At 73.3% G+C, this 57,671-nt stretch carries 42 protein-coding genes and 1 riboswitch (1 of these 43 only partly in view); of the genes, 21 read left to right on the top strand and 21 right to left on the bottom strand.

Annotated features, from left to right (window positions below; genetic code table 11):
* Positions 1 to 166 precede the first annotated feature (166 nt).
* Complete coding sequence (locus K7640_RS20440) at positions 167 to 9,817, top strand: calcium-binding protein (protein WP_222956474.1); 9,651 nt, start codon at positions 167 to 169, stop codon at positions 9,815 to 9,817.
* A gap of 187 nt (positions 9,818 to 10,004) precedes the next feature.
* Here the strand turns inward: K7640_RS20440 and K7640_RS20445 are convergent, their stop codons facing one another.
* The 8 genes from K7640_RS20445 to smpB form a co-directional block, all read right to left on the bottom strand.
* Complete coding sequence (locus K7640_RS20445) at positions 10,005 to 13,799, bottom strand: hypothetical protein (protein ID WP_222956475.1); 3,795 nt, start codon at positions 13,797 to 13,799, stop codon at positions 10,005 to 10,007.
* Entirely contained in the window at positions 13,796 to 14,212 is a 417-nt protein-coding gene (locus tag K7640_RS20450; RefSeq protein WP_222956476.1) for a hypothetical protein, read from the bottom strand. Before K7640_RS20450 ends, K7640_RS20445 begins: the two co-directional genes overlap by 4 nt.
* Before the next feature lie 169 nt (positions 14,213 to 14,381).
* Positions 14,382 to 15,617: a glycoside hydrolase family 16 protein gene (locus K7640_RS20455; protein WP_222956477.1), complete on the bottom strand. Its 1,236-nt coding sequence runs from the start codon at positions 15,615 to 15,617 to the stop codon at positions 14,382 to 14,384.
* 195 nt (positions 15,618 to 15,812) lie between these two features.
* Positions 15,813 to 16,565: a zf-HC2 domain-containing protein gene (locus tag K7640_RS20460; protein WP_222956478.1), complete on the bottom strand. Its 753-nt coding sequence runs from the start codon at positions 16,563 to 16,565 to the stop codon at positions 15,813 to 15,815.
* Between the two features lie 67 nt (positions 16,566 to 16,632).
* Positions 16,633 to 17,187, bottom strand: a complete 555-nt coding sequence (locus tag K7640_RS20465; protein ID WP_222956479.1) for a sigma-70 family RNA polymerase sigma factor — start codon at positions 17,185 to 17,187, stop codon at positions 16,633 to 16,635.
* A 122-nt stretch (positions 17,188 to 17,309) separates the two neighbouring features.
* Positions 17,310 to 17,720, bottom strand: coding sequence for a VOC family protein (locus K7640_RS20470; protein ID WP_222956480.1), 411 nt, complete (start codon positions 17,718 to 17,720; stop codon positions 17,310 to 17,312).
* Positions 17,721 to 17,725: 5 nt separating this feature from the next.
* Positions 17,726 to 18,169 carry a helix-turn-helix transcriptional regulator gene (locus K7640_RS20475; RefSeq protein ID WP_222956481.1) on the bottom strand — a complete coding sequence of 148 codons (444 nt, stop codon included), beginning with the start codon at positions 18,167 to 18,169 and terminating at the stop codon, positions 17,726 to 17,728.
* 33 nt (positions 18,170 to 18,202) lie between these two features.
* Positions 18,203 to 18,694, bottom strand: coding sequence for an SsrA-binding protein SmpB (gene smpB, locus K7640_RS20480; protein ID WP_222956482.1), 492 nt, complete (start codon positions 18,692 to 18,694; stop codon positions 18,203 to 18,205).
* Between the two features lie 167 nt (positions 18,695 to 18,861).
* Here smpB and K7640_RS20485 point away from each other — a divergent pair, with 167 nt between their 5' ends.
* Complete coding sequence (locus tag K7640_RS20485; RefSeq protein WP_222956483.1) at positions 18,862 to 20,097, top strand: toll/interleukin-1 receptor domain-containing protein; 1,236 nt, start codon at positions 18,862 to 18,864, stop codon at positions 20,095 to 20,097.
* A gap of 14 nt (positions 20,098 to 20,111) precedes the next feature.
* Positions 20,112 to 20,957, top strand: coding sequence for a hypothetical protein (locus K7640_RS20490; protein ID WP_222956484.1), 846 nt, complete (start codon positions 20,112 to 20,114; stop codon positions 20,955 to 20,957).
* A 16-nt stretch (positions 20,958 to 20,973) separates the two neighbouring features.
* On the opposite strand, the gene K7640_RS20495 is transcribed toward K7640_RS20490, so the two are convergent.
* Positions 20,974 to 21,672, bottom strand: a complete 699-nt coding sequence (locus K7640_RS20495) for a hypothetical protein (protein WP_222956485.1) — start codon at positions 21,670 to 21,672, stop codon at positions 20,974 to 20,976.
* A 91-nt stretch (positions 21,673 to 21,763) separates the two neighbouring features.
* Positions 21,764 to 24,589 carry a TIR domain-containing protein gene (locus tag K7640_RS20500; RefSeq protein WP_222956486.1) on the bottom strand — a complete coding sequence of 942 codons (2,826 nt, stop codon included), beginning with the start codon at positions 24,587 to 24,589 and terminating at the stop codon, positions 21,764 to 21,766.
* A 254-nt stretch (positions 24,590 to 24,843) separates the two neighbouring features.
* Between K7640_RS20500 and htpG the strand changes: the two genes are divergently transcribed.
* From htpG to K7640_RS20520, 4 genes are all read left to right on the top strand, one after another.
* Entirely contained in the window at positions 24,844 to 26,745 is a 1,902-nt protein-coding gene (gene htpG / locus K7640_RS20505) for a molecular chaperone HtpG (RefSeq protein WP_222956487.1), read from the top strand.
* Positions 26,746 to 26,974: 229 nt separating this feature from the next.
* Positions 26,975 to 28,237 carry a helix-turn-helix transcriptional regulator gene (locus K7640_RS20510; protein ID WP_222956488.1) on the top strand — a complete coding sequence of 421 codons (1,263 nt, stop codon included), beginning with the start codon at positions 26,975 to 26,977 and terminating at the stop codon, positions 28,235 to 28,237.
* A gap of 207 nt (positions 28,238 to 28,444) precedes the next feature.
* A complete protein-coding gene (locus tag K7640_RS20515; RefSeq protein ID WP_222956489.1) occupies positions 28,445 to 28,978 on the top strand; it encodes a toll/interleukin-1 receptor domain-containing protein in 534 nt (177 codons plus the stop codon).
* A 531-nt stretch (positions 28,979 to 29,509) separates the two neighbouring features.
* Positions 29,510 to 29,681: riboswitch (cyclic di-AMP (ydaO/yuaA leader) on the top strand.
* Positions 29,682 to 30,404 (top strand): transglycosylase family protein, encoded by a 723-nt coding sequence (locus K7640_RS20520; RefSeq protein ID WP_222956490.1) that lies wholly within the window; start codon positions 29,682 to 29,684, stop codon positions 30,402 to 30,404.
* Positions 30,405 to 30,540: 136 nt separating this feature from the next.
* On the opposite strand, the gene K7640_RS20525 is transcribed toward K7640_RS20520, so the two are convergent.
* Positions 30,541 to 31,302, bottom strand: coding sequence for a L,D-transpeptidase family protein (locus K7640_RS20525; protein ID WP_222956491.1), 762 nt, complete (start codon positions 31,300 to 31,302; stop codon positions 30,541 to 30,543).
* A 185-nt stretch (positions 31,303 to 31,487) separates the two neighbouring features.
* Between K7640_RS20525 and K7640_RS20530 the strand changes: the two genes are divergently transcribed.
* A complete protein-coding gene (locus K7640_RS20530; RefSeq protein ID WP_222956492.1) occupies positions 31,488 to 32,186 on the top strand; it encodes a hypothetical protein in 699 nt (232 codons plus the stop codon).
* Positions 32,187 to 32,226: 40 nt separating this feature from the next.
* Here the strand turns inward: K7640_RS20530 and K7640_RS20535 are convergent, their stop codons facing one another.
* Genes K7640_RS20535 through K7640_RS20555 form a run of 5 tightly spaced genes read right to left on the bottom strand, consistent with a single transcriptional unit; the run spans position 32,227 to position 36,118 of the window.
* Entirely contained in the window at positions 32,227 to 33,465 is a 1,239-nt protein-coding gene (locus tag K7640_RS20535; RefSeq protein WP_222956493.1) for a styrene monooxygenase/indole monooxygenase family protein, read from the bottom strand.
* Positions 33,458 to 34,090 (bottom strand): ATP/GTP-binding protein, encoded by a 633-nt coding sequence (locus K7640_RS20540; protein ID WP_222956494.1) that lies wholly within the window; start codon positions 34,088 to 34,090, stop codon positions 33,458 to 33,460. Before K7640_RS20540 ends, K7640_RS20535 begins: the two co-directional genes overlap by 8 nt.
* Positions 34,068 to 34,409 (bottom strand): DUF742 domain-containing protein, encoded by a 342-nt coding sequence (locus tag K7640_RS20545; protein WP_222956495.1) that lies wholly within the window; start codon positions 34,407 to 34,409, stop codon positions 34,068 to 34,070. The genes K7640_RS20540 and K7640_RS20545 overlap by 23 nt, the downstream gene beginning before the upstream one ends.
* Before the next feature lie 24 nt (positions 34,410 to 34,433).
* On the bottom strand, positions 34,434 to 34,868 hold the full coding sequence (locus K7640_RS20550) for a roadblock/LC7 domain-containing protein (RefSeq protein WP_222956496.1): 435 nt from the start codon (positions 34,866 to 34,868) through the stop codon (positions 34,434 to 34,436).
* Entirely contained in the window at positions 34,865 to 36,118 is a 1,254-nt protein-coding gene (locus tag K7640_RS20555) for a sensor histidine kinase KdpD (protein ID WP_222956497.1), read from the bottom strand. The genes K7640_RS20550 and K7640_RS20555 overlap by 4 nt, the downstream gene beginning before the upstream one ends.
* Before the next feature lie 234 nt (positions 36,119 to 36,352).
* Here K7640_RS20555 and K7640_RS20560 point away from each other — a divergent pair, with 234 nt between their 5' ends.
* Entirely contained in the window at positions 36,353 to 37,132 is a 780-nt protein-coding gene (locus tag K7640_RS20560; protein ID WP_222956498.1) for a nucleotidyltransferase domain-containing protein, read from the top strand.
* Positions 37,133 to 37,148: 16 nt separating this feature from the next.
* On the opposite strand, the gene sigJ is transcribed toward K7640_RS20560, so the two are convergent.
* Positions 37,149 to 38,084 (bottom strand): RNA polymerase sigma factor SigJ, encoded by a 936-nt coding sequence (sigJ, locus tag K7640_RS20565; RefSeq protein WP_255609579.1) that lies wholly within the window; start codon positions 38,082 to 38,084, stop codon positions 37,149 to 37,151.
* A 170-nt stretch (positions 38,085 to 38,254) separates the two neighbouring features.
* Between sigJ and wrbA the strand changes: the two genes are divergently transcribed.
* Entirely contained in the window at positions 38,255 to 38,863 is a 609-nt protein-coding gene (gene wrbA / locus K7640_RS20570; protein WP_222956499.1) for an NAD(P)H:quinone oxidoreductase, read from the top strand.
* Between the two features lie 175 nt (positions 38,864 to 39,038).
* Entirely contained in the window at positions 39,039 to 39,965 is a 927-nt protein-coding gene (locus K7640_RS20575; protein WP_308042622.1) for an ion transporter, read from the top strand.
* Between the two features lie 43 nt (positions 39,966 to 40,008).
* Here K7640_RS20575 and K7640_RS20580 read toward each other — a convergent pair whose 3' ends face one another.
* Positions 40,009 to 42,456 (bottom strand): M14 family metallopeptidase, encoded by a 2,448-nt coding sequence (locus K7640_RS20580; protein ID WP_222956500.1) that lies wholly within the window; start codon positions 42,454 to 42,456, stop codon positions 40,009 to 40,011.
* Between K7640_RS20580 and K7640_RS20585 the strand changes: the two genes are divergently transcribed.
* Both K7640_RS20585 and K7640_RS20590 read left to right on the top strand, forming a co-directional pair.
* A complete protein-coding gene (locus tag K7640_RS20585) occupies positions 42,455 to 42,604 on the top strand; it encodes a hypothetical protein (RefSeq protein ID WP_222956501.1) in 150 nt (49 codons plus the stop codon). The two genes, K7640_RS20580 and K7640_RS20585, sit on opposite strands and share 2 nt — an antisense overlap.
* A 185-nt stretch (positions 42,605 to 42,789) precedes the next feature.
* The gene (locus tag K7640_RS20590) at positions 42,790 to 44,709 is read left to right on the top strand and encodes a Xaa-Pro dipeptidyl-peptidase (RefSeq protein WP_222956502.1); all 1,920 of its coding nucleotides are present in this window, start codon (positions 42,790 to 42,792) and stop codon (positions 44,707 to 44,709) included.
* A 40-nt stretch (positions 44,710 to 44,749) separates the two neighbouring features.
* Here K7640_RS20590 and K7640_RS20595 read toward each other — a convergent pair whose 3' ends face one another.
* Positions 44,750 to 45,982, bottom strand: coding sequence for a CdaR family transcriptional regulator (locus tag K7640_RS20595; RefSeq protein WP_222956503.1), 1,233 nt, complete (start codon positions 45,980 to 45,982; stop codon positions 44,750 to 44,752).
* A 293-nt stretch (positions 45,983 to 46,275) separates the two neighbouring features.
* Between K7640_RS20595 and K7640_RS20600 the strand changes: the two genes are divergently transcribed.
* From K7640_RS20600 to K7640_RS20615, 4 genes are read left to right on the top strand one after another with little or no spacing between them, the layout of a single operon-like run.
* Complete coding sequence (locus K7640_RS20600; protein ID WP_222956504.1) at positions 46,276 to 48,330, top strand: M6 family metalloprotease domain-containing protein; 2,055 nt, start codon at positions 46,276 to 46,278, stop codon at positions 48,328 to 48,330.
* A 44-nt stretch (positions 48,331 to 48,374) separates the two neighbouring features.
* Positions 48,375 to 48,809: a hypothetical protein gene (locus tag K7640_RS20605; RefSeq protein ID WP_222956505.1), complete on the top strand. Its 435-nt coding sequence runs from the start codon at positions 48,375 to 48,377 to the stop codon at positions 48,807 to 48,809.
* Positions 48,806 to 49,390 carry a TlpA disulfide reductase family protein gene (locus tag K7640_RS20610; protein ID WP_222956506.1) on the top strand — a complete coding sequence of 195 codons (585 nt, stop codon included), beginning with the start codon at positions 48,806 to 48,808 and terminating at the stop codon, positions 49,388 to 49,390. Before K7640_RS20605 ends, K7640_RS20610 begins: the two co-directional genes overlap by 4 nt.
* Positions 49,391 to 49,429: 39 nt before the next feature.
* Complete coding sequence (locus K7640_RS20615; protein WP_222956507.1) at positions 49,430 to 50,095, top strand: hypothetical protein; 666 nt, start codon at positions 49,430 to 49,432, stop codon at positions 50,093 to 50,095.
* Between the two features lie 9 nt (positions 50,096 to 50,104).
* Here K7640_RS20615 and K7640_RS20620 read toward each other — a convergent pair whose 3' ends face one another.
* Positions 50,105 to 51,058: a YafY family protein gene (locus K7640_RS20620; protein ID WP_222956508.1), complete on the bottom strand. Its 954-nt coding sequence runs from the start codon at positions 51,056 to 51,058 to the stop codon at positions 50,105 to 50,107.
* Positions 51,059 to 51,201: 143 nt separating this feature from the next.
* Between K7640_RS20620 and K7640_RS20625 the strand changes: the two genes are divergently transcribed.
* Positions 51,202 to 51,639, top strand: a complete 438-nt coding sequence (locus K7640_RS20625; protein ID WP_222956509.1) for a VOC family protein — start codon at positions 51,202 to 51,204, stop codon at positions 51,637 to 51,639.
* A gap of 43 nt (positions 51,640 to 51,682) precedes the next feature.
* On the opposite strand, the gene K7640_RS20630 is transcribed toward K7640_RS20625, so the two are convergent.
* Positions 51,683 to 52,552, bottom strand: coding sequence for an AraC family transcriptional regulator (locus tag K7640_RS20630; protein ID WP_222956510.1), 870 nt, complete (start codon positions 52,550 to 52,552; stop codon positions 51,683 to 51,685).
* 539 nt (positions 52,553 to 53,091) lie between these two features.
* On the opposite strand from K7640_RS20630, the gene K7640_RS20635 reads away from it, so the two are divergent.
* The 3 genes in view from K7640_RS20635 to K7640_RS20645 are tightly spaced (at most 15 nt apart) and all read left to right on the top strand, a layout consistent with a single transcriptional unit that may run on beyond the window.
* Positions 53,092 to 56,259: an OmpL47-type beta-barrel domain-containing protein gene (locus tag K7640_RS20635; RefSeq protein WP_222956511.1), complete on the top strand. Its 3,168-nt coding sequence runs from the start codon at positions 53,092 to 53,094 to the stop codon at positions 56,257 to 56,259.
* Positions 56,260 to 56,274: 15 nt separating this feature from the next.
* Positions 56,275 to 57,237 carry a sugar phosphate isomerase/epimerase gene (locus K7640_RS20640; RefSeq protein WP_222956512.1) on the top strand — a complete coding sequence of 321 codons (963 nt, stop codon included), beginning with the start codon at positions 56,275 to 56,277 and terminating at the stop codon, positions 57,235 to 57,237.
* Positions 57,234 to 57,671, top strand: the 5' end (the start) of a protein-coding gene (locus K7640_RS20645) for a multicopper oxidase domain-containing protein (protein ID WP_222956513.1). 765 nt of this gene lie beyond the right edge of the window; 438 of the gene's 1,203 nt are visible here — the first part of the coding sequence; the start codon lies at positions 57,234 to 57,236; its stop codon lies beyond the right edge, outside the window. The genes K7640_RS20640 and K7640_RS20645 overlap by 4 nt, the downstream gene beginning before the upstream one ends.

Here is a 57,671-nt window from a genome sequence, read left to right on the forward strand (position 1 = left end):
CGCCCGGACCAGTGTGTTCGTCCGTCGCGGCGGGCCGTCTCACCTGATCGGTTCGACGCTCTGTCACCATCGCGACACAGCTGTTGTGAGTGATCCCCGCGATCGATGTGCTGTCGCCGACCAGCACGCCGTCGGTGACGGCCCTCCGCGGAACGAGGTGGCTCAGGTGGCCCTACGGAGACTGCTCGCGGCGGCGATCGCCACGGTGATGACGGCGGCGATGGCTCTGGTGTGGACGGCGGCTCCCGCCCACGCCGACGAGGCGTGGGAGGCCGCGTTCAAGGACCTGATGGCCGACACGGCCACCTGGGCCGAGGGCGGGCTGTCCCGGGTGGGCCTGCTGGCCCAACCGCTGCCACTGCTCGGGGTCAGCCCCGGCGCGCTGGTGGACGCGGACAAGCTCGCTCGCACGGCCTCCGACGCGCTGGCCGCCGGCCTCAACCGGGACGACGTGGACCTGGGTGGCGGCACCCGGCTGACCAGCCAGGTCACCAGCAGCGGCGGCGACCACCTGCTCGACGTGCTGCTGACCACGAAGAAGGAGGTCGCCGACCGGGACCTCAGCGTCGGCGGGGTCACCCTGGACAAGGCGGTGACCGTCACCGGCTGGGCCACCCTGCACCTGCGGGCCCGGCACACCGCGTCCGGGGAGACCTACCTGGTCCGCGACGGGGACACCCCACGCATCGACATCGACGCCGCCGCCCGGCTGCGCGCCGACCTGGACAAGGCGTCCGCCGCGTTCGGCATCCTCGGCGTCACCCTCACCGCCGGCAGCACACTTACCGCGCGTACCCACGTCAAGGTCACCCTGACCGACCCCGACGGCGACGGCCGGCTCGCCTTCGACACGGCCACCGGCCCGGGCACCGGCGAGTTGGGCAAGTCCGGTTCGCTGGCCGGCCTGGTGCAGGTGGCCCTGGACAGCTCCGGCGGCGGCCGGATCTCCGACACCGAGACCGAACCGGGCCCCGGCTCGGTCACCGGCGTGATCAAGCTGGGCGCGGCGACCTCCGGCACCCCGTTCGCGTTGCCCGCGGTGGCCGCCACGGTGACCGTGCAGTGGCCGGACATCAGCCAGGGCGCACCCGCGGTGACCGTCACCGGTCTCGACGAGACGATCGCCAAGTTCCGCACCATGAGCCCGCTCGAACTGGCCTCCGGGCTGGCGCAGCTCGTCACCCTGCTCAGCGGGGTGCAGCAGAGCGGCCCGGCCGGCAACCTCAACCTGCCGTTCCTCAAGGGCACCTTCGCCGACGCGGTGCAGGTCAACGAGAAGCTGACGGCGTTCCTCAAGAAGTACGTTCACCCGCGCCCCGACGACCCGCAGTTCGACCCGGACAACGACGACCCGGCGCTGGCCGGCCAGCCGAAGTTCTCCTCCATCCAGGAACTGGTCGCGCTGCTCTCCGCCGAGGGCCTGCCGGTGGACAACCTCTCCTTCGCCGGCGACAAGCTGGCGTTCCGGCTGAAGCTGGAACGGGAGTCCACCGTGGAGGTGCCGCTGGACCCGGGCGCGGCCTCGACCTCCGGGCGCGGCGCCACGTTCACCGGCGACGGCTTCAGCGTCAGCGGCGACCGGTTCGCCCCGGGCGCGCTGGTCGGGCAGCGGGTGGTCGCCGGCACCTCGGCCGGCACCGTGCAGTCCAACACCGCAAACTCGGTCACCCTCGCCCAGCCCTGGATCGGCGGGCAGCCCGGCGACGACAGCGTCTGGGTGATCAGCGGCTCCAGCCCGAACACCGGCGCCGTGGAGCTGGCCAGCGCGTTCACCAAGACCGTCGGCGACAAGAAGGTCGGGCTGCGGGTGGCCAACGCCCAGGCCAGCCTGGCCAAGGTCAAGCCGCGCTACAGCGCCGCCGTCACCCTGGTGCTCAACCTCAAGGACCTGGGCAGCCCGCAGGCCAACGCCGACCGGGTGCTGCTGCGCACCGACCCGGCGGTGCCGCTGTTCGCCGCCGACTTCCCGATCACCAGCGCGGTGGACTTCTACGCCAACGCCGGCTTCCTCAAGGTCAAGCTCGGCGGCGACCTCGCCGTCGGCCCGGCCGCCGCCGGCCAACGGATGCTCCAGGTGTCGTTCAAGAAGGCCGAGGACGTCAGCCTCGGCGCCCTCTTCGACCGGCTGCGCTCCGCCCCGGGCGACCTGCTGGCGGTCACCTCGTCGGTGAAGACCACCGGCCAGGTCAAGGTCAGCGTGCCCGGCGACACCGGCGCCCTCGGCCAGGGCGTGGGCGTCGACGTGAGCTGGGTCGCCGGCCAGCAACCGGTGGTGAACACCACCGGGCTGAGCGGACTCTTCGCCGTCGACTTCGACCCGAACGACCCGAAGGCGCTGTTCGCGCTCGTGGTGGAGGCGTTGCGGCTGGTCAACGCCGCGCTGTCGCAGCCCGAGGGCGGCAGCGGCCCGCTGAACACCACGATCCCGCTGCTCGGCCGCTCCGCCCGGCAACTGCTCGGCGCCGACGAGAGCGGCGTCGGCGGCGCCGTGAAGTACCAGGCCGACGGGGCGAACTTCCTGCTCCGGGACGAGACCCGCGCCGCCGACAAGGCCCCGTTCACCGACCGGCTGAACGGGCGGACCGTCGTCATCGGCAGCCAGGCGTACCGGGTGCTGGAGCAGGTGGACGCGCGGACCCTGCGCGTCGACGCGGCGGGCACCCCGAAACCGGCCGACGGCAGCGCGTACGCCCTGCGGCCGGAACTCGCCGACGCGCTGGACAAGCTGCTCGCCTCCCCGCCGGACAACCTCCAGGACGCCCTGGACGTGCTGAACAACGCCATCGGCGCGGGCAGCGGGGTAGGCTTCACCGTCGACCAGCGCGCGGGCGGGCCGTACCTGCGGCTCGGGCTGGACTGGAAGCGCAAGTTCCTCACCGGCGGGCCGATCAACCTGGGCTTCGGCGGCGGCCGGGACCTGGTCAGCCTGGACAGCTCGGGCACCTTCGCCCTGGACGTCAGCGCGAACGCCAAGCTGGGCCTGCTGCTGCCGCTGAGCCCGAGCGCCACCCCGAAACTCGACCACACCTCGTCGGCCGGCGTCACCGTCACCGGCGGCATCACCAACGGGGCGATCGCCGCCTGGGTCGGCCCGCTCGCCCTCGACCTCGGCAAGAAGGACACCGACCCGGCCACCGTGCTGGCCAACCTCAGCGTCGGGCTGGGCGGGCTGACCGAGGACGGGCCGATCAGCGGCCTGCTCGGGGTGACCCCGCAGTTCAGCACCGCCGGGGTCGACTGCGGCGGCGGGGTGGGCGGCGCGAACGTGCCGATCTGCGCCCGCGCCCCGCTGTTCGTCAACAACTGCGAGCCGGCCGACGCCACCAACCTGTTCACCTTCACCATGGGGCTGGACCTGAACCCGCAGGCGAACCCGCCGAACCTCGACGCCTGCTTCGCCAACCTGGCCATGAAGCTGACCGACTTCAACGTCGGCATCGACGGCTACCTGGCCAAGGTGGAGGAGGCGCTGCGGCTGGCCAGCTTCGACGGCAAGCTGCCGCTGGTCGGTGACGACCTGGCGCAGGGCCAGAAGTTCGTCGCCCAACTGCGGGCCGACGTCAAGGCCGCCCTCGGGCCGGTGCTGGCCGACGCCACGTTGGACAGCGCCGGCATGCAGGCCGCGCTCAACGACGTACTCAAGGATCTGGACCCGGGCGTCAGCGCGGTGGTCGGCTGCCGCGACGGGGTGAGCGTGCCCTGCCAGCCGGAGAACTTCCAGTCGATCCGGATCAAGCTCAGCACCGCGAAGGGGAACCCGACCGCGGCCACCGGCTGCGCCGACGCCGGGAGCAACGAGTGCGCGAAGCTGAATGTGCCGCTCGACCTGGGCATCCCCGGCCTGTCGTTGAAGGCCAAGAAGGGCGCCGCCGACGGCATCCAGGCCCGGCTCGGCTGGAAGCTGCACCTGGACCTGGTCCTGGACCGGGAGGTCGGCTTCTACGTCCCCACCCACGACGGGGACACCTCGCCGGAGGTGCAGATCGGCGCGAACTTCGACATGACCGGCGACCTCGCCGCGCAGCTCGCGTTCATCCAGGTCGACGCCACCAAGAAGAAGAGCGACCCGCTGGTGCGGGCGTACTTCGGCATCGACCTGAAGGGTTCGCCGGGGGAGAAGAGCTGCTTCGACCCGGGGGTGGCCGCGGACTGCGCCGCGGACCCGGCCGCCCGGCTCACCCTCGCCCAGTTCGGTGACCTCGGTTCGCTGCTCGCCACCGACCTCACCGCGAAGGTCGACATCGACTGGCAGCTGTCGGCCGCGGTCAACACCGGCAACGAGGTCGGCTCGGCGCTGCCGGGGGTCAGCGCCCGCTTCGCCCTCGCCTGGGAGCTCACCCACAAGCGGGGCGCGCTGACCGCGTCGGGCACCGGCGTGACCAGCCCGCTGCGGGTCGCCTTCACCGACATCGAACTGAACGCCGGGGCGTTCTTCGACAAGATCCTCAAGCCGGTCGTCGACAAGATCAAGACCGTCACCGGCCCGCTGCAACCGGTCCTCGACACCCTGTACGCGCCGATCCCGGTGCTGTCCGACCTGTCGAAGGCCACCGGCGGGCCCGACATCACCCTGGTCTGGCTCGCCCGGACGTTCAGCACCCTCAGCGGCGGCCCGGACCTGAAGTTCGTGGACACCGTCCGCGAAGTGATCAACTTCGTGAACAAGGACCTGGACTGCGAGACCGGCTGCGCCATCCCGCTGGGCCAGTTCCTGGTCAACCCGGACCGGGCGCTCAGCACCGAGGCGTCCCCCGCCGCGGCGGAGAGCCTGATCGACCGGGCCGACCCGTTCACCCAGGCCAAGACCGCGACGCAGGTCAAGTCCCGGATCGACGAGACCGCCGGCGACGACGGGGACAAGCTGTTCACCCCGAAGGCGGGCGAGGACAAGTCGACCGCCGAGAAGACCGGCTTCAGCTTCCCGATCTTCGACAACCCGGGCTCGCTGTTCGGGCTGCTGATGGGGCAGGACGTCGAACTGGTCAGCTTCGACTCCGGCCCGCTGACGCTGGGCTTCAGCTGGCGGCAGTCGTTCGGCCCGGTGTACGCGCCGCCGCCGGTCATGATCACCCTGGCCGGCAGCGCCTCGGTGACCGCCCGGTTCATCGCCGGGCTGGACACCGCCGGCATCCGGCACGCCGTCGAGGCCGCCAGCGACGGCACCGCGGTGGACGCCGTCAGCCTCCTCGACGGCCTGTACTTCAAGACCGCCGACAGCACCGGCAAGGCCGTACCGGTGGTCACCCTGCGCGGTGAGATCGCCGCCGGGGCGGAGGTCAGCGTGCTGATCGTCAAGGCCGGCATCCAGGGCGGCATCCGGCTGACCGTCGGGTTCAGCTGGAACGACCCGAACAACGACGGCAAGTTCCGCACCAGCGAGTTCCTCCAGGCGCTGCTGGTCAACCCGATCTGCCTGTTCACCACCAGCGGCCAGCTGTCGGTGTTCCTCAAGGTCTACATCACCATCGACCTGTTCCTGTTCTCCAAGACGTTCGACTTCACCCTGGTCGACGCCACCCTGCTGGACTTCCGCGCCCAACCGGACTGCACCCCGCCACCACCGGAGCTCGGCGGCACGGTCGGCGACACCCTGGTCGTCTTCGCCGGCAAGTTCGGCAAGAAGGAGCAGCGCGGCGACAAGGCCTGGGACAACGGCGCCGGCACCTACGCCGGTGACGTGATCAAGGTGTACGCGCTGCACTACGCCACCGGCGACGCCGGCTTCGACGGCTTCGCGGTCGAGGCGCTCGGCCGCAAGCAGGAGTTCCTCGACCCCGGCCTCAAGCGGGTGGTCGTCGACGGTCGCGGCTACCAGGTCGCCGACGCGGCCAAGACGTCGATGTCGGTGCTGCTGCTCGGCGACGGGGACACCGGCGGCGACGGCACGAAGGTCTCGCAGTTCGACAAGGAGGCGGTGGTCGTCGGCTCCGACGGCCGGGACCAGATCCGCACCGGCACCGGACCGGCCTGGGTGGACGGCCGCGGCGGGGACGACGTGATCGTCACCGCCGAGGCGGCCGGCACCGTCAGCCGGGTCGCCGGCGGCCCCGGCCAGGACACCGTCACCACCGGCGACGGCGACAACGTGGTGGCCGGCGACAGCGGCCTCGGCGGCGGTAACCGGAACGTCACCGTCAAGACCGGGGTCGGCGACAAGAACCTGACCGACGTGATCGACTGGACCACGCTCACCGACCCGACCGGCGCCGCCGCCGGCCTGGCCGACCACGTCACCGTCGGGCACGGCGCCAGCACCGTCTACGGCAACGGCGGCGACGACGTGCTCGGCGTGGTCGTGAACGACCGGCCCAACGGCAGGAACAAGCTGGTCGGCGGTCCGGGCTCGGACACCATCAACGGTGGCCGCAACGACGACACCATCCACACGTACGACACCAACGTGCCGGCCGACGCCGACCAGCCCGGTTCCGGCGACGTCGGCCTGGTCAACCAGGTCGACACCGGTGGCGGCGCGGACACCGTGCACGGCAGCGCCGGCACCGACCTGGTGGTGTCGCACTCGGCCAACGGCCAGACCAGCCACCTGTACGGCTACGGCGGCGAGGACGTGCTGGTCGGCGGGTACGGCACCGACGAGATCTTCGGCGGCCCCGGCGACGACTACGTGATCGCCGAACCGTCGTCGGTCGGGCCGCCCGGCGCCTCCGACGGCTACGGCCCGTTCCGCGAGGTCACCCACCAGCCGCTGCCGGCGAACACCGCGTCGCAGACCAAGCTGCTCGTCGGCGGCCTGGGCAGCGACCACCTGATCGGCGGCGACGGCGGGGCGACCATCTTCGGCGACCGGCACCTGCCGGCGGAGACCTGCGCCGACGCGGTCCTCGCCGACGCCCAGCCGACCCCCACCGACCAGGGCGCGGCCGACCTCATCCTCGGCGGGGCCGGGGTCGAGGTGGTCTCCGCCGGCAGCGGCGACGACCGGGCCGACCTCGGCGCCGGCGCCGACCGGGCCTGCGGCCAACTCGGCGACGACAGCCTGCACCTGGGCGGCGACGCCGACCGGGCCTGGGGCGGCGCCGGGGTGGACCAGTTGCTCGGCGACGACGGCGACGACCTGCTCTTCGGCAACACCGGCGACGACGGGCTGTTCGGCGGTCCCGGCGCCGACACCGCCGAGGGCAACGAGGGCAGCGACCAGGTCTTCGGCGGCGCCGGCGAGGACGTGCTCTACGGCGGCGGGCGCGTGGCCGGCCGCGCCGACGGGCGGGACTTCCTCTACGGCGAGGCGGGCGTCGACCGGATCGTCGGGGACAACGGCACGCCGCGCGTCGGCGACGTCGGGCCGTACCCGCTGGACCTGGCCGGCGACGTGCCCGCCGCCGGGGCCGGGGACGTGATCTCCGCCGGTGCGGACGACGACGTCGCCTACGGCGGCCTGGGCGACGACCGGATCAACGGCGACGCCGGCGACGACCAGCTCGAGGGCAACAACGGCGCCGACCTGATCCACGGTGACCTCGGCCGGGACGAGATCGTCGGCGGTTCCGCGCAGGAGCCGACCGCCGGCACCGGCCGGCCGGACTCCGGCGACCAGCTGTACGGCGACGCCGACCCGGACCTGATCGCCGGGGACAACGCCCGGTTCACCCCGGCCGACCCCACCCGGGTCACCCAGGCCCGGTTCGGCCCGCCGCGCAAGGTCACCCTGCTCGACCTCGGCTTCTCCCCGGTGGCCGGCACCAGCGGCGCCGACCTGATCTCCGGTGGGGAGGCCGGCGACGTGATCTTCGGCCAGGGCGGCGCGGACCGGATCCGCGGCGACGGCGGCGCGGACTTCGCCGAGGGCGGCCCCGGCGCCGACTGGGTCGAGGGCAACGCCGGCGACGACGACCTGGTCGGCGGCTCCAGCACCGCGTACGACGGGACCGGCGCGGCCACCACCGGCCAGCCGGACACCGCCGACGCGATCTTCGGCGGGCCGGGTTCCGACGCGGTCATCGGCGACAACGGCGCGGTGCTGCGCCCGCTGCCCGGCGAGCAGCCGACCCCGGTCACCGTCCGGGCGGCGGCCGACGGCACGGCGTTCGGGCCGCGGATCGTGGTGCTGCTGGACCGGGCGGCGGCCACCGCCAACCGGTACGGGGCCGACCGGATCAGCGGCGGCGACGGCGTCGACGCCCTCTGGGGTCAGGACGGCGACGACGCGCTGACCGGCGACGGGGACGGCGACTACCTGGAGGGCAACGGCGGCGCGGACGTGCTGCGCGGCGACAACCCACTCGGTGCGGCCGGCCGGTCCACCGTCACCCCGCTGCCCGACCCGGGCTGGCCCGGCGGTCCGTCCGCGGCGGCCGACCTGGTCGGTCCGGGCGCGCCGGACGGGCAGGACGACCTGATCGGCGGCAGCGCGGCCGCCGGCTTCCGGGACACCGGTGACGTGGTGGAGGGCAACGGCGGCGACGACGTGGTCCTCGGCGACAACGGCTCGCTGCTGCGGACCGTCACCACCGTCGACGGCAAACAGGGCGACCGGGTCTACACCGAGCGCTACCCGACCGGCGCGGTGCCGGTCGACGCCACGGCGGTCCGGACCCACGACCCGGCGCTGCCGGGCCCGTCGACCCGGTTCTGCACCACCGCCCAGTCCACCTGCGAGCCGGCCGGCGCGTACGGCGACGACCAGCTCTACGGCGACGGCGGCAACGACGGCGTCTGGGGCCAGGACGGCGACGACCTGATCCGGGGCGGCGCAGGCGACGACGACCTCTTCGGTGAGCTCGGCGCCGACACCCTGTACGGCGACGACGGCCGCGACGCCATCCTCGGCGACCGGGGCGGTGTGGTGAACCAGTACCTCAACGCCGACGACGTCGCGGCGCTCGGCTTCACCACGACGCTGTCCTCGGTGCCGCAGGAGACGTTCACCGGCTTCCGGCCCGGCGGCTACGACCGGCGGGTGGACCTGCTGCACGACACCGACGGGGACGCCTGGATCGGCAGCTCCACCTCGGCGCCGATGCCGCACGCCGGGCTGACCGCCGGGGCGGGCGACCGGATCCGCGGCGGCGCCGGGGCGGACAACATCCACGGTGGCTTCGGCGACGACGTGGCCAACGGGGACAGCGGCGGTGACGAGGTGTTCGGCGGCGAGGGCTCGGACGTGCTGTGGGGCGGCAAGGGCTGCGACCCGGTGCTCGACGCGGCCAACCCGCAGTGCCTGGTAAACGGCGTGTTCAGCGCCGCCGCCCGGGGCGACCACGACCAGTACGTCGACCACCTGTTCGGCGGGGCCGGGGCGACCAGCGGCCCGGCGGTGACCGCGGTGCTCGGCGCCGACCTGCTCGACTTCCGCCCGCGCGGCGCCTACCCGGGCAACTGCGCGGCCGGGGCCTGGCCGGTCGACACCCCGTCCGGCACGATCGACCCGTGCCGCTGGTTCGAGATGACCGGCCTGGACAACGACGTCGTGGCCGACAACCAGCACCACCACGGCACCGACTGGATCTACGGCGGCTGGGACCGGGACGTGCTCCAGGGCGACGTGACGGCGAACGGGCCGAACAACGGCGACCGGCTCTTCGACTGGAACGGCGCGTACAACCTGTTCACCCACTGCAACGCCGCCTACGGCGGGTTCAACGACATCCGCCAGCACAGCCCGGCCATGCAGGACTTCCTCACCCGGCTGGCCTGGGCCACCGGCGCGGGACGCAGCGCCACCGACGTGACCACCTCGGGCACCTCGGCCTTCCTGGAGCTGTCCTACGTGTATCCGCGGGACAACAAGGACCAGGGGGCGGGGTCGGCGTTCCCGAGCACGCCGGGGCACTTCGACCAGCCGTCCTGCACCGACTGATCCGCGCCGGGGCCCGGCTCCCGCAGGGGAGCCGGGCCCCGGCCTGGGCGGGCGGGGACGACCGGAGCCGAGGCTCGGTCGGTCGGCGGGCGGGGACGACCGGTGCCGGGGCCTGGTCGGCCGGCGGGCGGGATGACCGGTGCCGGGCCGCGGGCGCGGGCGTGGGACGCCCGGCGCCGGTGGCCAGTCAGCCGGCCGGGTCGTCCGGCGTCGCCGGGTCCGGGTTGAGCCGGAAGTACTCGTCGGCGATGGCGAGGCAGGCCGCCGGGTCGATGCGGGGCAGCAGCCGCCGGAGCATCATCCAGGTGCCCACCCGCAGCACCGACGCGAGCAGCCGGCGGGCCCGGGGGGAGTCGGCCTGCTCGGCGATGTCGACGAGCGCCACCGCCTGGTTGATCCAGCCGACGATGGTCCCGGCCACCGCCTCCGCCCGGTCGAGCTGGCCCGCCCCGGCCAGCACCCGCGCCACCGCGCGCAGCGCGTCGTCGCGTCGGCCGCCGTCCGCGATGGAGTGCGCCAGCGCCTCCGCGTGCCCCGGTGGGCTGGTGGTGGCGACGGCCTGGGCGAGCGTGGCGAGCGCCCGGTCCTGGCCGGCCGGTTCGAGGCCGCGCCGGATCAGTCCTTCGGCTCCGTCGGGATCGCCGGCGGCCGCCACGATCAGCGCCGTCGCGGTGAGCGCCGTTTCCCGCTGGTCGGGGTTGACGATCTCGTGGAGCAGTGCTTCGGCGCGGTCGACGTCGCCGGCCCGGGCGTGCAGCCGAGCGAGGCTCCCGATGGCCGTCCGCCGCCCGAAGGGATCGGAGATGTCGCGGGCCGACTGCTCGGCCCGCCGGACGCTGCGCTGGGCCCCGGCCCGATCGCCGTCCGCGAGCAGCTGCTCCACCCGCTCCGACAGGAGTTGCAGGCCCGGTAGCCAGATGTGACCGGCCTCGACGGTCGGCCGGGTGGGCGGCGAGTGGTTCTGCGTCAGCAGCGACAGGGCCCGCAGGACGCGGTCGCGCCGGTCCTCGTCGTGGACGGCCCGCCCGGCGGCGCGGGCCTGCTCGATCAGCCGCGGGTCCGGGGGCGCGCCGGTGGTCGACGTCAGCCACTGGGCCAAGCCGTGCAGGGCCCAGGCCCGCGCCTCCGGATCACCGATCGCCTCGGCGCCTACCCGGGCCGCCTCGATTCCGTCGGAGACCGCCAGCCCGGTCAACCGCGCCTCGCGGGCCACCGTGGCTTCGTTCCACCCGCCGGCCGACCGGTACGCCGCCTCGGCCAGCAGGGCGAACCGGCGGGCGGCCGGCAGGTCTCCGGCGTGCACCAGCCCGGTGGCGACCCGGGCCAGGGCACCGGCCCGGACGTCCGGCGTCCGGATGCCCCGGGCGGCGCTCGCGGCACTGTCCAGGTCACCCGTGGCGACCAGCGCCGCCACGACGCCGGCCCGGGCCCGGTCCCGGGCCGCCGGGTGCGAGTAGCTGTCGACGACCTTGCTCGCCGCCGTCGACGCGCGGGCGACGAGATCCCGGGCGTCGTCGGGTCGCCCTGCCTCGACGGCCTCCCGTGCGAGCAGGCACAGGGTCTCCGCTCGCCGGTCGGGTTCGACGATCTCCTCGACCAGGGCCGTCGCGCGGGCGGGATCGCCCTGCCGGGCGGTCTCCCGGGCCACCACCGCCGTGTCGTTCGAGCTCGGGCCACGCCAGGCGGAGCGGAGCCGCGCCGTCGCCCGGCCCAGCCACTCCCGCGCACCCGCGGCGTCCCCGGCCGCGTCGGCGGCCTCGGCCAGGGCGGTGTACGCCGGCACCGTCATCGAGTCCCCCAGCCACTCCGCGACCGCCGTGGCGCGGCTGAGGTCACCGCCACGGGCCAGCACCGTGACGACTCTCGCGACCTCGAAGCCGTCGCCGGTCGCGGCGGCGAACCGGACCACAGCGACCATCTGCCGGTCCTCGCCGAGCGCCAGCAGCGCCCCGACCAGCGCGGGGACGTCGGTCATCCGCCGCTCGGTCCCGGTGGTGGCCAGGGCGGTCGCGGTGCCCCGGCCCGCGACCCGGCGGGCCCGCTCGACGTCGCCCGACTCCTGCCACCGCGCGGCGAGGTGCATCAGCGTCCCCACCCGCTCGTCCGCCGTGGCCACCCGGTCGGCAGCGGCCTCGGCCCGCCCGGCCAGCTCGCCGGCCCGGGCGGCGTCACCCTGCCCGCGCACCAGCCCGGCCAGCCGGGCCAGCGCCCGGGCCTGCTGGCCCGGGTCGGCGATCCGCGATGCGGCCTGCTCGGCCCGGGCCGTGGCGTCCAGCGCACCCGTCGGATCGCCGGAACGCCGCCGCGCCTCGGCCACCGACGCGAAGCCGTCGGCGCGCTCGCCGGCCGCCGGGATCGCGTCGGCGAGCGCGGCGGCTCGGTCCAGCCGTCCCGCGTCGACCAGCTCGTGGACCAGCCGCCAGAGCACCTGGCTGCGGCCCTGCTCGTCGGCGACCGCCAGGGCGGCGGCCTCGGCCCCGTCGGCGTCGCCGCCGCGCAGGTACGCGAGCATCATCAGGATCACGGCGGTGGTGCGGCGGTCCTCGTCATTCAGGGCGGGGTGGCGGCGGTCTCCGTCGTCGAGGGAACGGGCCAGGGCGTCGGCGCGGGCCGGGTGCCCGAGCGCCACCCAGACCGCGGGCAGCTCGGTCGGGATCTGCGCGCTGCGCTGGCCGAGCTGGTGCGCGTGCACGGCGAGTCGGGCCATCGCGGTCAGGTCCGGCTCGTCCCGCCCGAGCAGCGCGTCCTGGGCCGCCCGGATCTCCTCCAGGGCGGGCAGGTCCCCGCCGGACAGGTCGAGCATCCGGTCGTGTCGCGCCTGGTCGGTGCCGCAGGCCACCATCCGGTCCACCTCGCCGGTGTCGCGCAACAGCCGGAACCAGCCGCGTAGCAGGTATTCCGGCGTCCCCTCCGGCCAGCCGCGCCGCCGGTAGCCGTCGGCCCAGTCGTGCAACCGCCGCCGGTAGCCGGCCAGCCGCGCCGGGCCCAGGTAGTGCCGGGCGCTCTGCTGCAACTCCTCGTGGCCCAGCAGGTACGACTGGGGGCCGTGCGCCGGCTGCCACCGGCTGGGGTAGGTGAGGAAGGTCCGCCCGGAAACCGTGTGCAGGTGCTCCTCCACCTGCCACTGGTCGGCGCCGGTCAGCTCGGCCAGGTCCGCGCCGCTGAGCCCGCCGACCGCGGCGGTGAGCAGACCGAGCAGGTCCCGTTGCAGGTCGGTGCCGTCGAGCAGGCGGCGCAGCTCCGTGTTGGCGTCGTTTCGCACCGCCTGCGCGTGCGGGGAGACCGCCAGGGTGCGGACCACCGCGGGGTCGCGCAGCGGATGCCGGTGCGGCACGTCGGTGGGGATGGGCGGGTTGGGCCGCCCGGCCACCAGCACCCGCAGCCCGTGCCCGGGCCGGTGGGGCAGCAGCGCGGCGATGCTGTGCGCGTCCGGGCCGGCGCAGACACCCCGGTCCTCGTCCAGGCCGTCGACCAGCAGCACCAGCCGCTCGCCGTGCTCGGCGCACCAGCGGGCCGCCCGATCCAGCAGGTCGAGCAGGTAGCCCTCCCGGACCGCCTCCGGCAGGCCGGTGGGCGCCGGCTCGCCCAGCAGCTCGGCCAGCTGCACCGACAGGTTGTCCAGGAACGCGCCCCGGTCGCTGCTGCCGGCGAAGCGGGCGGTGACGAAGAACGACACCACCCGTACGCCGGGCGGCGGGTGCAGCACGAACCAGGACATCAGCGCGGACTTGCCGGCCCACGGCCCGGCCCGCCACCAGGCGTACGCGGGGCCGTCGGGCGCGGTGCAGAAGGCGGCCAGCTCCGCCAGCTCGGCGTCTCGGTCCCGCAGCAGTTCCGGGGCGAGCCGGCGGACCTGCTGGAGATAGCCGGAGCGGGCCGGGGCGGCGTGGTTGACGTACAGGTCCCGGCCGGCCTGGTAGATCCGGGCCTGGTCGCGGGCGTCGGCGGACAGGCCGACCCGGTCGCCGTGCTCGGCGCTCACCGCTCGGTGATGTGCTGGTCCCGGCCGGCCTGGTAGATCCGGGCGTGCCCGGTGGCGTGCGCGTTCAGCACGACCGAGTCGATCCGGGCGCGCTCGTCGGCGGGCAGCGCCGGGGTCAGCGTCTCGTCGAGGACCCGGCGCAGTTCGGCGGCGAGCGCCGGGTCGTCGCCGAGCAGCCGGTGCAGGCGCAGCTGCCAGGCCCGGGCCAGGGCCGGCTCGGTCTGCGCGTCGCCGGCCTCCCGGGCGGCGAGCACGTCGTCGCGGACGTCCGCCAGCTCGCCCTCGATCACCTCGGCCTGCTCGGGGCGGGCCCGCCGCCACAGGGCGACCAGTTGCCCGCGCGCCTGCTGCCACACGTCGGTGGCCATCGCGGACACCAGCGCCGTGCCGGCGGCCAGCACGATCGGATCCATGCCGTCGCTCCCCATCACACCGTCACCACTTCACCACACAGTAGACGGTCCCACCCGGAGGGTTTCGACGTGCATCGGTCAAGATCCGGACAACTTCGGTGAAGTTGGTGCCTCAGCCCGGTGCCGAGGCAACAACTTCACCGAAGTAGCGCGGATCTCGCGGCCCGGGTCAGCGGCGCCACTTCTGGTTCGCGCCGCCGGTGCACTCCCAGATCTGCAGGCGGGTGCCGTCGGCGGAGCTGGCGCCGGTGGCGTCCAGGCACTTGTTGGACTGCGGGTTGACGATGTCACCGGCGGAGCTGAACACCCAGCGTTGGGCGCCGGTGCCGTTGCAGTCGTAGAGCTGCACCTTGGCGCCGTTGGCGGTGGACGCGGCGGTGACGTCCAGGCACTTGCCGAGGGCGCGCACCGAGCCGTCGGCGGCCCAGGTCCACTTCTGGGCGGCGGTGCCGTTGCAGGTCCAGAGCTGCACCGGGGTGCCGTTGGCGGTGTTCGCGCTCGCGACGTCCACGCACTTGTTGCCGTAGCCGACGATCGGCGCGCCGGTGCCGCCGCTGCCGGTGTCCCACGCCTGCACCCGGACGTAGTCGACGACCATGGTCTGCGGGAAGGTGGTGCTGGCGTTCGGCGAGCCGGGCCAGTTGCCGCCGACCGCGACGTTCATGATCATGAAGAAGGGGTGGTCGAAGACCCAGCGGTTGCCGCCCGCGTCGGCCGGGGTCTTGCGGGAGTACGCCACGCCGTCGAGATACCAGGTGATGGCGTCGGGTGCCCAGTCCACGGTGAAGGTGTGGAAGGCGTCGGCGAGGGCCTGGCCGCCGGGCAGCGAGGTGGAGCCGCTCAGGCCGTTGCCGCCGGAGTAGCCCGGGCCGTGCAGGGTGCCCCACACGGTCGACGGCGCGGAGCCGACGTTCTCCATGATGTCGATCTCGCCGCTGTTGGGCCACGGGTTGCTGCCGATGTCGTTGCCGAGCATCCAGAACGCCGGCCACAGTCCCTGCCCGCGGGGGATCTTGATACGCGCCTCGAACCGCCCGTACGCCTGGGCGAACGTGCCGCTGGTCAGCAGTCGGGCGGAGGTGTACTGGCAGCTGCCGTACCAGCAGTTGTAGCCGCCGGGGTTCTCCTTGCGGGCGGTGATCACCAGGTTGCCGTTGCCGTCGAGGGCGGCGTTGCGGGTGCTGGTGGTGTAGTACTGCAACTCGTTGTTGCCCCAGCCTCCGCCGCCGGTGTCGTAGCGCCACTTCGCGGGGTCCGGCGGGGTGCCGGCGGCGCCGTTGAACTCGTCGGACCAGGTGACCGCGCCCGGGCCGGCGACGGCCGGGGCGCTGGTGGTGGCGGTGAGGGCGATCGACAGGCCGACGGCGGCCAGCGCCACCGTCGCGATCGTGCGGATGCTGCGCACGTTTCCTCCCTTGCCGTGCGGGGGTGGTCACCGCCGGCCGATGGAACGGGCCCGACCGAACGGTAAACAAACCGTACTAATAGATTACGGCCAATTTACGAAGGTCAGGGTGACGTGTCAAGAGAGCGCTCTCGGCCACCGGTCGTCGCGCCGCCCGGACGGCAGATCGTCAGGCTGGCCGAGCGATGACGCGCCTCAGGCCGCCGGGCGGTCCCGGTGCCGTGCGGACCCGGCGTACGGCGGCGGCACGAGGCGCAGCGCGGGCGGCGCCGCCGGCTCCTCCTGGGCCGGCAGCCGCCACCGGGTCCGCTCGGGGCGGTCCCCCCGGGTCGGCCCGTCCGGCCGCAGCCCGGGCCGGGACAGGGCCACCACGAGCCCGTACCCGGCCAGCAAAAACCCGTGACTGACCAGCCGGGTGGTGTCCACCGACCCGGTCAGCAGGTCGTTGACCGACAGCAGCACCAGCGTCGCGACGAACGCGCTCAACATCGGCAGCAGACCGGTCGGCCGGGTACGCCGGGTCGCCACGAACAGGAAACCCGCCCCGACCGCCACGTTCCACGCCGCCGACTCGTGCCACAGGTGCCCGGCGGCGCCGAGACCGTCGACCAGGTGGGTGTGCGGGGCGGCCACCCCGCGCCCGATCTGCACCAGCCCCAGCGTGAGCTGCGCCGCGCCGACCAGCCCCAGCGCCGCCCGCAGCGACAGCACCAGCCGCCCCGACCGTCGCCGCGGCGCCGGCAGCGCGCCCAGCACCGCGTCGGTGAGATCCGGCCCCGGCACACTGACCGCGAGCCGGGCCCGCCTGGTCACCGCGGTGGCCGTGTCGAGCCAGGCCCGGCAGTCCGGGCAGCCGGCCAGGTGCGCCTCGGCCGTCATCCGCTCGGCAGGGGTCTCCTCGCCGTCCAGCTGCGCCGACAGCACCTCACGCCACTGCTCGCACCTCATGCCCGAATAGTCGGCCCGGCCGTGCCGAAAGTTCCCGGGTTCCGCAGGTCAACCCGGGCGAACCGGCTCATCCGACCGCTCCGTCGCGGCGCTCGGCGCCGCCGCCCAGCGCGGCCACCAGATCCTCCCGGGCCCGGGCCACCCGGGAGCGGATGGTGCCGACCGGGCAGCCGCACACCTGGGCCGCCTCGGCGTAGGACAGGCCGAGCACCTGGGTGGCCACGAACGCCTCCCGCCGCTCCGCCGGCAACGCCGCGATCACCTGCTCCAGCACCACCTGCCGGTCGAAGCCGCCGGTGGCGTCGGCCCGGTCGTACGTGTCCGGCATCGGCACCGTCCGGGGGCGGGCCGACGCGGCCCGGATGTGGTCCACCGCGACCCGCCGCGCGATCGTGAGCAGCCAGGTGCGGGCCGAGGAGCGGCCGGCGAACGAGGGCAGCGACCGCATCGCCCGCAGCAGGGTCTCCTGGGCGAGGTCGTCCGCCTCCGTCGGGGAGATCAGGGCGGCCAGGAACCGCCGCACCTGGTGCTGGGTGGCCCGGACGAAACGAGCGGCGGCCTCCCGGTCGCCCCGACCGGCGGCCACCGCCCACGCGGTGATCTCCGCGTCGTCCTCCGCCATCGGGACCTCCCGGTCGGGCCGCCCGTCGACGACGACAGGCCGTAGTAGCTGGGCGGAAGCCTACCGCAGTCGCCGCCGCCCACCCAGCATCCGTCAGGCCCGTGGTGGCCGGACCGTTCGGCTCAGCCGAGCTGGTTGATCCGGACCAGATTGCCCGCCGGGTCGCGGAAGGCACAGTCGCGCACGCCGTACGGCTGGTCGATCGGCTCCTGGACGACGTCGGCGCCGCTGGCCTGCACCCGCTCGAAGGTGCCGTCCAGATCCGCGGTGCCCAGCACGATGGTCGCGTAGCTGCCCTTGGCCATCAGCTCGGCGATGGTGCGGCGCTCGTCCCCGGTCAGCCCCGGATCCATGGCCGGCGGCTCGAGGACGATCGAGGTCTGCGGCTGGTCCGCCGGCCCGACCGTGATCCAGCGGTTCCCGCCGAACGCCACGTCGTTGCGCACCTCGAAACCCAGCGCGTCGCGGTAGAAGGACAGGGACTCGTCGGGATCGTCGGCGGGCAGGAACGTCTGGTGAATGATCAGGCTCATGCCGGTCACGCTAGGCCGCCGCGACCGGTGCCGGCTTCTCGATTCCTGACCGGTCGCATCACCTGCCTGGCCACGCAACCCGGGATGCCCGTGCCCTGCCCACCGACGGCCCGCCGGTAGGCGCTGGGCGACATCCCGACCAACTCGGAGAACCGGGTGCTGAACGTCCCCAGCGAGGAACAACCCACCGCGAAGCAGACCTCCGTGACCGACAGCTCGCCGAGGCGCAGCAGGTGCATCGCCCGCTCGATCCGCCGGGTCATCAGATAGCTGTAGGGCGACTCGCCGTAGGCGGCCCGGAACTGCCGGCTCAGGTGGCCCGCCGACAGGTGCACGCCACGCGCCAGCGCCGCCACGTCCAGCGGCTGCGCGTAGTCGCGGTCGATCCGGTCCCGGACGCGGCGCAGCAGGACGAGCTCGCGCAGGCGCGGATCCTCACTGCCGGTCACGCGGACAGTCTGCCCGGTGTCCGGCCCCGGCGGCTAACGACCCGCCCGGGCCGGCCGGCCCTTGAGCCGCCGGCCCAACTCCCGGGCGATCTCCCGGTTGGCGTCCCGCTCGGCCAGGGTCTGCCGCTTGTCGTACGACCGCTTGCCCCGGGCCAGGCCCAGCTCGACCTTGGCCCAGCCGTTGGCGAAGTACATCGACAGCGGCACCAGGGCCAGCCCGCCCTCGCGCAGCCGGTCCAGGATCCGGTCGATCTCCACCCGCCGCAGCAGCAGCTTGCGGGTCCGGCGTGGCGCGTGGTTCGTCCAGCTGCCGAAGCCGTACTCGGCGATGTGCAGCCCGTGCAGCATCAGCTCGCGGTCGTGTTCCTGGGCGAACGCGTCGACCAGCGACACCCGCCCCTCGCGCAGCGACTTCACCTCGGTGCCGGCCAGCACCAGCCCCGCCTCGTACGTCTTCAGGACGGTGTAGTCGTGCCGTGCCTTCTTGTTCGAGGCGATCAGCTTGCGCCCGGTCTCCCTGGTCACCTGCCACCTCCCCGCACGCTGCGACCCCGAGCAGGATACCCGCCGGACCCCGGGCCGCCCGGGTATCGGCGGGCCGGGCCCGACAGGTCGACCCCGGGCCGGCCGAACGGATCGAAGATCGTACCCTGGGCTGGTCGGAGGTCGTCCACATCGGATAGGCAGGAGCCATGCTGCCGCCCGGGCTCGAGATCTACGTCGTCTGGCACGTCGGCGACACCGAGGGCGAGGAGATCGCCCACCAGATCGTGGACCACTTCCAGGGGGACGCGTTCACCGGACTGATCGGCGGGGCGGTGTCGGTGTTCGTCCGGTCGCAGGGTTGGCGTGGTCCCGACGACGTGCCGCGGCCGGTGCCGCTGCCGTCGGACCCGCGCCCGGGCAGCGCGGCGCCGGCCGCCTTCGTCGCGGTGGTGCCGGTGCTCGGCACGGCACTGGCCCGGGCCTGTCAGGGCGGGGACGCCCGGTGGCGGGACTACCTGACGGCCCTCGTCGACGGGCAGCGGGCCGACCCCGCGCACGTCGGGCTCTTCCCGGTGGTGCTGACCGAGGGCGCGATCGACCGCACCCGACTCGGCGCGCTGCTCGACGGCTACCAACGCCTGGACACCGCGGGGCTGCCCGGCGAGTCGCCGGCGCAGCGCCGGTGCCGCGACCTCAGCCAGGCCCTCGCCCAGCTGGTGCGGGGCGACGGCGACCGGGCGCTGACGGTCTTCGTCAGCCACAGCCGGCACGCCGACCCGGACGACGAGCAGCGGGCGGCGAACCTCGTCCGGCGGGTCTGCGACATGATCGCCGGCACCCGCCTGGACCAGTTCTTCGACGCCCACAGCATCCAGGCCGGGTCGCGGTGGGCGCGGGTGCTGCGCGACAACGCCCGCCGCAGCGCCCTGCTCGCCGTACGCGGGGACCACTACTCGGCCCGCAAGTGGTGCCAGGAGGAGGTGCACCTGGCCAAGTGCGCCGGGGTGCCCATCGTCATCCTCGACGACCTGCGGATCGGCGACGACCGCGGCTCCTTCCTGATGGACCACGTACCGCGGGTCCGGCTCGATCCGGACCACCCGGACCCCGGCATCCGGCGCGGCCTGCGCAAGCTGGTCGACGAGTGCCTCAGCAGCGCGCTGTGGCAGTGGCAGCACCGGATCGCGCGGCGGCACTGGCCGGAGCTGCCGGTGGACTGGTGGGCGCCCCGCTCCCCGGAGGCCGCCACGTTCGCCGACTGGCTGCACCGCGCGCGCTCCGGGCGGGTGGCGCCGCCCGGTGCTACCGTCCGGGTACTGCACCCGGAACCGCCGCTCGGGCCGCAGGAGAGCCTCGTACTCGATCAGATGGCCCGAGCCGCCGGTTTCGACGGCGGGGTCGATCTGCTGACTCCGCGGATGCTCGACGCGCGGCGCGGCTGACGATGGAGGCTTCGATGACCGGCTTGTTGCCCAGGGACTCGCTGGCCGGCGTGCGGGTCGGGCTCTCCGCCTCCGACAGCCCCGACCTGGGCCGGCTCGGCCTGCTGCCGAACCACTTCCGCCTGGCGCTGGGCGAGGTCGCCCGGACCGTGCTGGTCGGCGGGGGGACCCTCGCCTACGGCGGTCACCTCCGGCCCGACGGGCACACCAGTTTCCTGTTGCGGGAGGTGCAGCGTTACGGGCCGCTCGACGAGCCGCCGCTGCTGATCTGCCTCGCCTGGCAGAACCACCGCCGGCTGCCCCTGCCCGAGCTGCGCCGGCTGCGCCGCGACTTCGCGCTGCACGCCACCGTCGTCTGCCTGGACCCGGCGGGCGAGGAGGTGGACCCGGAGCAGGGGCGGGGCGACGCCCCCGCGCCGGTGGACGAGTCACAGCTCGCGCCGGCCCTCACCGCCATGCGGGCCTGGCTGGCGCGGCGGGTCGACGGCCAGGTGGTGATCGGGGGCCGGCGGACCGGGTTCACCGGCCGGATGCCGGGCCTGGTCGAGGAGACACTGCTGGCGGTGGAGCACCGCACCCCGCTCTACCTCGCGGGTGGCTTCGGCGGGGCCACCTGGGACATTCTGCGCAGCGTCGGGGTCGGTGACCCGGACTTCCTCCCGGCGGCCGACGGGGCCGGGCCGCCCGACCCGGGATACCGCGACGCGCTCGCCGTGCTCGCCGACCGGTCCGCCGGGCTGGTGGACAACGGCCTGGCCGCCGAGGAGAACCGGCGGCTGAGCGAGACCCACCGGCCGGGCGAGATCGCCGGGCTGGTCGGCCTCGGGCTCGGCCGGATCAACGCCGGCCGCAAGCCCTGACCGACCCGCCCGCGGGTCACCCGGACCGGCGACCGGCGTCCTCCGAGGCTGCGGGGCCGAGCAGCACCTCCGGCCGGGCCACCCCGGCCAGCCTGCCGAAACTCTGCACGTACGCGGCCAGCCGCCGCTGCACCTGGGCCAGCTCGGCCCGGCACGCCGCGTCGTCGGCCCACTCGCTCTCGGCGGTGTCCGGGTGGGCGAGCTCCCAGGCCCGCAGCGCCGGATGCCAGCGGGACAGGAAGGGCCGCAGCTCCAGGTTGAGCATCGCGATGCCCAACTGCTCCACCGTCGGCTCCGGCCCGGTCTGCACCCCCGGATGGGCCTCCTTCAGCAGCTCCCGGGTGACCGCGAAGAGCCCGTACAGGGAGGTGAGTGCCTCCCGCATCCGCCCGTCACCGGGGCCGAGCGCCTGGGTGGAGACCCGGGTCGCGGTCTCCACGAACAGTTTCCAGGCGACCTGCTGGCCGTCGCGGGTGACGGCGAAACGCAGCTCGCTGAACTGCGGGACGGTCACCGTGATCTCGGTCAGCCGGACACTGCGGGCGTACGCGTGCAGCAGCAGCCCGCCCACCAGGCCGGCCGCCGCGCCGAGCAGCATGAACAGCTCCGGACCCGTCAGCTGAAGTCCCTGGTGGACCAGCCAGCCCAGGGCGGCGCCGACCAGCAGGCCGGTGAACCCGCGCGCCCACCGGCTCCGTACCCAACCCTCGCCCACGTTCCGGCTCCCTGCTCGCGTCGGTGCCACGGTCCGGGCCGAGTATCGCAGCCGACGGCTCGGGTGCGTCCCTATTGGATCCGCGCCGGGTTCACCGGCGGCAGGACAGGTCGTCCGGTGGATCGGTGGCGGCGAAGCGCCGCCACTCGTCGGCGGACAGATCACGTCCGACGGCCGCGCACGCCGCCGCCGTCCACGCGTCGGGCGAAAGACTCCAGCGAACCAGCAGACCGTCCTCCGGTTCGGACACTCCGCCCTCGGCGACAGCGAGCAGGTCCCGACCGTCGGGGGTGAAGGTGAGCGTGACGAGACGCTGCCGGTAGCGTTCCGGAAGGGTGAGGCTGGCCACCTCCTCCCCGGCGTCGAGGTCGGTGACGACGATGTTCCGGTCGGAACGCTGCTGTGCCAGGTAGCCGGCCGTGGTCGCCGGGTCAGTGCTGTCGGCGGGCTGCCGGAAGCTGCTGTCCTGGTGCAGGGAGCGCAGCCGCTGCCGACCCGCGGCGTCCCAGACCTCCACCGTGCCGTCCGTCCGGGTGACGACGACGTGCTCCGTGCTGCTGGCCACCTGGTCGACGTCGCGCGTGTCCATCACCCGGGTCGTGCCGCTGCCCACGTCGATCACCTGCGCCCGGTAGCGTCCGTCGGTCAGGAACGTGGTGACCACCTGTCCGGAATACGGCGCCCGGGCGCCCTCGACGGTGTCGGCGGCCGTCGGCGGCCAGTCGATCTCCCCGGTCGCCACGTTCCGCACCCAGAACCGCCCGGGTTGGTCCTCGGCGACGTAGAGCAGGCCACGCCGGTCCGGGGTGAGCCCGAGCGGTTGCGCCCCGATGTCGGGCCCGCTCAACTGCCGCACCCGGGGCAGCCCGGGTGCCGCGGCGTGCACCTGGATGCCAGCGGTGTTCGTGTTCAGGAACAGGCTTCGGCCGTCGGCGGCCCAGCCGACCGCGGTGTAGGTGACGGACGGGGCGGTCAGGGTGGTGTCCAGGGCGCCCGGCTCCAGCGGACGTACGGCGACGTGGCTGCCGTCGGCGTCGAGGACGGCCACCGCGCCGCCGTCGGGCCGGATGTCCACCTGCGGCGGTGGGCACGCCGAACACCCTGGCTCGACCGGCACCGGGGTGCTTCGGCCGGCCCGGGTGATCTGCTGGAGGTTCCACACGACCAGGTCGCTTCCGGTGATCATCAGGAGGCGTTCGTCGGCGCCGAAGAACCGCAGGCCGGCGGCGACGGTGGTGCTGTTTCCCGGCAGGGCGAGCTGGCTGGTCACCAGGTCGTCGCCGCGATCGGTGGCCGACACATAGACCGTGCCGCCATCCACCACCGCCAGCCGGGTGCCGCTGTCGCTGATCGCGATGGCCTGCGGCAGTGAGCCGTGCGACAGTCCCCTCAGGTCCGGGCGGTTCTGGTCGGCGGGCCGGTCGGTGCGCCACAGGTTGAGCACCGGCGCGCCGGTGGTGTAGGTCAGCCAGGCGCCGTTTCCCGAGACGGCGGTGGGGCCGCCGCGCGCTCCGTTGAGGGCGAAGTCCGAATGGGTGCGCCGGGTCAGGCCCGGCACGGCGCGGCGGTCCCACCTCCCTCCGCCGTCCACGATGACCAGCTCCGACTCGGTGGGCATGGCCAGGCTGCCGGCCGGCAGTTCGGCACGGGCGCTGGTCCGCCGGCCGGTCGACCGGTCGTGCGTGGTCAGGAAGGTGGTGTAGTCGCGTTCCAGCCCCACCGTCACGTAGCGGCCGCTCGGCGAGACCGCCACCCGACCGCTGACGCCGCTGGGCAGCGCCTCGGGAGCGGGGCTGGCCAGCGAGGTTCGGCCGCCACCGGGCGTCCAGACGTACGCGGTCGTTCCGTCGGTGGCGGCCACCACCTGACCGTCGGCGTTCACCGACACGCCTGTCACCAGTCGTCCCAGGCGCGGCAGCTCGACCCGCCGTCCCGTGCCGACGTCCCACGCGTACACCCGGCCGCCGCGGGTGCCGGCCACGGCCACCCGGCCGTCCCGGGAGCCGACCGTGGTGGTCAGCTCGTCGTCGGCGTGCAGGTAGCGAACCAGGTGCGGGCTGGTCGTCACCGACTGGAACAGCGCTGCCCGCGTCTGCCGGTCCGGGTTCATCCGGTACGCCTCGACGGCGAGCAGTTGCGCCAGATCGAGCCGGGTGGCCTGCAAGGCCAGGGAGTTCGCCGCCAGTTGTCGGGCGGTGGCGATCCGGGCCTGGTCGACAGCGGCGTTGCGCTGGAGGAACGCGACGGTCGTCGTGGCGAGCAGCACGGCGAGGGTCGCTGCCACCGTGGCGCGGAACTGGAGGCGACGCCGCCGGCTCTCGCGATGCATGTCGGCCTTGGACCTGCCGTGCAGGGGCGCCGCGAACTCGATCACCAGGTCACCGAGGCGCAGCTCTTCCGGTCGCGGCCGGCGCAGCCGGCGGCGCCAGGACGGGGCATCGGCCGCCTGGTCGGACGGGTGGGCGACGTCTCGTAGACCCCGGAGGTCGATCCAGCGCGGTTCGCCGTCGGTGAATCGTCCGCGCAGGATGTCGGGCAGGCAGTCGGTGACCGACCAGTCGAAGTCGACGGCGCGGCTGGGCCACACCAGGTCGCCATCCGTCAGGGCGATCAGGATGCGGTCCCGGGCCCGGTGCTCGAGCCACCACCTGACCTCCTGTTCCACCCAGTGCGATTTCGCCGCCCGGCGGGAGGCCATCAGCACGAACCACGACGAGGTGGCCAGCGCCGCTTCGATGTCTTTCCAGAGGTGCGGGCTGGCGCCGAGGTCGTGCTCGTCGCGGAAGATGCGCAGTGCCCGGACGCGGTACCACGGACGGGCGAACGAATGCAGCGCCGAGTGCAGCGCCCGGGCGATCACCCGATCCTGGTCGTGGCTGTAGGAGATGAACGCGTCGTACCTGGGGGCGGCTCGCACGGCGTGACTCCTTCACTGGCCGGTCACGGGCACGGTGGACGAGGGGGGAGGTCACCGACGTAGACCGCCCATTGGTGTCGGATTAATCGGCGCGGACCCGCCATTCCACCAGCACCCGAACGGCGGCGGCACCTCGATGGGATTCGGATATCCGACAGTCGGCGACGTGCCGGTCGACCCGGTGGCCGCGCGCCGGGGCCGATCGTCGGCTCGTATCCTTGCCGGCGGATCGGTGACGTAACAGGGAGGTCGCGGTGAGCAACCGGAGCGAGACGCTGGAGTTCCAGGCCGAGGCCCGTCAGCTGCTGCAGCTGATGGTGCACTCGATCTATTCGAACAAGGACGTCTTCCTGCGCGAACTCGTCTCGAACGCCTCGGACGCGCTGGACAAGCTGCGCCTGGCGTCGATGGTCGACAAGGATCTCGACGCGGACGTGGACGACCTGCACATCGCCATCGACGTCGACCGGGAGGCGCGCACCCTGACCGTGCGGGACAACGGCATCGGTATGTCCCGCGAGGACGTGGTGTCGCTGATCGGCACGATCGCCAAGTCGGGCACCGCCGAGCTGCTGCGCAAGCTGCGCGAGTCGCAGGACGCGGGCGCGTCGCAGGAGCTGATCGGCCAGTTCGGGGTCGGTTTCTACGCCACCTTCATGGTGGCCGACCGGGTCGTCCTGCTGACCCGCCGGGCCGGGGAGTCCGGCGGCACCCGGTGGGAGTCCACCGGTGAGGGCACGTACACGGTCGAGGCGGTCGACGACGCGCCGCAGGGCACCTCCGTCACCGTGCACCTGAAGCCGGAGGACGCCGAGGACAACCTGCACGACTACGCCTCGGACTGGAAGATCCGGGAGATCGTCAAGCGTTACTCGGACTTCATCGCCTGGCCGATCCGGATGACGGTGGAACGACCGGGGGAGGACGGCGCGAGCACCACCGAGACGCAGACCCTCAACTCGATGAAGGCGCTGTGGGCGCGGCCGCGCAGCGAGGTCGACGAGGCCGAGTACCACGAGTTCTACAAGCACGTCAGCCATGACTGGGCGGACCCGCTGGAGACCATCCACATGCGGGGCGAGGGGACCTTCGAGTACGAGGCGCTGCTCTTCCTGCCCTCGCACGCCCCGCTGGACCTGTTCTCCCCGCAGGGGCGCCGGGGGGTGCAGCTCTACGTCAAGCGGGTCTTCATCATGGACGACTGCGAGGCGTTGATGCCCAACTACCTGCGCTTCGTCAAGGGTGTGGTGGACGCCCACGACCTGTCGCTGAACATCTCCCGGGAGATCCTTCAGCAGGACCGGCAGATCCGGGTGGTGCGCCGCCGGCTGGTCAAGAAGGTGCTGTCCACCGTCAAGGAGATGCGGGAGCGGGACGCCGACCGGTATCTGACGTTCTGGAAGGAGTTCGGCGCGGTCGTCAAGGAGGGTCTGGTCGACGACCCGGACAACCAGTCCGCGATCCTCGACGTCGTCTCGGTCGCTTCCAGCCACGACCCGGAGCAACTGACCACCCTCGCCGGCTATGTGGAGCGGATGAAGGACGGGCAGGGCGAGATCTACTACGCCACCGGCGAGTCCCGGGCCATGTTGGAGAACTCGCCGCACATGGAGGCGTTCCGGGCCAAGGGCTACGAGGTGCTGCTGCTCACCGACCCGGTGGACGAGGTGTGGGTGGAGCGGGTCGGCCAGGTCGACGGCCGGCAGTTGCGCTCGATCGCCAAGGGCCAGGTCGACCTGGACACCGACGAGGAGAAGGAGCGGCAGGAGGCCGACCGCAAGCAGTACGCCGACCTTCTCTCCTGGATGGGCAGCACGCTGCAGGACTCGGTCAAGGAGGTCCGCCTCTCCACCCGGCTGACCAGCTCGCCGGCCTGCGTGGTCGGCGACGCGCACGACATGACGCCGACGCTGGAGAAGATGTACCGGGCGATGGGCCACGAGGTGCCCCAGGTCAAGCGGATCCTGGAGCTCAACCCGGGGCACCCGCTGGTGTCCGGGCTGCGCGAGGCGTACGACGCCGACGGCGACCGGGCGCGGCTGACCGAGACCGCCGAGCTGCTCCACGGGCTGGCGCTGCTGGCCGAGGGTGGGGAGCTGGCCGACCCGTCCCGCTTCACCCGACTGCTGGCCGATCGGCTCGCCCGTACGCTCTGACGGCACGGTCCGGGTGGTCGGCGCGGCGCGCCTGCCGGCCACCCGGCGCCGGTCGTCCGGCCGGTCGTGATCGAATTCCGGGCAGTGCGTCGTGAAGCCGACAGCCCACTCTTGTTTTTGCGTCAACGATCCTGGTCACTGTTTCGCATTCGCCGGCGGCGGTTGGCCGCGCCATTTCGGCCCGGACTCGGGAAACGGTGGCCGGCGGCGTGACGAGAGGGCCTGGACGATGGATGATTTCGGCACCGAGTTGCGTCGGCGTCGGGAGGCGGCCGGGTTGTCGCTGACCGATCTGGCCCAGCGGGTGCGATACAGCAAATCGCATCTGAGCAAGATCGAGTCAGGCGCGAAGCGGCCCAGCGGCCCGCTGGCGCGCAGTTGCGACGTCGCGCTGGCCGCCGACGGCGCCCTGACGCGGCTCGTTCCCGGTCGGCCGGGCCCGCGGGCGTCCGCCCCGCCGCCCGCACAGGCGTGGACGGTGGCGGTGGACGGTACGGATGCGGCGGCGTTCACCCCCGCCGGCGTGTCGGCGTACCTCCTGGGCGGGCTCACCGGCGCCGGCCGCGGCGCCTCGTCCGGTGACCGCACGGGCGAGGCCGAGGCCGCGTTGCCGCTGGTGCGGGCCTGGTTCGACCAGCTGCGCCTGCTCGGCCAGACCAGCCGTCCCGCGGCGCTCGGCCCGCTGCTCGTCTCGACCACCGGCTTCCTGCGGGAGCTGGCCGAGGCGTCCCGCCCGCCGGCCCGGCAGCAGGCGTTGCGGCTGGCCGCCCGGATCGCCGAGTACACCGGCTGGATGGCGCAGGAGCGGGGCAACGACGCGGCGGCGGCGTGGTGGACCGACCACGCCGTCGAGCTGGCGGTGGCCGGCGGCAACGCCGAGCTGCGCGCGTACGCCCTGGTCCGGCGGGCCGAGCTCGCCCTGTACCGGGACGACGCGCTGGGTGCGGTGCAGCTGGCCCAGGAGGCCCGCGCGGCCCGCTGCGGCGCGCGGACCCGCGGCCTGGCCGCCCAGCGGGAGGCCCAGGGGTACGCCCTGATGGGCGACGAGGCCGGCTGCCGGCGGGCGTTGGCCGAGGCGGCCGACCTGCTGGCCCAGTCCGCCGGTGACGACGACGAGCCGGCGCTGGGCAGCACCAGCGCGCCCGACCCGATGCGCTTCGCCACCGCCTGGAGCCTGCACGACCTGGGCCGGCTCGACGAGTCGGCGGAGATCCTCGACGCCGAACTGGACCTGCTGCCGCCCACCGCGCGGCGGGCCCGGGCCCGGTACGCGGCCCGGCTGGCGCTGGCCCTGGCCGGGCAGCGGCAGCTGGAGCGGGCCGCCGCCGTGGTCGGCCCGGCGTTGGAGACGGTGCGGTCGGTGGACTCCGCCACCGCCCGCTACGACCTGCGCCAGCTGAACCGGGTGGTGCGGCGGTGGCGCGACGACGAGGCCGTGCGGCGGCTGATGCCGGCGCTGACGAGCGCCCTGCGGGTGGCGCCCGCGCGCTGAGCCGGCGGACGTCACCGTCCGGCCGGCCGTTCTCGCGATGTGCTGATTTTTGTCGCTCCGCCCGCCGTGACCGGGGGACGGGCTATCCTGCCAGCGACGGGCGTTTTCCGCCGGTACCTCGCAAGAACGCGAGCCCGAATCGGCTCACGTTTCTTATTGTCATTACCGGACTGGCGGTAACGCGTCTGTAAGGGCGGGAGCTGTCAGATGACAGGAATCTTTGTCAATTATCGGACGCACGACGCGATGTTCGGCGCCGACCTCATCGACGAGCGGCTGCGCGCCGAGTTCGGGGCCCGGCACGTCTTCCGGGACCACCGGTCGGTACGCCCCGGCACCGCCTTCCCGCCCGAGTTGTGGACCCGACTCCAGGGCAGCCACGTGCTGCTGGCGTTGATCGGCCCGTACTGGCTCAGCGTGCGCGACGACCAGGGCCGGCGCCGGCTGGACGACCCCCGCGACTACGTGCGCCGGGAGATCCGCCGGGCGCTGCGCTGGGAGATCCCGGTGGTTCCCGTGCTGCTCGGGGACACCCCGCTGCCCGACCCGCCGGCGCTGCCGGAGGACATCCGTGGGCTGTGCGAGCGGGTCGGGCTGCGGGTGCGCAGCCACTCCGCCGGCCCGGACCTGGATGCCCTGGTCACCGAGGTGTCCACCCTGCTGCCGGCCGACTTCGCCGTACGGCGGTCCCCGCAGGTGCCGGCGGCGGTGCTACGCAGCGCCGCCCACCCCGCCCCCTGACCGCCCGCTACCCCCCAACCCCTCCGCCCCGCCTCCGCCCCGCCTCGCCCGGCGGGGTGGCGGCAGTTTCGGGGAAGGTGCTGCCTCGCCGGCTCGTGAGGCAGCACTTTCCCCGAACTTGCTGCCTCGCCCGGGGGCAGCGCGCGGGCGTCGCGCGATGGGGTTGTCGATTACGGACGGTGACTGTGTGGGTGGCTGGGCGGCCGGGGGAGGGTGGCGTGGGCGTGCGGCGCGCCGCCGGGTGCTGCGGTCGCGGGAACGTGTCGGTGCGGGGAAAAGGGGCGCCGGGCACTGCGGCAAGTGGACGGGTCGGATGGCGATCGGCTTCCGGGCGTGGCGGCGTTTGCCCAGTTCAGAGCGAGTTCTGTCCATCCATGAAGGACGTCGGGGGTGCGACATGATCCCTCCTTTTCGCACGTCCGCAAGCGGGGAGGCGCCCGGTCGCCCTTACGGGTGAAGAACTTCACAAGAAGTGGGCAATCGGCACCAACCGTTCCTAACGTCGGATGGGTCCGCTCTTCGCGGACACCACGGTCGGTAACGCCTAATCCTGCCGCCGGCCGTCGGTACCTGGACCTCAGGCATGGAGCGGGGGACCCAACGTTCTCCGGTGCACGGCACCTCGGGGTGAAGCCGCCTGTGGCGGCCGGGCTCCTCGGCCCGAACCCGACAGCTCACCTCGTCGGCGTGGAGGAAACGACAGATGGCAACTGAATACCAGGCCCGTCACCGTCGGGCCAGCACGCGTCAGGTCACCGGCCGGGTCGCCGTCGGGGCGCTCGCCGCGGGAGCGGTCACCGGCGCCATGGCGCTGTTCGGCCCGGCCACCGCGGCGCAGGCCGCCAGCGTCAACTGGGACGCGATCGCCCAGTGCGAGTCCGGCGGTAACTGGAAGATCAATACCGGGAACGGCTACTACGGTGGCCTGCAGTTCTCCCGGAGCACCTGGAACGGCTACGGCGGTCAGAAGTACGCGGCCCGGGCCGACCTGGCCAGCCGCGGCGAGCAGATCGCCATCGCCGAGAAGGTGCTGAAGGGTCAGGGCATCGGCGCCTGGCCGACGTGCGGCAAGAAGGGTGGCTCGACGAAGAGCTACTCGGCGAAGTCCGACAACCGTTCCGAGACCAAGTCGGAGCGCAAGTCGACGCAGAAGTCCGAGCGCAAGTCCACGCACCACACCGAGCAGAAGTCCTCGCGTCAGGACCGCGGCGAGCAGCGCGCCTCGCGCGGCACCGAGCGGCGTCAGGCGCCGGACCGGTCCACCTCGACCGGCGGCAACTACGTGGTCAAGTCGGGCGACACCCTGTCGCAGATCGCCACGGCCCGCGACCTGGCGGGCGGCTGGCAGGCGCTGTACGAGCGCAACAAGCGCGTCATCGGCGGCAGCCCGGACCTGATCTTCCCGGGGCAGCGGCTCAGCCTCTGACCCCGTCGGCTCGGCCCGGCTCCCCGGTTCGGGGGGCCGGGCCGGCCTCGCGTACGGCCCGAGGGCCGTGCGGGGCGCGCACCACGACGAACGCCCGGCCGGGATTCCCGGCCGGGCGTTCGTCGTTAGCTGGTGTTCAGGCGTAGACGTGCACCGGCAGGCCGACCTTGATCGTGCCCCAGAGCCGGTTCATCGCCGGCACCGTCACCCGCACGCAGCCGTGGCTGGCCGGGTAGGCCGGCACCGAGGTGGCGCCGTGGATGGCGTAGCCCCGGTAGAAGTAGTTCGGCCGCCACAGCAACCCGAGGTCGCTCTGCCGCCACCCGTCGATCCGGCGGGTGATCTTGTAGTTGCCCCGCACGGTCGGGGTGCTGGCCTTGCCGCTGGAGGCGTCCAGGATCCGGATCACCTGGCCGTTGCGGGCCAGGTACAGCACCTGCTTGGACAGGTTGGCCTCCAGCGAGAGGCCGGAGTGCTTGTACCGCGGCTTCGGGACCACCGGCTTGCTCAGCGCCGCCCAGGTCTTGGGCCCGACGACGCCGTCGCGCCCAAGGCCGTTGACCTTCTGGAAGGCGACCACCGCGTGGAACGTCGACGGCCCGAAGTCACCGTCGACCGCGCCGACGTCGTAGTGCAGCGCCACCAGCCGGCGTTGCAGGTTGGTCACCGCGGTGCCGCGCGCGCCCTGCTTGAGGGTGGGCTGCGCCAGCGCCTGGGTGGCGGTGGCGTTCATCGTCGTGACGACACCGGTGGTGACCGGCGCGGTCAGCTGCCGGGCGGCCGGCGACTGCTCGCGGGGGGCCGCCTGGGCGGCGCCGATCGGCACGAACATGCTCCCGGCGACCGCGAGCGCGACCAGCGCTGCGGCCCGGCGGGAGCGGGTGGTGGGGGGCGACATGTCGATCTCCTTATCCCCGTGGTGGACACACCCGGACGACGGTCGTCCGGGATGATCGGAGCCCGGTTTCAACCGTAGTCCGGCGGGGCAAAACCGTGGGGTCCACTCTCGAACCGATATCGTGGATCTGTCCGACTTCGGTCGGACGTTCTCGGGCGAACCGGCCGCCGGGAGGAGGAGCCGCCATGTCCGCGAGACCGTCCCAGGACGCGCTCACCGTGCGCCGGCTGCGGCTGGGCGTCGGCGTGCTCGGCATCGCCCTGCCGTTCCTGGTGATCGCCGGCGACGCCGTACGGGCCGGGCGGCTGGTGCTGCTCGACTCGATCAGCGCCTATTACCACACCGACGGGCGGGACGTCTTCGTCGGCAGCATGTGCGCCATCGGCGTCTTCCTCATCTGCTACCGCTACGCCCGGATCGACGACGTGCTGAGCACCGTCGCCGGGGCGCTGTCCATCGTGGTGGCGCTGCTGCCCGCCGCCACCGCCGGCGCGGACGGCACCGACCGGCTGATCGGCCGGCTGCACCAGCTCGCCGCCGCCGCGTTGTTCCTGCTGCTGGCCGCGTTCTGCTTCCTGTTCGCCCACACCGGTCCGAGCCGGCCCCGGGTGACCGCCGAGAAGCCGGGCCGCGACCCGCTCTACCGGGGCTGCGGCGTCGTCATCCTCGTCGCCGTCGCGCTGGCACTGGCCAGCAACGCCCTGCCGCCCGCGACCCAGGACGCGGTGCGCCCGCTGCTGTGGTGCGAGATCGTCGCCGTGCTCGCCTTCGGCGTCGCCTGGCTGGCGAAGGGACAGGCGATCATCGCCGACACCGGCGGCGTCGTGGCTCCGGACACCGGGCCGACCGAGCGGGTCCCCGCCGAGGAGCACCCGGTGCCGTGACCGGCCGGGCGGCCCGGCCACGGCACCGTACCCGCGGTGCTCAGCCGGCGACCTCGGCGAGGTAGCGTTCGGCCCGGTCGGGGGACATGAACCAGTCGTCGAAGTCGGTCGGGTCGCTGAACCCGTTGGCGAACCGGCGGGCGATCGCCGGGTTGCCGGCCGCCGCGCCCAGCACCTGCTGCACGTGCGGCGGCAGCGGTTGCAGCATCGCGTTGGTCCAGGCGGTGACCGCCCGGCCGGTGTCGAACCAGAACCGTTCGAAGGTGCGGGTCATCCACTCCCGGTCGAACGGCCGGTCGCCCTGCTCCAGGATCGACCGCAGGTAGGCCGCGGCGCACTTGGCGGCGGTGTTGCTGCCCTGGCCGGTGACGGGGTCGTTGGCGACCACCACGTCGGCCATGCCGAGCACCGCGCCGCCCGACGGCAGTTCCGCCACCGGCAGCCGCACCGTCGGCGTGTACCGGCCGGACAGGGTCGCCCGGGCGTCGGTGAGTTCCACCTCCCGGCACCGTTCGTGGATCCACGGCGTGTAGCGGCGGGCCAGGGCGAGGGGGGGCTTGAGGGGGTCGGCCGGGTCGAGCCGGTCCCGCCACAGGTCCAGCGGGCCGTCCGGCACCGCCTCCCAGAACAGGATGTCGCACGGCCCGGACAGGGTCAGCGCGGGAATGACGAACAGCTCGCCCAGCCCGGGTACGGCGTTGAAGCTGACGTGCGGCACCGGCAGCAGCGGATCCGGCGCCATCCCGTGCACGTACGCCACGGCCAGCCCTCGCTGCGGCGCGGTGTGCACCGACCGCTGCGGGTCCCGGTCGAAGACGCCCACCAGGTCGCCCTTGCCGGCCGCGACGATGGTCAGGTCGTAGCGGCCGAGTCGGGTCAGCCCGTCCAGGTCGGCGGTGGTCACCCCCTGGTAGTGGACGGTGCCGCCGCGTTCCTCGAACAGCTCCAGCCAGGCCGCCATCTTCAGCCGCTGGTCGGTGCTCTGCGCCGGCTCGTCCAGCGGGCAGGGGATGCGCAGGGCGCGTTCGCCGGGCGGGGCGGACAGCGACACGTGCAGCCCGTGGATGTCCGGCGCCTGGTCCTGCCACAGGTCGAGCCCGTATCGCCGTTCGGTGCGCAGGGCCTCGGCGAACATCGCCTGGGTGCTCATCACCCAGCCGCGCCGGATCTCGTCCGGGGTGCGGGCCGACATGATGGTCACCTGGTAGCCCTCGGCGAGCAGGCTCAACCCGAGTTGCAGGCCGGACTGCCCGGCGCCGACGATCAGGACTCTACGCATGTTGCCTCCACTGGTGGGACTGTCGCGGGTCGGACGCGAGTGCGGCGCGGCCGCCGGTGCGGGCCATGGTGTGCTCGACGGCCACCAGCAGCGCCCGGGCCACCGACGCCGGGTCGCGGGCGTCGCAGGCGGTCAGCGGGACGTCCGCGGACAGCGCGAGCGCCGCGCGGACGTCGTCCAGCGGGTGGGTGAGCACCCCGTCGAAGAGGTTCACGCAGACCACGAACGGCAGGTCGATGTCGTGCTCGAAGTAGTTGACCGCCGGGAAGGAACCCTCCAGGTGCCGGGTGTCGGCCAGCACCAGCGCGCCGACCGCACCCCGGCACAGGTCGTCCCACATCGGCCAGAACCGCGGCTGGCCGGGCGTGCCGAACAGGTACAGCACCAGGTCCTGGTCGATGGTCAGCCGGCCGAAGTCCATCGCCACCGTGGTCGTGGTCTTGTCGATGCCCGGGTCCAGCCGGTCCACCGGCTCGCTCGCCGCGGTCATCCACGCCTCGGTGTTGATCGGCGGGATCTCCGAGATCGACCGGACACATGTCGTCTTGCCGACCCCGAAGCCGCCGGCGATGACGACCTTCGCCGAGGTCAGCAGCGGATTGTCAGACAAGCTGCCGGAGGCCATCGCGCAGTCTCTCCAGGAGGCGGTAGTCGAACGGGGAGGCGTACTGGTCGGAGTGGACCCGCAGCCGGTCGGTGGCGGCGAGATCGTCGACGACCACCCGGGTGACGCCGAGCGACATGCCGCAGACCGCCGACAGCTCGGCCACCGAACGGGTCCGGCGGGCCTGCTCATACAGGAAGCGGGTCTCCGGCAGCAGGCCGGAGGCGAAGACCGCGTCGTAGTAGGGCACCGAGACCAGCGTGTGCACCAGCAGGTGCTGCCGGGTCCGGGTGCGGCCGCCGGTCAGGACGTACGGCCGCACCTTCCAGTACGTGGGCACGGGCAGGCTCCTCGGGTGGCGGGGTCAGTAGACCGACTGGCCGGCGGCGAAGCCGAACCCGCCGCGTACCGGCGGGGTGAGGGCGTGCCGGACGGCGGTCACGAACTGCGTCATGTGGTACGACACGATCCGCAGGTCGCAGCCGGCCGCGGCGGCGACCGCCAGGCCCGCGGCGTCGCTGACCCGCATGAACAGCAGGTGCCCCCGGGGCAGCCGGACGGTCAGGTACTCGGATTGGCCCAGGTCGAGCAGGTCGGCGCTGCGGTCGGCCATGCTGAGCAGGCCGGCGGTCAACGCGGCGAGCTGGTCGCCCAGGTCGCGGGGCACCTGCCGGGACGCGGCGAGCTGGAGGCCGTCCAGCGAGACGACCAGCGCGTGGGTGACGCCCGGCACGTCGTCGGCGAACTGGCGGACCAGCCAGCCGCAGTCGGGGCGTCCGTGGTCGAGGGGAGTGGTCACGGGCGGGGTCCTTCGTCGGTGGTGGCTGGTCGGGCGTCGGTGATGCCGGCGGCGAACGCGGCGGTCTCGTCCGGCCACGCCGCGCGCTCGGCGGCGATCTCGGGCTCGGGCCGGGCGGCGCGGGGCGCGGCCGGAGCGGCGTCGGCGCGTACGCTCTCGGGCACCCGGCGGGGCAGCCCGCCGCGGGTGGTGCCGTGGCCATCGGGCGCGAGGGCCGCCGGGCCGGGCTGTGCGGCGGCCGGGGCGGTGGTGACCCCTGCCCCGGCCGGAGGGACGAACTGCGACCGGGCGTCCGGACCGGCGACGGTGGCGATCTCGACGGTGGGGGATCGCCTGGTGTCCTGCGTTGGCGCTTGCGTACCCCACTGGTGGGCCGGGCCGTCCATGGCGGGTCGCGACGGTGGCCAGGCCGACGGCGGGCCGGCGGCCGGCGGTGCGGTCGGGCTGATCTCGCACAGCAGGTGCGCGGGCACGAGCACGGTCGCCGTGGTGCCTCCGGTGGCTCTGTTGGTCAGCGTGACCCGCAGCCGGTGCACGAGAGCCAGGTGGGACGCCACGGCGAGGCCGAGGTGGTTGGCGGCGTTCGACAGTGCCGCCGGGGGTGGGCTGCCGGCGAGCATCGCGTTGAGGCCCGGCAACTGGTCGGGCCCGATGCCGATGCCGAGGTCCTCGACCCGCAGCAGCACGCCGCCGTCCTCGGTGACGTAGCCGGAGACGGTCACGCTGGAGGTGGGCGGTGAGAAGCGGGTGGCGTTGTCCAGCAGTTCGGTCAGCACCCGGATCACGTCGTCGGCGGCGAACTCCACGACGCCGAGGTCGACGACGTGCCCCACCCGGATCCGCGGGTAGTGCTCGACGGCCGAGGTGGCGGCCCGGATCACGTCCACCACGGCGACGGTCTGCCGGTCCGCGTCCTCGACGCGGCGGCCCAGCAGAACCTGCAGATTCTCCGCGTGCCGGCGGATCCGGGTGTTGGCGTGGTCGACGCGGTAGAGCCGCTCCAGCCGGTCCGGGTCCTGCTCGTCGGCCTCGACCGCCGCCAGATGGCTGCCCATCTGATAGGCGGAGGCGAGGATGCGCAGCGCGAACTGCTCACAGATCGCCGGCCACAGGTTGACCGCCGGGTCGTCCTGCCGGGTCGGCGGCGGTGCCTCGGCGGCGGCGACCTCCCACCGCGCGACCGTCGGATCCAGCCAGCGGGCCACCCGCTGCCGCCAGCCGGGCGACCGGACGGCGAGACTACTGGACATAGCGTGTCGTTTCACGAAACAGCCGATCTATCGGTAATCGTGGCTTCTAACACGGAGCAGGAGTCAATCACCGTTCTGTCGACATTGCAATGGTTCAAGGTCAACTTGCGGGGATTTTCACTCCCCGTCCCCGACCCGAGCCCGCCCGCCACACAGGTGCATCGCGCCGGCCGGCCGAAACGCAACAACCCGCCCCGGACGCCGCGCGCCGGATCCCGGACGCGACCATGGGGCATGGACTCCGACGTACGGCACTACCTCGACGACCTCGTCGGCGCGGCCCGGGACGTCCTCGGCGACGACCTCGTCGGGGCGTACGCGGCCGGCTCGGTCGGCCTCGACGCGTACCAGCCGGGGCGCAGCGACGTCGACGTCGCGCTGGTCTGCGCGCGGTCGCTGACCGACGCCGAGAAGCGGGCGCTGGTCGGCCGGCTGCGGCACGAGGCGCTGCCCTGTCCCGCGCGCGGGCTGGAACTCGTCGTCTACCGCCGCGACGTCGCCCGGTCCGGCACCGCCGAGCCCGGTTTCGAGCTGGAACTGAACACCGGGGCCACGATGCCCTTCCGGCAGACCCTCGCCGCCGCGGACCGCCCCGTCGAGGACGGCCTGTTCTGGTACGGCCTCGACCGCAGCATCCTGCACGCGGCCGGGCGTACCCTCGCCGGGCCGCCGGCCGCGGACGCCTTCGCCGACCTCGCCCCCGGCGACCTGCGCCGCCTGCTGGTCGACGCGCTCACCTGGTGGCTGGCCCGGCCGACCCCGCCGGGTGACGCGCCGGCCCCCGGCGCGGAGGACGCGGTCCTCGGCGCCTGCCGCTCGCTGGTCCGGGTGCGCGACGGGGTCTGGCTGTCCAAGGTGGCCGCCGGCCGCCGGCTCGCCGGCCGCGGCCACGCCGTCGATCTGATCGGCCGGGCCATCGCCGCCCGCACCGGCGGGACGCCACCGACCGGCCCGGCGGCGCGCGCCTTCCAGCGCCAGGTCCGGGCCGAGATCGCCGAGGCGTCGGGCGGCTGACGCCACCCCGCGCGCGTCACTCCGCGGTCCACGCCCGGAGCTTCTCCGGGTTGCGGACCGCCCAGAGGTGTCTGATCCGGTCGCCCGCCACGTCGAACGCGATCACCGTCACGGTCACGCCGTCCAGCCGGGCCACCAGACCGGGCCGACCGTTCACCGTACGCTCCAGGATCGTCAGCCCGGGTGCCCGGCCGGCGACGTCGACGAACACCTGGGCCACCGGCCCGCCGCCGGTGATCGGGCCAGGTTCGGCGGCGACCAGGCCGCCGCCGTCGCCGACCGCCGTGACGCCGGGGTCGAGCAGAGCGACCAGGGCGGCGACGTCCCGGGCCGCCCAGGCCCGTCTGAAGTCCCGGACGATCTCGGCCTGCCGGCTGACCGGGGTGGCGGAGGCGCGTGGGTCGCGAAGGCGGCGCCGGGCCGACGAGGCGAGCTGACGACAGGCTGCCGGGGTGCGACCGACGATCTCCGCCACCTCCGGGAACGAGTAGCGGAACACGTCGTGCAGGATGAACGCGACGCGCTCGGCCGGGGTCATCGACTCCAGGACGACGAGGAAGGCCATGTGGACCGACTCGTCGAGGGTCACCCGGTCGGCCGGGTCGCCGGCCCGGTCGCCCGGCCGCCCGCCGGGCCACTCCGCGCGTTCCGGCAACGGCTCCGGCAGCCACGCGCCCAGGTAGCGTTCCCGTCGTTTCCGCGCCGAGCCGAGCAGGTCGAGGCAGATCCGACTGGCGACCGTGGTCAGCCACGCCCCGGGTGACTCGATGGCCGCCCGCCGGGGCGCCGGCATGGCGTACCAACGGGCGTACGTCTCCTGGACGACGTCCTCGGCGTCGGCCAGCGAGCCGAGGAGCCGATAGGCCAGATCGGTCAGGCGCCGCCGCTCACCCAGGACCACGGCGAGACCCGGATCGGGCTGGGCGGGGGTGGTCCCGGATCGGGTGGTCATCCGCTCGCCGCCTTCCTCGGTCGCGTCCGTCGTCCCCAGTTCGACGAAACACCACCCCTGACTGTGAGGCGGGCGGGCCGCCTGACACTCGCCGGTGCCCGGTCGTCGTACTGCTGAGCCAACCGGTCGGCGGCACCGAACGGCACCTGGGAGAGGCGAGGACTTCGACAATGACAGCAGTACACGTCGCGATCATCTACTACAGCTCCACCGGCACCGTGCACACGCTGGCGCGGGCCGCGGTCGAGGGCGCGGAGCAGGCCGGGGCGCGGGTGCGCCTGCGCAGGGTCGCCGAGACGGCCCCGCCGGACGCGGTCAACGCCAGGCCGGAGTGGGCCCGGCACCTCCAGGACACCGCCGATGTCGTCGAGGCGGCGCTGGACGACCTGGAGTGGGCCGATGCCGTGCTGTTCGGCACGCCCACCCGCTTCGGCAACCCGGCCAGCCAGCTCCGGGCGTTCATCGACACCACCGGTCCCCTGTGGTTCCAGGGCAGGCTCGCCGACAAGGTCTACTCGGCCTTCGCCGCGTCCAACACCGCGCACGGCGGGCAGGAGTCCACCATCCTGGCGTTGGGGAACACCTTCCACCACTGGGGCGGCATCATCGTGCCGCCCGGCTACACCGACCCGGTGCAGTTCCGGACCGGCAACCCCTACGGCACCTCCCACGTGACCGCCGACGGACCGCCCGGCGCGGCGATCCTGGAAGCGGCCCGTCACCAGGCCCGACGCGTGGTCGGCACCGCGGCGGCGCTCAAGGCCGGCCGCGCCGCCTGACCCGCCGGGCCGTGGCCGGACCGCCGGCGCTCCGGGAGGCCGGCTGGTCGGGGCGACGCGAGCCGGGCCGCGCGCTGGTTAGGCTGACGCGCATGCCCGCCGGATCCTCGCCCCGTCCCGTCCCGCCGGCCGCCGATCCCGGCGCCGTTTCCGGTCCGACGAGGTTCGCCGCGTGGTGAGCGGTCCGGTCGTGCCGGACCAGCGCGGCGGATCGGGCGCCCCGCGACCGAGCGGGGTGGCCGGGTTCTGCGCGCGGCTGGCGCGGTCGCGTCCGTTCGAGATCGCCATCATCGTGCTGATCGGCGCGAACGCGGCGGTGCTGGGCCTGGAGACGTACCCGCACCTGGGCGCGGCGGGGTCGGTGCTGCGGTGGCTGGAGTGGTCGTTCCGGACCATGTTCGTGGTGGAGATCGCGATCCGGGTGCTGGCGTACGGGCGGCGACCGCAGGACTTCTTCCGCCACGGGTGGAACGTGTTCGACCTGGTGGTGACCGCGGCGATCTTCCTGCCCGGGCTGCACGGCGACTCGGCGCTGCTGCGGGTGATCCGGGTGGCCCGGGTGCTGCGGTTGGTGCGCTTCTCGCCAGGGCTGCGCACCATCGTCGCGGCGTTGTGGCGCAGCCTGCCCGGCGTCGGCGGCTTCCTGGCGCTGGCGATGGTGACGCTCTACGTCTACGGCATGGCGGGCTGGCTGATCTTCGGCGACATCTATCCGGAGGAGTACGGCGACATCGGCCAATCGCTGTTGACGCTGTTCGTGCTGCTGTCGCTGGAGACGTTGCCGGACCTGATCGAGCAGGGGCTGGCGGTGTCGGCGTGGACCCTCGTCTACTACGTCAGCTACGTGCTGATCACGGTGAACCTGCTGCTGAACATCCTGATCGCGGTCATCGTCAACTCGATGGAGGAGGCCCGCCGGTTGGAGATGACCGAGGGGCTGGCGCCGGACTACGACGTGGACGGCGACGGGGTGCCCGACGAGTTGGACCGGATCGCGATCAGCCAGCGGCTGGACGACCTGCGGGCGGTGGTCGGTGAGTTGGAGCGGGAGCTGCGGATCGGCCGGGAGGACGGGCAGCGGCGGATGGCCGACCGGGGCTGACCGCCCGGGGGCGCGGCGTCGGCGCCGCGCCCCCGGCCGGTGGTCAGCCGGTGGCCAGGACGGCCTTGCCCTTGCGGAAGTTCTTGGCGGTGCCGTTCGGGGTGTAGTTGTTCTCGACGTTGCCGGCGGCGTCGACCGAGAACCAGTGGATGGTGGTGCCGGCCGGGACGGTCAGCGTCTCGCCGCCCTCGCGGATCCCGGCGGAGGCGTAGAGGGTGGACGAGTAGGTCGGCGCGGCGCCGTCGAGGGTGTAGAAGACGGCGGCGGCCTCGCTGGTCCCGAAGGTCACGTTCACGCTGCCCGCGGTGGCGCTGGGCGTCACCACGAGGGTGCTCTCCGGCCGCTGCTTGTCGTTGGCGAAGTCCTTCGCCACCCGCAGCAGCTCGACCAGGCCGTTGGAGAACTCCAGCGTCTCCTCGTGCGCCTCGTCCCAGGTGGGCTGGAAGGAGGTGCCGACCTCGAAGTTCCAGGCGTAGATGCCGTACTTGTACCAGAGCATGTCACCGGAGTTGCCGGCCGCCGAGTAGAGCACGTCGGAGATCGGGCCGGTGCGGGCCGGGGTGACGGCCATGTTCCGGTGCCGCTTGATCGCGGTGAGGATCCGCGACGAGGCGCCCCAGAAGAACGACTCCTGGGCCAGCGTCGGGCGCGGGGCGGAGATCCGGCCCGGGGTGGCGTACGCCCCCGGCGACCACATGAAGTAGTTGCCGGACGAGTGCAGGTTCATCGAGAACTTGATGTTGCCCCGGCGGGCCAGCCAGTCGACGTTCCGGTTCTCCGGCTCGGACAGCTCGCTCGGGCCGGCGTAGGTGTCGCTGGTGCAGCTGCTGGACGCGCCGGAGAACCCGTCGAAGAGGCTGTACTCGGTGTAGTTGCGGTTGTTGTCCACGCCCCAGGAGTTGCGGGCCAGCGCGTCGGCCGATCCGGTCAGCGGGCAGTGGTTGGTCATGTTGCGCCGCTGGGAGTTGAAGTCGTAGAAGGAGTAGTGACCGCCGTCGGGGTTGACCGACGGGGCGATCCAGATGTCCAGGTTGTTGAGCAGCTGCTTGGTCTTGCCGTCGTGGGCGTAGTTGCGCAGCAACCGCTCGGCGGTCTCCACGGTGACCAGCGGCGGCACCCACTCCCGGGCGTGCTCCTGGGCGTAGGCCAGCACGCCGGGCTTCGAGCCGTCGCGGACCTTGCCGATCCGGATCGCGTACACCGGGTGGGGATCGCGGGAGACGCTGGCCGGCGCCCGCAGCCCGTCGGTGAGCGGCGTGCGCGCGGCGGGCGCGACCACGCCGGTGCCGGTGCTGCCGCGGTAGGTGTAGGCCTGCACCAGCGTGCCGGCCTGCGCGTTGAGCGCGGCGACGACCTGGGTGGCGGTGCTGGTCACCGTGCCGGCGGCGTTGGTGGCCAGGTCGACGCGGATGTCGGTGCCGCTGACGGTGACGCTCAGCGGCCGGTCGGCCGCCCCCGGGTTGGCGAGGGTCACGGCGATGTCGTTGCCGCCCTCGTGTCCCCAGGCGCGCGAGTCGACGGAGACGCGGCTGGCGTTGGCGGTGCCCAGGACGGCCTGCGCCTTGCGCCGGTAGCCGTTGGTCTTGTACGGCAGCTCGACGATCTCGGCGAGGTCGGGATACGCGGCGGCGAGCTGCTTGATCCGGTTGTACAGCTCCGTCGGCGTCAGGTAGCTGGTGATGAAGTCCTTCTGGTAGCCGGCGCCCTCGGGGTTCTCCTCGGGGATCGGCAGCCACTCCTTGACGGTGACGGTGGCGACGTCGCCGGTGGGGCTGGTGATCTGGATCCGGTCCGGGCGGGCGGTGATCGTGGCGGCGCCCCGGTGGTAGAGGTAGACACCGGCGTCGACGAAGCGGCTGATGTTCTGCGAGCCGCCGGAGCCGATCGCGGTGCCCGGGCCGCTGTCGCGCTGCACGGTGAGCGCGCTGGTGGACGTCTGGCCCTGCGCCCACTTCGCCTCGACGGAGAGGATCTGGCTGGTGCCCGAGGTGTAGTAGTCGGCGCGGATGATCTTCACGTCGCTGGTGGTGGGGTCCGCCGCCAGGGCGGCGGTGAACGCCCGGTTCTCCGCCACGTGCTCGCTGATGGTCGCGTCGCGTTCGGCGACCCGGTCGACGGAGTCCTCCGGGCTGAACACGGTTTCGCCGAGCCGGTAGCCCTCGGCCTTGAGGCTGGCCACCTCGTTCGGGGTGACCACCGCGTGGGCGACGATGCCGTGCTCGGTGCGGGACACCTCGTGGTCCAGGTCGACGCCGGTGGCGACGAGCCGGTCCAGCTCGGCGGTGTCGGCGAGCAGGACCTCCACCACGCTGGCCTGCTCGTCGGCGGTGCGGCCGAGGTCCAGCGCCACGTCGGCGGCGCCGGCGGGCGCCGCGTCCGGCAGCGCGATGGCGGAGGCGGGGGAGACCAGCAGGACGGTGGAGACGGCGGCGGCGGCGACGGCGGGCAGTCGCCGCCGCCAACGCCGGTCGGGCAGGTGGGGTGCGCGCATGGTGGCCCTTTCTGAGGACATGGCCGAGATGGGGGTGGATAACGGCGCTAATTCGCGCGAAACGCAATTCGATACCGGTGAGAGCGTCGAAGTGGGCACATCCTTTACCGGCCCGCGCGGCGCTGTCAATGAGCAAACGGCCTGCTGAGGATGGTTCCCGGCCGGTTGCGACAGGCGTAGGAGCGCGCGGCCGGCATCTGAAACAGGTGTCCGAAGACCGCTCCCGATCCGGTTCATAGGTTCATCCCAACTGCCGCGCCGGTGCCGCGCGTTCCTCCCGGTCAGCGCCGGGGCGTGCCGGTTCAGGACCGGCGCGGGGAGGAGGAGCAACACATGCACGGATCGAGGATTGGCTGGCGCGCGGCGCTGGTCGCCGCGGCGACCCTGGTCGCCGCGGTGCCGGCGACCGGCGCGCTGGCGCAGCCCACGACCAGCGGGGCGCCGACCTCGGTGGTGGTCGCGGACGGGGTGACGCAGCCGGTGTTCGGCTACGCCGACGCCGTCCGGCAGCGGGTGTTCGTCACGTCCGACGTCGACACCGACGGCGACGGGGCGCTCGACAAGGTGGCCATGGACATCATCCGGCCGGCCGCCAGCGACCAGGGGTTGCGGGTGCCGGTGGTGATGGACGCCAGCCCGTACTACTCGACGGTCTGCCGCGGCAATGAGACCGAATGCAAGGGAGACGTCGACGGGGACGGCCTGAACGACAAATGGCCGTTGTACTACGACAATTATTTCGTCCCCCGCGGCTACGCGGTGGTGCTGCTCGACATGATCGGCACGAACAATTCGACCGGTTGCCCGGTCACCGGTGGCCGGGCCGACAACATCAGCGCGCCGACCGCCATCGACTGGCTCAACGGCCGCCGCAAGGGCTTCGACGCCGCCGGCCAGGAGGTCGTCGCGGGCTGGCACAACGGCAAGACCGGAATGATCGGCAAGTCGTACGACGGGACGCTGGCCAACGCCGCCGCGGCGAGCGGGGTGGACGGGCTGTCCACCATCGTGCCGATCTCGGCGATCTCCAGCTGGTACGACTACTCCCGCAGCAACGGCCTGGTCACCCGGGCGAACAACTACTCGGGCAGCCTGGCCAACACGGTCACCAACCCGGCTCGGCGGGCGTACTGCGCGCCGGTGCGGGCGCAACTGGGCGTGGACGGTGACGACGTCACCGGTGACTACAACGACTTCTGGGCGGAGCGGGACTACCTGCCGCACGCCGACCAGGTCAAGGCCAGCGTGTTCGTCGTGCACGGGATCAACGACGACAACGTGCGCGCCGACCACTTCAGCAAGTGGTGGGAGGCGCTGGCCGAGCGGGACGTGCCGCGCAAGCTGTGGCTGACCGGCACCGGGCACATCGACCCGTTCGACTTCCGTCGGGCCGAGTGGGTGGACACCCTGCACCGCTGGTTCGACTTCTGGCTCCAGGGCATCGACAACGGGATCATGGCCGAGCCGATGGCGGACATCGAGCGGCTGCCCGACGTGTGGGAGACCGCGAAGACCTGGCCGCTGCCGCACACCCAGCCCACCCAGGTGTGGCTGCAGCCGGCCAAGGGCGCGGTCGCCGGCGGGCTGTCGGTGAAGCCGTTCGCCGGCAAGGCGGCGGAGACCTTCCAGGACACCCCGACGATGTCCCAGACCAACGCGATCCGGCACCCGTCGGACCCGCAGGCGAACAAGGCCAACCGGCTGGTGTACCTGTCGCAGCCGCTGAAGGCGCCGCTGCACATCTCCGGCACCCCGTACGTCAAGATCAATGCGACGGTGAACGGCGAGGACACCAGCTTCGCCGGCCTGCTCGTCGACTACGGGACCCGGGAGCGGTTCAGCACCACCGGTGACGGCGTCCGGACCCTCACCACCGAGGACTGCTGGGGCGAGTCGGCCAACTGGGGCGGGCACGCCGAGGAGGCGTGCTACAAGCAGGTCGCCAAGAACGTCGCCAGCAACCCGCAGGAACTGGTCACCAAGGGCATCATCGACGGGCTCAACCTCGACTCGCTGAGCGTGTCGACGCCGCTGGTGCCCGGCGCGAAGAACGAGGTCGACGTGCGGCTGATGCCGGAGGACTACGTCTTCGAGACCGGTCACCAGATCGGTGTGGTGCTGCTCGGCTCCTACTCCGGCTACAGCAGCCGGGCCAAGCAGACCCGCGCCGACATCACGGTTCACTTCGACCGCAGCCGCATCGAGCTGCCGATCGTCGGCGGTCGCCAGGCGGCCGTCGCCGCCGGCCTCTAGGCGGAGGGCGGGGGCGCCCGATCGTGGGCGTCCCCGCCGGTCAGCGGTCCGGCCGGTCGCCGTTGAGCCGGGCCAGCTTCAGCGCCAGATGCAGGCAGAGCCGCTCGTTGCCGTCCTTCAGGTCGGTCTGGGCGAGCTGCTCGATGCGTTGCAACCGGTAGTAGAGGGTGGTGCGGTGCAGGCGCAGTCGTTTCGCGGTGGCGTGCGCGTTGCCGGCGAGGTCGAGGTAGGTCTCCAGGGTCTCCAGCAGCACCTGGCTGGCCTCCTCGGCGAACAGCCCGGCCAACCCCGGATGCACCGCGGCGGCCCCCAGCTCCCGGGTGTCCATCCGGGACAGCACCCGGTAGATGCCGAGGTCGGCCCAGGACACCAGCGGGCCGAGGGCGGGCAGCCGGGCACCCACCCGGGCCGCCTGCAACGCCTCCTCGTAGGACGAGACGGTGTCGTACAACCGGGGCCGGGGCTCGCCGATGCCGACCACGGTGCGCGACACCGACGACAGGCCCTGGCTGGCGCTGCGCAGCGTCTGCCCGAGGTGCCGGGCGGCGGCCTCGGTGGTGACCCGGCCGCCACCGCCCCGGCCGCAGCACAGCAGCAGCACGCCGTGGTCGTGCCGGACCAGGTGCAGCGCCTCCCGCGGCCCCACCCAGCGCCGGGTGGCGACCAGGGTGTGCTCCAGCGCGATGCGGGCCGGCTCGTCGACCGGCTCCTCGCGGGTGCCGACCAGCGTCGCGACCAGGGCGGTCACCTCGCCGTCGCCGGCGATGACCCCGTCGCTGAGCAGCGACCGGACCGCCTCGCAGCGCGTCTCCGGGGCGTCGGCGAGCAGGGTACGCGCCGCCTCCGCCTCCCGCTGCGAGGTCAACTCGCCGAGCAGGTTCTCCCGGTACAGCGCCAGCGACAGGTCGGGCATCGCCTCGGTGACGGTGGCGATGTCCGCGTCGCTCATGTCGCCGGTGGGGTCGATGAACCAGACGAAGCCGAGCAGCAGGTCCTGGTGCCGGATCGGCACGCATACCCGGGGCAGCAGCTCCAGCTCGGGGGAGGCGGGGGTGCGGACCGGCCCGCGGGCGTCCATGATCCCCACGTCGCGGAACCAGGCGATGACCTCCGGCGTGGTGTGCCGGCGCAGGATCGAGGTCCGCCGGACGTCGTCGATCAGGCCGGTGTGTTCGCTGTAGACGACGACCCGTTGCCGGCGGTCCTCGATCAACGCGGGCCGGCCCACCCGGGCGGCCATGGTGTCGACGATGTGTTGCAATTCTGTCTGCACTTGCTCTCCCGGTCATCCCGGTGTCCCCACGACACCATGAAGATCGGGTCCGGCGCGCGGGGTTCGGCAGGACCGTTCGCTTACCTTGTGCTGACGGCGGGGCGGCGCGCAACCGCCCTCCCGGTGGATATGCCCTCCTGCACGTGTCGAAAACCGCCGGTGGACGTGCCGACATCTGCACGGTGACCGGGACGTGGCCCGCTCCTAGATTCGTCCCGGGGAGTGATCACGCACCTAGGCACGCCGTGCCCGCCGCTCTCCCACCCCCACTCGCCACCCTGAGAGGTGACTCGATGCACCTGCTGCCCACCAGACGTGCGGTGCGGCGATCCGTGCTGGCCACCGCGCTCGCCACCGCACTGGTCGCGTCCGCCGCGGCCGGTCCCGCCGCCGCCGCCCCCGACCCGGCCACCGGTGACCGCGCACCGTTCCAGGCGCTCGACCCGCAGAACTGGCAGAACCCGGACACGATGACCTGGGACGACTACCGGGCCGTCCCGAACACCAACTGGGCCGACCCGACGGTGAAGGGCTCGGTCCGCAACTTCAAGATCGCGCTGGTCACCCTGGACTACACCGACCAGCCGTTCGAGATCACCAAGCCGGCCGGGTCGTCGGTCTTCGGCAACCCGCAGGCCAGCGCGGCCAACATCCCGCGCGACAACGTCGCCGGGTTCTACACCGACTTCCTCAACAAGCCGGGTGGGCTGAACCGCGGCCACACCCTGCACGAGTACTGGATGGAGGACTCGGGCGGCCGCTACGGCGTCGACCTGACCGGGTTCGGCCCGTTCCGGATGCCGTCGAAGTCGTACCAGTACGGCATCGACAACAGCTTCAACCCGGGCGCCTGCCCGGCCGGCGAGGCGTGCAACCGCAACATCCGCACCGACGGCCTGGGCGCCTGGCGCGCGGCCGTGGGCGACGAGGTGGCCAACTCCTTCGAGCTGGTGTTCATCCTCTCCGCCGGCCAGGACGAGTCGTCGACCTGGCAGGAGTTCGGGCAGATGATGTTCCAGAACAAGGAGGACGTGCCCGACGCGTGGGGCCCGCCGGACCCGAACCTGCCCAACTACGCGAAGACCCGCTACGTCGACTGGACCTCCTGGAAGGCCGCGGCGACGATCTGGCCGAACGCCGGCGGTGGCTCCTCCACCCAGGCGGAGAGCTCCGGCATGGGCGTGTACGCCCACGAGCTGAGCCACCTGCTCAGCATCGGCGACAACTACAACAACCCGTACGGGGTGCCGCTGCGCCGCGCGTACACCGGCATCTGGAGCATGATGTCGCGCGGGTCGTTCAACGGCCCCGGCGGCCCGCACACCCGCTGGCAGATCCCCCCGGTCAACGGCGGCTCGCTGGGCTCGCTGCACACCCTGCGCGACAAGATGAAGATCAAGCTGGTCGGCGAGGAGCACGTGCTGCGGCTGTCCCGGGAGGAGCTGGCCACCTCCGGGCTGGTCGTCGCCGACGTCACCGCCCGTGCCGTCGACGCCGGCCAGAACGGCCTGACCGGCCTCAACATCGCGATGAACGCCGACCGCTCCCCGGCGTGCAACACCAGCACCGACCCGCTCTGCGACGGCGGCCGGTTCAACAACTACACCGTCGAGGTCGTCGACCGGATGGGCGCCGACTCGTTCACCCCGGACAGCGGCGTGCTGATCAGCAAGACCAAGAACGCCGACAGCGCGCCGTTCCAGTGGGTGGTCGACGCCAACCCGCAGGACATCGACATGGTGGACTTCTACCGGCCGGACGGCACCCCGCAGATGATCACCATGGGTGACTACCGGCAGCTGTCCGACGCGCTGTTCCACGCCGGCGCCAACTCCGGCAGCGAGTACGAGTTCGTCGACGAGGCCAACCGGCTGCACTTCTACGTGCTCAACCTGCGCCGCGACGCCGACGGTGTGCTGTCGTACACGGTGGCGGTGCGGTCGCTGGACGGCGCCGGGCCCAGCCAGCACGGGGTGGCCCTGTCCAAGGGGCAGCTGATGACCCGGGGCAAGCCGACCGCCGGCGGTGCCACCTGCACCTTCGACCTGACCAACACCGGTAGCTACGTCGCCTCGGACGCCCAGCACCCGGAGGACGTCAGCGACCACCTGCGCTCCGACGTCTACCGGCTGTCGGCCAGCGTCGGCGCCGCCGGGTGGCAGGTGCAGCTGCCCAACGAGCTGGCCACCGCCGAGTTCGGCAAGTCCACCTCGGTGGACGTGTCGGTGGGCGCCACCGCCAACGCGGCGGCGACCACCCTGGTGACGCTCACCGCCACCTCGGAGAGCGACCCGTCCAAGACCGTGACCAGCCAGTGCCGGGTCGAGCGGCCCCGCGCGCTGCTGTAGGGCACGGAGAACCCCGGGGCCGGGGCGACGTATCGGAGGACGAGATGAGACGGCTGCTGGCGGCGCTGTGCGCGCCGGTGGTGCTGGCCGGTGCGCTGGCCGGATGCGGCGGTGACGAGGAGGAGGCCCGCGCGGAGACGACCGTGCGGGTGCTGGTCCGCGACATCAACATCCGGCCGGTCGGCGTCGACTGCGCCGGCACCGGCCCGTACACCCACTTCCACAACCGGGCGCCGTTCCGGGTGGTGGACGCCGACGGGCGCACCCTGGCCGAGGGCGCGCTGTCGACCGGCCGCTCGGTGGCCACGTTCGAGGAGGACCTGGAGGTGGCGAAGGTGCCCACGTACTGCGAGTTCCGGGTGCCGGTGCGGGTGGCGCGGCGGGACGCGTACCGGCTGGTGGTCGACGACCGCCCGCCCGTCGCACTGACCCCCAACGACAGCGAGGGACCGGCGCTGGTCGCGGTGGTGCCGTCGTGAGGGGCGTACGGCTGGCCGCCCTCGCGGTGGTCGCGGTGCTGGCGGCCACCGGCTGCTCCGCGGCGCGGGACGAACCGGCGCGGCCCGAGCCGGTGGTCGGCGGGGCGGCGGCGCTGCCCGGTCCGGCACCGGCCGGCCTGGCCCTGCGGCCGGCGCCGTCCGGCGCGCCGGGCGCGCCCGCGGTCACCGGCCGGCTCACCGACGGCAGCTCGGTCGACCTCGCCCGGCTCTGGGCCGACCGGCCGGTGGTGCTGGTCTTCTTCACCTCCTGGTGCGACGTCTGCGCGCAGCGGCAGGACGCGCTCAGCCAGCTCGCCCGCGAGCACCGCGACCGGGTGGTCTTCGTCGGTGTCGCCGGCCAGGACAAGCCCGAGGACGTGCAGCGCTACCTGCGGGCGCACCGGGTGGACCACCCGGTGCTGCTCGACGACGACGGCCGGGTCGCCCTCTCCTACGCCGTCCGGGAACCACCGGCGGTGGTGCTGGTCGGCAAGGGCGGCAAGCTGTTGCGCGGCTTCACCGGCGGGGTGGACGCCTCGGCCCTCGACGCCCGGCTGAAGGAACTGGTGCTGGCCCCCTGAGCCGCCGGGTGTCCGACCCGTCCTGCACAATCCCTTGCCATGTACGGCGACGACGAGGTCTTCGCGGCACTGGCGCGGTTGGTGGCCGCGGGGGAATACCTGGACGACCGTCCGGGCCGGGTCGGGGTCGGCCTCGACCTCGGCCCGCTGTCCCGGGCCGAGCAGGGGGCGCGGCGCCGGACCTACTCGCGGGGCACCCCGGAGTACGCGGAGGCCCTCGCCCGCGGCTGGCTCGACCCGCTGCCCCCGCTCACCCCGGCGCCCCGCGCCGCGGTCGAGGAGGCCGAGGCGGCGGCCGGCGTCGCGCTGCCACCGCTGCTGCGCCGGCTCTATCTCGAGCTGGGCAACGGCGGTTTCGGGCCGGGTGTCGGCCTGATCGGCCTGCGGGGCGGCCACGGCAACCCGGCCGGGGTGCTCCCCGCGCCGGCCGACCCGGGCGAGGGACCACGGATCCCACTGTCCCTGTGCGACTGGGGCTGCGGCGTCACCTCCCTGCTGGACCTGGCCGACGGGCAGGTGTGGGGGGTGGACCCGAACCCCGCGCCGAAGGGCGTGTCGCCGCTGTTCGGCCAGCGGATGGACGTCGCGGAGTGGTTCGGGCGGTGGGTGGACGGCCGGCTGCGCCAGCCCTGGCTGGTGGAGGACCCGGCGACGGGCCGGTGGCGCGGCGCCACCGACGCCGAGTACGCCGAGGCGGCGGGCTGAGCCGCCCGCTCAGCCGGCCAGCGTGTCGAGCCGGCGGGCGAGCCGCGCGGCCGCCGCCCGCAGCTCCGCCGGCTCCAGCACCCGGGCCTCGAAACCCAGCCGGGCCACCTGCGCGGCGAGCCAGGTCAGGTCGTCCCCGCCGACCACCAGCACGCACCACCCGTCGCGGTCGTCCTCGACGCGTCCCACCTGGGGCGGCACCACCTCCCGGACCCGCTCCGGCGGGGCGTGCACCCGCACCCGGGCGAGATACCGGTACGGCGCCTCGGCGACGGACCGCTGCACGTAGCCGACCGGGTCCGGGTGCTCCCGGGCCCGGAAACGCCAGGTGGTCGTCACCACCTCACGCATCCGGTCCAGCCGGAAGGTGCGCCAGCCGGCGCGGTCGACGTCCCAGGCCATCAGGTACCACCGGCGACCGGTGGTGACCATCCGCACCGGTTCGGCGGTGCGCTCACCCGGTTCGCCGTCGCGCCCGGCGTAGCGGAACCGCACCCGTACCGCGTCGCGGCAGGCCCGGGCGAGGGTCACCAGCAGCTCCGCGTCGATCTCGACCGCCGGGCCGGCGAGGGTGTCCGTGGCGTCGTGCACGGCCCGCACCTCGGCGCGCAGCCGGGCCGGCAGCACCTGGTCGAGCTTGCTGAACGCGCGCAGCGCGGCCTCGCCCGCACCGGCGATCGTGCCGCCGGCGGCCAACCGCAGGGAGACCGCCGTGGCGATCGCCTCCTCGTCGTCGAGCAGCAGCGGCGGCAGCCGGGTGCCCGCGCCGAGCCGGTAGCCGCCGCCGACGCCCGACGTGGCGTGCACGGGATAGCCGAGCGCGCGCAGCCGCTCCACGTCCCGGCGTACCGAGCGGTCGGTCACCCGCAGCTCGGCGGCGAGCTCGGCGGCGGTCCAGGACGGTCGCCGTGGCAGCAGCGCCAGCAGCCGCAGCACCCGCTCGGTCGTCGCCTCCACGGTCACCCGCCGATCGTTGCACGAATCGAGGACCGATCCTGTCCGCGATCCGCGAGAGGCTGACGTCATGACCAGCCAGACCGGGAGCCACCGGCTCCGTAACCGTCCCCCGCAGGCCCGCGAGCAGCACCGACCGGAGGTGAGTTGAGATGGCGCGCGAGGTGCAGGTGACGGTCGACTGTGCCGACCCGGCCGGGTTGGCGGCGTTCTGGGCCGACGTGCTGGGCTACCGGGTGCAGGACCCCCCGCCGGGCTTCGCGACCTGGGACGAGGCGCTGGACGCGCTGGGGGTGCCGCCGGAGCGGCGTAACGACGCCTCGGCGGTGGTGGACCCGGCGGGTCACGGGCCGCGGCTGTTCTTCCAGCGGGTGCCGGAGGGCAAGCAGGCCAAGAACCGGGTGCACCTCGACGTACGGGCCGCCCCCGGGTTGACCGGTGACGCGCGAATGGCGGCGCTGGAGGCCGAGGCCGCGCGGCTGGTGGCCCTCGGCGCCACCCGGCTCGGCCGGCACGAGCCCGCTCCGCCGCTGGAGGCCGGGCACATCGTGCTGGCCGACCCGGAGGGCAACGAGTTCTGCCTCGACTGAGCCCCGCGCGAGGCGGGGCCGGCCGGCCCCGCCCCGCGCGGGATCACGCGGGTTCGACGGGCAGCCACAGCTCGGTGGTGGCGGTGCTGAAGTCGTCCGCCCGGTCGAGCACCGCGACGATCGCCGGCCCCGGCCGCAGCCGCCACGGGTTGGCCGGGAACCAGTCGGTCGCGGTCGCGGCCCAGGTCGTCTGCAGCGCCTGCGGGTACGCCCCGCTGGTGCGGAAGGCCGCCCAGGTGCCGGCCGGCACCTCGATGGTGTCGAGGTCGTCCGGGGCCGGCGTGCCGTGGGACAGCGCGACCCCGTGCAGGTAGGTCAGCTCGCTGCCCTCGGCGGCGTCGGGATCGACGTCGTCGCTGACCTGCAACAGGCCCGCCGGCTCGGTGTCGCTGAGCGCCTTGAGCCGGACGTGCTCCTCCGGGGGCAGCGCGGCGACGTGCCGCTGGATGTGCGGGTTGACGCCCCGGTGGATCAGCGGCACCCGGGCGGCGTGTCCGACGAGCCGGAACGCGGGGCGTTCGACGATGCGGGTGTCCATGGGGATGCTCCCTTCGACGGTCAGGCGGAACCTGAGCTGTGGTTGTGTGCGAAGGGGGCCGCCGTCCCGGCGTACGTCGGCGGGGCCGGCGCCGTGCACGGCCCGGAACGCCCGGCCGAACGCCTCGGTCGAGCCGTAGCCGTACCGGACGGCGATGCTCAGCAGGTCGTCCCCGCCGCGGACGACGTCGGCGGCGGCGACGGTCATCCGGCGCCGGCGCACGTACTCCGACAGCGGCATGCCGGCCAGCGACGAGAACATCCGGCGCAGGTGGTATTCGGTGGTGCCGGCCAGCCGGGCCACCGCGTGGACGTCGATGTCCGCGCCGAGGTGCTCCTCGACGGCGTCGACGAGCCGGTTGAGTGCCGAGATCACGGGGCCTCCCTCCGCCGTCAACTCTGGCCGAGGACACCCCGGCCGGGCCCGATCATCGTGGCCCGATCCGATCATGCGCGCGGGGTGTCCGACCGTCGGCGCGCCGGGCACGACCTCCCATCTTCCCGATCAACCGAGCCTACTTTTGTCTTCTCCGAGGAAAGTCCAACTGCGACCAACGAAAGGTCTGGACACGCTCTCGGCAAGTCAGTAGGGTCGGGATCTGTCGATATGTTTCACCGCGATGAGACCGCAGCGTAGGTAGCTTTCAGCCGCGGCATTCCCGGGGGGCTGCGCATCCGTCCCGGGCCGTCGTCGGCCGGCACCGGGCCGCGCACCCGGCGACGAGCTGCCGACCCACCACCGGATCGACCCCCCGCACCGCCTCACCGACGTCCGTGGCGCCTCACCCCACGGCCGCTGACCCGTGCGCGCAGGAGGGCACGCGCACGCCCACCCCCGCTCCGTCCATCCACCACGCCCGACGTGGCGCTGCACGCTGCGCCGATGCCTGCCCATCGGACCGCGAAAGGACCCCCATGAACGGCTACTCACCACCCGTGCGGCCACCGGCGCGCCGGCGACCGTTCGTCGCGCTCACCACCGCCCTGCTGACGCTCGCCGCCACCGTGCTCACCGCCGCGCCGGCCGCCGCCCGTCCGGCCGTGGAGCCGGCCGCCCGTCCGGCCGTGAAGCCGGCGGCCGCCCGTCCGGCCGTGAAACCGGACCGAGGCCCGGACCGCGGCGCGGCGACCACCTCCGAGCGGCAACTCCAGGCGCAGGTGCTCACCTGGACCGCCGGGAACGAGATCGCCTATCTCTCGGCGCCGGCGACCGCCGTCGCGGGGCCGGCGACCATCGTGTTCGAGAACAGCGCGGCCACCGGCAACACCAGCGGCATGCAGCACACCCTGACCTTCGAGACCGGCGACCCGGCGTACAACAGCGACGTCGACGTGAACATCCTCGCCGACCCGTACGACGCCAACGGTGGCCGGTGGTCCGTCGACGTGGTGTTGAGCCCCGGCACCTACCGGTACTTCTGCGCGATCCCCGGCCACGGCACGATGAACGGCCTCCTGGTCGTCACCGGCGGCGGGTCGGACACTACGGCCCCCACCGTGTCGGCCGAGGTCACCGGCGAGAAGAACGCCGACGGCGAGTACGTCGGCGCGGCCACGGTGGCGCTGTCGGCGACCGACGAGGGCTCCGGCGTCGACAAGGTCGAGTACGCGCTGGACGGCGGCGCCTACGGCACCTACACCACCCCGGTGACGGTGAACCAGCCGGGTGAGCACACGGTGAGTTACCGGGCCACGGACAAGGCGGGGAACACGTCGGAGGTCAAGTCGGTGTCGTTCACGGTGGCGCAGCCGCCGGCGGGGGACACCACGGCGCCGACGGCGTCGGCGGCGGTGACCGGTCAGCGGGACGGCGACGGGGCGTACCTGGGTGGTGCGACGGTGACGCTGTCGGCGACGGACACCGAGTCGGGGGTGGACCGGATCGAGTACGCCCTGGACGGGGCGGAGTACGCGACCTACGCGGCGCCGGTGAGCGTGACCGCGGTGGGTGCGCACACGCTGACGTACCGGGCCACGGACAAGGCGGGCAACACCTCCACCCCGCAGTCGGTCAGCTTCACGGTCGTCGCGCCCCCGGCCGACGACACCACCCCGCCCAGCACCTCGGCCGAGGTCACCGGCGAGAAGAACGCCGACGGCGCGTACGTCGGCACCGCCACCGTCACCGTCACCGCCGCCGACGGTGGCTCCGGCGTCGACACGATCGAGACCTCCCTCGACGGGCAGCCCTATGCCACCTACACGGCGCCGCTGGCGGTGAACCAGCCGGGTGAGCACACGGTGAGTTACCGGGCCACGGACAAGGCGGGGAACACGTCGGAGGTCAAGTCGGTGTCGTTCACGGTGGCGCAGCCGCCGGCGGGGGACACCACGGCGCCGACGGCGTCGGCGGCGGTGACCGGTCAGCGCGACGGTGCCGGGGCGTACCTGGGTGCGGCGACGGTGACGCTGTCGGCGACGGACACCGAGTCGGGGGTGGACCGGATCGAGTACGCCCTGGACGGGGCGCAGTACGCGACCTACGCGGCGCCGGTGAGCGTGACCGCGGTGGGTGCGCACACGCTGACGTACCGGGCCACGGACAAGGCGGGCAACACCTCCACCCCGCAGTCGGTGACCTTCACCGTCGTCGCGCCGCCGGCCCAGGACACCACGGCGCCGACCACGTCGGCCATGCTGCACGGACAGAAGAACGCCGACGGCGCCTTCGTCGGCAGCGTCTCGGTGATGGTCACGGCCACCGACGCCGACTCGGGCGTCGACCGGATCGAGTACTCCCTCGACGGGCAGCCCTACGCCATCTACACCGCGCCGGTGACGGTGAACCAGCCCGGCGCGCACACGGTGAGCTACCGGGCCACCGACAAGGCGGGCAACACCTCGGCGGCCAAGAGCGTGTCGTTCACCGTGGTCGCGCCCCCGTCCGACGACACCACCGCGCCCATCGTCACCGCGTCGGTGGCCGGCCAGGTCGGTGTCAGCGGCAGCTACCTCGGCAGCGCCACCGTGACGCTGGCCGCCGCGGACACCGGCTCCGGCGTCGAGAAGATCGAGTACGCCCTCGACGGCGACTTCGTCCGCTACCTGCGGCCGTTCGCCGTCGACCAGCCCGGCGAGCACACGCTGAGCTTCCGGGCCACCGACAAGGCCGGCAACACCTCCGGCACCGGCTCGCTGACCTTCACCGTGGTGTCCAGCGGGCTGAACTGCCGGGTGCCCGACACCCGGCCGACCGTCTGGTTCGGCACCACCGACAGCGGCGTCACCAACCGGCCGGTCCAGGACGACTGCACGATCAACAACTTCTTCGACGGCCCGCGGACCTGGCTCAACCATGCCGAGTTCGTCGACTACGTCAAGGTGATCGCCGACCACCTGCGCGAGTTCCGCCTGATCACCCAGAAGGAGCGCACCGCCCTGGTCGCCGCCGCCCGCGACTCGGCGGTCGGCAAGCCGGAGGCGAAGAGCGGCTACCAGCCGCTGCTCGACTCCAGCGCCGCCTCGTTCGCCCAGTGGGAGCAGGTCGGCCCGGGCGGCTTCGCCCGCAACGCCGACGGGTCGATCACCAGCAAGGCCGTCCCGGGGATGGGCATGCTCTGGTTCCCGAAGCAGGCGTACCAGGACTTCTCGCTGAAGTTGCAGTGGCGCGACGACGCGCCCGGTGACGGCCGCGCCAACAGCGGCGTCCTGGCCCGCTTCCCGCAGGTCCACGACCACCCCGACGAGTCCCGGCCGGAGTGGGTGGCCGTCAAGTACGGCCACGAGCTGCAGATCAACGACCGGACCGACGGCGACGCCTACAAGACCGGCTCGGTGTACGGCTTCGACCGGGTCGATCTGGCCGGCGCGCGGGTCACCCCCAAGGGCACCTGGAACGACTACGAGATCCGGGTGGTCGGGCAGCACTGGTCGATCTTCCGCAACGGCGAGCTGATCAACGACTACGTCAACACCCCGGACGCGGTCTTCGACCCGCCGCGCGCCGACGACCCGGGCGGCGCCGGCCGGCAGAGCCCCAGCGGCTACCTCGGCCTGCAGAACCACGGCACCGGCGACGTCATCAGCTTCCGCAACATACGGGTCGCCCCGCTGACCCCGTACGCGGCCGACCCCGGCAACTGACGCGAAGGGAACACCATGGCAAAGCAACAGATCGACCGCCGGGCGCTGCTGGCCGGCATCGCCGGTTCCACCGTCGCCGTCGGCGCGGCCAGCCTCACCGGGGCCGGCCCGGCCACCGCGGCCGACACCCGACCCCGGCTGATCCCCAAGGCCAACATGGGTATCCAGCTCTACAGTGTCCGGGACAAGATCAACAAATTCGGGTTCGCGTACGTCCTCAGTGAGCTGTCCCGGATCGGTTTCCGGGAGGTGGAGTTCGCCGGCTACACCCAGGGCGACGTCGGCGCGATCACCCCGCAGCAGCTCCGGCGGCTGCTCGACGACAACGGCCTGACCGCGATCGGCAGCCACCGCGGCCTGAACGACTTCCGCACCAACCTGGAGCGGGAGCTGGACATCGCCGAGATCCTCGGCATGCGGGCCATCGGCACCGCCGAGGCGCCCACCGGCGACCGCACCGTCGCCGGCTACCAGAAGGCGGCGGCCGAGTTCAACGCCTGGGGCGCGGCCGCCACCGCCCGCGGCCTCAAGCTCTATCAGCACAACCACACCATCGAGTTCAGCTTCGCCACCGACCGGCCGGACGTGCGGCTGTACGACCTGTTCCTGGAGCTGACCGACCCGCGGTTCGTGTACCTGGAGATGGACCTGCTGTGGGCGTACGGCGGGGCCCGCAAGTATCCCGGCTTCCGCCCGGTGGACTACGTCAACGCCCACCCGAACCGGTACCCGATGTTCCACGTCAAGGACGGCATCCCGCTGCCCGACCCGCAGCAGGGCAACTCCTACCTGGACGTCGAGTTCGGCGCCGGCTTCATCCCGTACACCGACTTCTTCCTGGCGCTGAAGAACCGCAACCGGTTCGCGTACCTGTGGGAACAGGACAGCGCGCCCAACGCCCAACCCAACCCACCCGGCTCGCTCGGCGCCGCCGCGCGCAGCTACGGGCGGATGAGCGACCTGCGGAGGCCCGCGTGAGCGCCTGGCGTTTGATCGAGGACGACCCGGAGCCCGGCGCGGGCCCGGCGACCGCCGCCGGCGGCGACCGCCCGCCGGCCCGCGCGCCCAGGCGCCGCCCCGGCGCCCGACGGCTGGTCACCGTCGTCGCGCTCGCGCTGCTCACCCTGGTCGGCGCGGGCGGGCTCGCCGCCGCCGACGACGTCGCCGTCGCGCTGCCCGAACGGCCCGAGGGCTGCGTCCGCCCGGACCGCACCATCAAGCTGTACGCGGTGGAACTGCCGCCCGACGGCACCCAGGTGCGGCTCGGCTACGGCCTCACCCCGGAGACGGCCTCCTACCCGGGCCCGACGATGGAGATGACCGAGGGGGAGTGCCTGGCCATCACGCTGTACAACCAGGTGCCCGCCGCGACCCTGGAGAAGCTGCGCACCGACCCGACCCACCCGCTGGGC

It is taken from the genome of Micromonospora sp. PLK6-60 (assembly GCF_019890675.1).
Lineage (GTDB): Bacteria > Actinomycetota > Actinomycetes > Mycobacteriales > Micromonosporaceae > Micromonospora.

Bases quoted from the DNA above. Each gene is read 5' to 3' on its own strand.
- K7640_RS20450 (WP_222956476.1), bottom strand. From the start codon at position 14,212: ATGGATCCGATCGTGCTGGCCGCCGGCACGGCGCTGGTGTCCGCGATG.
- K7640_RS20460 (WP_222956478.1), bottom strand. From the start codon at position 16,565: ATGAGGTGCGAGCAGTGGCGTGAGGTGCTGTCGGCGCAGCTGGACGGC.
- K7640_RS20465 (WP_222956479.1), bottom strand. From the start codon at position 17,187: ATGGCGGAGGACGACGCGGAGATCACCGCGTGGGCGGTGGCCGCCGGT.
- K7640_RS20470 (WP_222956480.1), bottom strand. From the start codon at position 17,720: ATGAGCCTGATCATTCACCAGACGTTCCTGCCCGCCGACGATCCCGAC.
- K7640_RS20485 (WP_222956483.1), top strand. From the start codon at position 18,862: ATGCTGCCGCCCGGGCTCGAGATCTACGTCGTCTGGCACGTCGGCGAC.
- K7640_RS20490 (WP_222956484.1), top strand. From the start codon at position 20,112: ATGACCGGCTTGTTGCCCAGGGACTCGCTGGCCGGCGTGCGGGTCGGG.
- K7640_RS20510 (WP_222956488.1), top strand. From the start codon at position 26,975: ATGGATGATTTCGGCACCGAGTTGCGTCGGCGTCGGGAGGCGGCCGGG.
- K7640_RS20515 (WP_222956489.1), top strand. From the start codon at position 28,445: ATGACAGGAATCTTTGTCAATTATCGGACGCACGACGCGATGTTCGGC.
- K7640_RS20520 (WP_222956490.1), top strand. From the start codon at position 29,682: ATGGCAACTGAATACCAGGCCCGTCACCGTCGGGCCAGCACGCGTCAG.
- K7640_RS20525 (WP_222956491.1), bottom strand. From the start codon at position 31,302: ATGTCGCCCCCCACCACCCGCTCCCGCCGGGCCGCAGCGCTGGTCGCG.
- K7640_RS20530 (WP_222956492.1), top strand. From the start codon at position 31,488: ATGTCCGCGAGACCGTCCCAGGACGCGCTCACCGTGCGCCGGCTGCGG.
- K7640_RS20535 (WP_222956493.1), bottom strand. From the start codon at position 33,465: ATGCGTAGAGTCCTGATCGTCGGCGCCGGGCAGTCCGGCCTGCAACTC.
- K7640_RS20540 (WP_222956494.1), bottom strand. From the start codon at position 34,090: ATGGCCTCCGGCAGCTTGTCTGACAATCCGCTGCTGACCTCGGCGAAG.
- K7640_RS20555 (WP_222956497.1), bottom strand. From the start codon at position 36,118: ATGTCCAGTAGTCTCGCCGTCCGGTCGCCCGGCTGGCGGCAGCGGGTG.
- K7640_RS20560 (WP_222956498.1), top strand. From the start codon at position 36,353: ATGGACTCCGACGTACGGCACTACCTCGACGACCTCGTCGGCGCGGCC.
- sigJ (WP_255609579.1), bottom strand. From the start codon at position 38,084: ATGACCACCCGATCCGGGACCACCCCCGCCCAGCCCGATCCGGGTCTC.
- wrbA (WP_222956499.1), top strand. From the start codon at position 38,255: ATGACAGCAGTACACGTCGCGATCATCTACTACAGCTCCACCGGCACC.
- K7640_RS20585 (WP_222956501.1), top strand. From the start codon at position 42,455: ATGGTGGCCCTTTCTGAGGACATGGCCGAGATGGGGGTGGATAACGGC.
- K7640_RS20580 (WP_222956500.1), bottom strand. From the start codon at position 42,456: ATGCGCGCACCCCACCTGCCCGACCGGCGTTGGCGGCGGCGACTGCCC.
- K7640_RS20590 (WP_222956502.1), top strand. From the start codon at position 42,790: ATGCACGGATCGAGGATTGGCTGGCGCGCGGCGCTGGTCGCCGCGGCG.
- K7640_RS20600 (WP_222956504.1), top strand. From the start codon at position 46,276: ATGCACCTGCTGCCCACCAGACGTGCGGTGCGGCGATCCGTGCTGGCC.
- K7640_RS20605 (WP_222956505.1), top strand. From the start codon at position 48,375: ATGAGACGGCTGCTGGCGGCGCTGTGCGCGCCGGTGGTGCTGGCCGGT.
- K7640_RS20615 (WP_222956507.1), top strand. From the start codon at position 49,430: ATGTACGGCGACGACGAGGTCTTCGCGGCACTGGCGCGGTTGGTGGCC.
- K7640_RS20625 (WP_222956509.1), top strand. From the start codon at position 51,202: ATGGCGCGCGAGGTGCAGGTGACGGTCGACTGTGCCGACCCGGCCGGG.
- K7640_RS20635 (WP_222956511.1), top strand. From the start codon at position 53,092: ATGAACGGCTACTCACCACCCGTGCGGCCACCGGCGCGCCGGCGACCG.
- K7640_RS20640 (WP_222956512.1), top strand. From the start codon at position 56,275: ATGGCAAAGCAACAGATCGACCGCCGGGCGCTGCTGGCCGGCATCGCC.